Origin of the sequence: Streptomyces sp. NPDC102283 (assembly GCF_044766265.1) — a bacterium.
Taxonomy (GTDB): Bacteria; Actinomycetota; Actinomycetes; order Streptomycetales; family Streptomycetaceae; genus Streptomyces.
The window spans coordinates 57,195-110,336 of record NZ_JBIWLQ010000001.1 but is presented as its reverse complement, the minus strand read 5'-3'; the positions used below and the strand labels follow the sequence as shown (position 1 = coordinate 110,336).

Genomic DNA, 53,142 nt, shown 5'->3' with positions numbered 1-53,142 from the left:
GGCACGATCGACTTCGCGGACGAGATCGACGCGGCGGCCGTCGCCAAGGTGCTGCGCGCCAACGGCATCGTGGACACCGAGCCGTACCGCAAGCTCGGCCGCAACCAGCTGCGCGTGGCGATGTTCCCGGCGATCGACCCGGCGGACGTCCAGGCGCTGACGGCGTGCGTCGACTACGTGATCGAGAAGCTGTAACTGACTGCGTGATCGAGAAGCTGTGACTTCCCGGTTCTCGACCGTACGGAGACGGCCCGGCACCCACGCGGTGTGCCGGGCCGTTTCTGCGCCAACCTCGGGAATCGTTGTTGGAAGCAGCGAATCGACTCCTGGACCGGCTTCCGGGGTATCGCGTCGAGATCATCGACGGCATGATCACCGTGGCGCCGCTCCGGGACGGCCTTCACGCCGACACACTGACCACGATCATGGTCCCCCTCCTTGCCGCCGGGCTCGACGACGGCGAGACCGAAGTCCTCCAGGCCGTCGGCCTGTGGCTCCCCAGCGGCCCCGAGGACTACGTGATCCCCGACCTGTCGATCGTGGACGCCGACTTCGACGCGCACCTGATCGAGCGGGAGGAAGCGGGCGGCCTACTCCGCCGACGCCCCCACCAGCACCGCGCGCAACGCGGCTATCCCGGCCAGCCACTCCTGGTCCGCGCCGGCGTCCGCCCACAGGTCCAGCGGCTCCGCGTTCTTCGCGGTGAGGCGGTCCAGGGCACGGACGGCCAGCGGGCGCAGATCGGCGGGGAGCGGCGGCAGCGGCTCCTTCGGGCCGTACGCGGTGGTGACGGGCTCTCCCCCGGGGCACTGGGCGGCGACCAGCGCGGCGGCGGCCACCGCCTCCTCCCCGGGGTCCGCGTAGTCCTCCGGCCCGGTGCCCGCCACGGCGGTCAGGACGTCCCGCAACACGTCCGCCTTCTCCCCGCGCTCCGCGTCGTCGACCCGCCCGCCGAAGTCGGCCGCGGTGTCGTTGTCGAAGTGGCCGATGTCCCACGCGCCCATGGAGTCCCCCTCATTCCGCCGTGCCGGTCAGCCCGTCGTGCCGGTGCCTCCATCCTCACAGCCGCCACTGACAGTCGGCCGGGCCGGGCTCGGGCTCACTGCACGCGGGAACCGCCTCGTCCGGAATCGGCGTCGTCCGAGCCGTCCTCGTCGTCCTCGTCCGGGATGTGCACGTCGAAGACGTTGATGTTGATCTCGACGACCTCCAGCCCCGTCATCGTCTCCACGGCATCGACGACTTCCGTGCGGATCCGGTCGGCCAGCTCGTGGATCGGAACCCCGTAATCCACCTCGACGTCGACGTCGATCGCCGTCTGTTTCTCGCCCACCTCGACCTTCACGGTCCGTCCCCTGCCCGAGGACCCGGACACCCTGCCCGTCACGGCGCCCAGCGCCTTCGACGCGCCCTTGCCCACCGAGTGAACGCCGTCGGTCTCACGGATGGCGATCTCCGCGATGGTGGCCACGACGCCGTCGGCGATGGTGGTCCTGCCGCGCACGGCGCTTCCCTGGTTCCCGCCGCTGGTCGCCGGGTTTCCGCTCCGAGATTCGATGTCGACCATGTCCGCCTCACAGAGAGTGATTGCCACGGGCGCTCCTCCCGCCCGTGCGGCCCCCTCCTCACTCTCCGCCTGCCCGTGGCCATCCGCCATTCGAGTTGCCCGGCCTCAGTCGCGGGGCAGCAGCGTCCCCAGCGGTCCGAGGTCCAGGTTGAGGTCCTCGGGTCGCACCCCGTGCTGGTCGCAGAGCTCCTTCATCCGCTGGTCGAGCAGCATGAGCGTGGTCCCGATCTCCTCGACCTGCTCGTCGCTGAGGTCGCCCTGTTCGACCCGGCGGATCGCCTGCCGTTCCATCAGCTGCCGGAGCAGCTCCACCACGGTGAGGACCAGGGCCACCAGGTCCCGCCCCATCTGCTCGGAGTCCAGATCGACCCGTGTCCCCGGGGCCTTGCCCGGGCCCGTCACAGCGGCCCCCCGTCGGCCCAGGGCGCCGGAACCCGCTCGCTGACCGACGACAGCAGGGCGTGCAGTGACACCCGCACCAGAGGGACGTCGGCGATGGCGATCACCAGGTCCCCGCTGACGACGACACCGGTCGCCAGAACACGGTCCAGCAGGTCGACCAGTGGCACCCCGATGGGCCCGCTCAAGGGCTCCGGGCTGTCCCAGGGGACCACCGCGCGCTCCGCCGCTGCCACGGCTACACCTCCCCGACGAAGGAGTACGGCACCCAGGGGCCGGTCAGCTCGATCCGCGCCCCGGTCCGCTCGCCCAGACCCCGTACCAGAGAGCCCAGTTCCTCCGACCTGTGCTCGGCCACGAGATACGTGGCGTTGAGCACGTGCACCCGGCCGTCACCCCCCGGTACGGCTCCGTGCGTACGGAGGCGGCGCGACGCGGCGGCCAGTTCACGGAGTTCGGCGTCCACGGATTCCGCGACGGACAGGGCCTGTTCCCGGCGGCGCTCACGTCGCTCCTGGACCCCGCGCCTGCGGTTCAGGTAGGCGAGCCCCGCACCGGCGGCGGGAGCCCCGCGCCCGCCGCCCCCGGCGATGGCGGGCTCCCTCTCCTCGGGTTCCTCGGGAGCGGCCGGGGGCTCGTACACCTTCACGCCCCACTCGGCGTGGTGCGCGATGCGCTTCAGCACCCGGTGGAACCGGTGCGCCTCGTCATCGAGCGCACGACGGGCCCGGTCGTCGTCGTGGTAGAGCGTGGCGAGGGGCAGCGGTACGGCGGGCCCGTGAGCGGCCGCGGCGGACACGACCTCGTGGTGGGCCCGGGCGTACCGCTCGATCTCACGCGGGTCGGAAAGCCGCGCCTGCCAGACCTCGTCCGTGAAGTCGGCGGCCGGGACGGTCTGGACCACGGCGGTGAGCGGCCCGGAGGGCAGCAGCCGGACGGCCCTACCGCCGGGCATACCGACCGGGCCGGTGACATCGGCCGTGTTCACGGCACGGGTGCCCCGGCAGACGGCGAACACGTAGGTGACACCGGTGTCCGGCCCCCTGTCCGCGGGTGCGGGGTGCGTCATCTCTGCCCGGTCTCCTTGTTGTTGCCCCTGTCATCCCTGCCGGTGTTCCGGTACGGGTCCAGGGCGTCGGTCTCGTCCGTGGCCGGTTCGAGGGCCTGGAGGCGTTCCCGCAGCCGGCGGTTCTCGTCCTCCAGAGCGTCGCGCTTCGCCCGGGAGCTGAGGGCCGGATCGGTCTCCCACCAGTCGATGCCCGCCTTCTTCGCGGTGTCGACGGATGCCACGAAGAGACGGAGCCGGATGGTGAGGAGTTCGATGTCGAGGAGGTCGATCTTGATGTCCCCGGCGATGACGATGCCCTTGTCCAGGACGCGTTCGAGGATGTCGGCGAGGTTGGTGGTCTGAGGGCCGTTGGCCGGCGGCCCTCCCTGCCGGAAGTCGAGGTCGGTCACCGCGAGGCCCCGGACCGGCGCCTGCGACTCGCGCGCTTCTTGGCGGGCGGCTCCTCCGGTTCTTCCTCGCCGTCTTCCGGCTCCTCGTCCTCGTCTTCCTCGTCGTCTTCCTCGTCTTCCTCGTCTTCCTCCGGCTCCTCCTCCTCGTCTTCCTCGTCCTCGTCTTCGTCCTCCCCAGACTCCTCCTCGTCCTCCTCGGGCTCCTCCTCGTCCTCCTCGTCCTCCTCGTCCTCGTCCTCCTCCTCAGGCTCCTCTTCGCCGTACTCCTCGTCCTCGCCCTCCCCGTCCTCGGCCTCTTCCGCTTCCTCGCGCTCGACGGCCTCCTCGTGGCTGACCACCACCTCGCCGTCGCGGATCTCGCCGCGCCACCCCTCGGGCTCTTCTTCGGTGAGGGTCACGTACCGCTGGAAGTGCTTGAAGTCCAGCCGTACGCGGCGGCCCTGGGCACGCCAGAGGTTGCCCGTCTTCTCGAAGAACCCGGACGGGTAGTACTCCATGACCAGCACGACGCGGGTCAGGTTCGAAGCCAGCTCATGGAAGCTGATGGCTCCGCGTGTGCTGCCCTTGGCGCCCTCGGAGGTCCAGACGATCCGGTCGTCGGGCACCTGTTCCTGCACCGTGGCCTTGAAGCTGCGGGAGGAGGGGCCGACCTTGACCTTCCAGTCGCTTTCCTCGTCCTCGCCCTTGGAGACGCTCTGGACGCCCTTCATGAAGCCGCTGAACTCTTCGTACTGCGTCCAGGCGTCGTAGGCGGTACGCAGGGGCACGCCGACGTCGATCACTTCGATGATGTTCATGAACTTGCCGCCGCCGGCCTTGCGGTTACCCTTGCCACCGCCCCCACCGAGCGCGCTCTTCGCCTTGTCCACCACCGCGTCCTTCGCGCCCTTGGCCTTCTCCGAGACGAACGCCTTCACCGGGGACTCGCCCTGGAGCACGCGAGACCCGATGGCGGGCAGAGAGCCGCCCTCCCCGGCCGCGTCGGTCAACTGGCCGGTGAGATCCTTGAGTTTGCCGCCCGCCTTTTCGGCGAGCTGCTGGACCTGAGCGCCGGCGAATTTCGACAGTTCTTCTTTGATGCGGCCGACACCCGACTCCGCCGGAGCCTCGGATTCGTCCTTGTCCGTCGTTGCCATGGCTGACTACCTCCGGCGATCGGCGCGCTTGGATGCTGACCGCTTCGACGACGTCGCTGTCTTCTTCGCGGCAGACTTCTGGGGGGCGGACTTCTTGGCGGCGGGCTTCTTGGCCGGTGCGGTCTTCTTCGCCGAGGCCTTCTTCGCTGGAGCGGCCTTCTTGGCGGGAGCGGCCTTCTTGGCGGGAGCCTTCTTCGCCGGGGCCTTCTTGGCCGGAGCAGCCTTCTTGGACGGAGCTGCCTTCTTCCCCGCAGTCTTCTTGGCCGGGGCGGACTTCTTCTCCGCCGACCTCCTGGCCGGAGCTGCCTTTTTCCCCGCAGTCTTCTTGGCCGGGGCCGCCTTCCGGGCAGGGGACTTCCTCGCCCGGGAAGGCTGCGGCGGGGCCGCCTCTTCCTCTTCTTCGGGCTCGTCCTCTTCGGGCTCGTCCTCTTCGGGCTCGTCCTCTTCGGGCTCTTCTTCCTCTTCGGGTTCCTCCTCTTCGTCCTCCTCGTCCTCGTCCTCCTCGTCCTCCTCGTCCTCCTCCTCGTCTTCCGGCTCTTCCTCGGGCCCCTCGTCCTCGTCCTCGTACGCGCCCTCGTCCTCGCCTTCGTCCTCCTCGTCCTCCTCGTCCGCCTCGTCGTCCGGCGCCGCCGTGAGCCGGGCCGTCCGGTCGCCGATGGCGTCCGCCAGGGAGGCCATGGAGCGGTTGGCGGCGGCCGTCACCGCCTGGCGTCCGGCGTCGAGAACCTCGCCGCGCAACTGCTCCTGCAATTCGGCGACTTGCGGCACCTCACCGAGCCTGCGCATTCCCTCGGCCGCCAACTGGCGGGGTTCGAGTCCGAACCGGCGCCCCGCCAGATAGGTCGCGACGCTCAGCGCCAGCCGGCCCTTCTTCGTCCGGCCCAGCACATATCCGCCCACTACGGCGGCTGCGAGCGCCGCCTTTGCCTGGTCATCCATGTCGGTCACCTTCTGTCGTCGGTGTCCGGCCGGCCTGTGTCGCGTACAGCCGGTCGAGCAGCCTTTCCTCTTGTGCCTCGAACTCATCCAGTCCGATGTGTCCCTCGTCGAGCTCCTGATTGAGGGCCGCCAGCTGCGCGCGGATCACTCCGGGGTCGTAGAGTTCGCGCTCGGCGGCGTCCTGCAACCGCTCCGCGACCCACACCACGCCCCGGGCGGGCGCGAGGGGGAGCATCAGCAGTCCGGAGATCAGCCCCATCGTCAGCCTCCACCGACCGGTGCGGACGGGTTCATGTGCCCGGCGTCGACGAAGCTGTAGCAGGGCAGCGGCCCCGCGAGGCGGAGCTCGACGTGGTCGCGGTGGGCCGCCGCGAAACGATCGGCCGTCGCGCGGAATCGGTCGCTGTCCGCCCGCGCCACCAGGAAGGACACGTTGAGCGCGCAGCCGGGGACCTCGGGGCCCCCGGCCGTGGCCCGGGCCATCGGGGCCAGATCGCGCAGTGCCCGCCGTCCCGCCTCGCCCGCCCGGCGCGCCAGGGCGGACGCGACGGCCGCGCCCAGGCGCACATTGGCCTCGTACCCGGGCCGCCTGCGGGTTTCCTCGCGCAGCCGCCGTACGGTCGCGTCCCCCGCCACCAGTGCGGCGAGGGAGTCGTGTGCGGGCAGGGCCTTGACGTTCATCTCGATGTGCCCGGCGACCCGGTCCAGGGCGGCGAGGTGGCCCGCCTCCGCCCGGGTCAGCTGGGCGCGCAGCGCGTCCTCGTCCGGTGCGATCATGCCGAAGCGCATCGGCAGGACGGGCCCGCTCCCCGCCAGGCGCGTCAGGAGTTCCTGGTGCGCCAGCAGGTCGCGCCGCCGGGCCCGCAACTGCGCGGGGGCGGCGCTGACGACCGCGGCCACCGGGCCCACGCCGACCGTCCGCAGCGGGGCGGGTGGGCTGCCGACGCCCCCGGACTTCCGGGGCAGCGGCGTTCCGGCCCGGACGACCGCGTACACGTACAGCCCCGGCCCGTCGGCCGTGCCCGTCCCCGGGCCGTCCGCGCGCACGTCAGACCTCCGCCCTGCGGCGACGGCTCGTGCCACCGCTGCCGCTGCTGCGGGCGGGGGCGCGGCGCTTCTTCGGGCGCGCCGGACGTTCCTCCGCCTCTTCCTCGTCGTCATCGTCGTCGTCGTCGTGGCCGCCGGCCCCGACCGCCTTGCGTACGGTGTCGCCGACCGACTCGGCGGCCTTGCGCACCTTCCGCTTGCCGATGGACCGGGCGGCGGAGCCGCTGAGCAGCTCGGGGACGGTGGTGCTGCCGGAGTCACGTTCGAGGTCGAGACGGTTGCACGCCTCGGCGAAGCGCAGGTAGGTGTCGACGCTCGCCACGACTATGCGCGCGTCGATCTTGAGGATCTCGATGCCGACCAGGGAGACGCGTACGAATACGTCGATCACCATGCCCCGGTCGAGAATGAGTTCCAGCACGTCGTAGAGCGTGCCGGCGCGGGGCGGGCACGGAACGGCGCCGTCGACGTAGGTCGTGGTCGTCATGGGGGGTCCTTCCAGCTGTCGGACGGAGTGGGGTCACTCGTCGGCGGCACCGCGCCGGTAGCGGCGGACCCGGGTGTACTCCACGAGTTCGCAAGCCCCGTCGAGCCGCACCTCGTACGAGGCGAGGAGACTGGTCGTGTCCGGGATGCGGGGCACTTCGAGGACGTCCACGACGACGCACCAGCCGTCGTCGTCGGATCGTCGGATAGCGGAGACGCCCTCGGCCGGGTGGCTGATCAGTGCTTCCAGGCTCTGACAAGCGGCGCGGGCCGCGTGCTCGGGCCCCTTCCTGGCCGAGGACTTCTTCCGGGTCCCCGGGGAGGAGCGTTCGGCGCGCGCTGAACGTTGGTCTGCCATGGTGACCAGTCTGGTCACTATGGGGCGCTCCGCATCCTGAGTGAGCCGGTGGTGCGACACGACTCCCGCCCGCACCGGGCAGGACAGCGGGCGGGCAGGACAGGCAGAGGCGGGCGGGCCGGACAGCGGGCGGGCCGGGTGGGACTGCGGGCGGCCCGAACAGGACAGGCGGCGGCCGGACCGGGTGGGAGAGGCGGCGGGCGAGGGCGGACGGCAGCCGGGGTCAGACCGCGAGCGGCCTCCGCGCGAGAACGAACCCCTGCGGCGCCCGCTCCGGGAACGGACCTTCCGTGTCCCGCTCCCGCCACAGCGAGACCTCCATGCCCCACGCCTCCGTGAACCGCAGCAGCTCGTCCCCGACCTGGAAGCCCAGCTGTACGTGGGCCCCCGGGGCCAGTACGCGACAGAACTCCGCGAAGGCGCGCGGCAGTTCCTCGTCCGGGACGTGAATGGTGGAGTACCAGGCGAGCAGCCCGCCCAGCGAGGCGTCCGGGAGTCCGAGGTCGAGCATGGAGCCCTCCTCGAAGCGCAGGCCCGGGTGCTCCTCCCGCGCCACGGCGACCATCCGTGGGGAGAGGTCGATCCCGAACACGTCGAGCCCGTGGCCCAGTTCATGGAGGTGTGCGGTCACCCTGCCCGTACCGCACCCGACGTCGGCCACCGGGAGGCCACCACCGCCCGCCGCCACGAGCTCCGCGAACGTGCCCAACAGCGCACGCTCCAGCGGCTTGGCCGCCAACTCACCTCGGGCGAACTCGACATAGGCGGGGGCCATGGTGTCGTACGAGTCGCGGGTGGCACGCTGAAAATCGGGCGTGGAGTCAGAGGCAGTCATGGCCGCCACTCTAGGCGCGCCTTCACCGACCCCGGCCTCGGACGACTTCGGGGAGAGGAAGAGGGCGCGCGCCTCCCCCCTCCCCCCGCCACTTCAGTCGCTGACCTTGCTGCGTGACTGGTACAGCAGGTCCTGGTATTCGGGGTGCCGGGCGATCCATCCCGCGTAGAACGGGCAGGTGGGCAGTACCCGCAGGTCGGCGGCGCGCGCCTCGTCCAGGGAGGATCGCGCCAGCGCCGACCCGACGCCCCTGCCCTCGTACGCGGGCGAGACCTCGGTGTGGAGGAACGCGATGAGTTCCGCCGTACGGAGGTAGTCGGCGAACCCCGCGACCTCGGTCTCTCCGTCAACCCGGGCCTCGTACCGCTTGGCCTCGGGAACGTCCTTCACTTCGACTGCCATGTGTCGTCCTCTCTCCGTTCGTCCGCACGCCGGCCCGGTCCGGGTGGCGCGTCGTCGTCCTACCAGCTCCGGCGTCAGCCGACACTTCCGGCGCGCCCGGCGGCGAGGAGCTGCGTCTCCCAGGCGAAGGCCACCCCCGTGGCGCCCCCGTGCCGGGCCTGGACCTCGGCGGCCCCCGGGATGGTCTCCTCGCGGGCCCAGTCGCGCTGCCACTCTCCCATCACGGCCAGCCACGTGATCGGCACGACGCCCGCCTGGACCATGCGCCGCACCGCCATGTCGTGGGCCTCGGCCGACACGCCCCCCGACGCGTCGGTGACGGCGTAGACCTTGAACCCCTCGCCCGCCGCCTGGATGGCCGGCATGGCCAGGCAGATCTCCGTCCAGAGCCCGGCCAGGATCAGCTTCTTCCGCCCGGTCGCCTTGACGGCGTCGACGACCCGCTGATCCTGCCAGGTGTTGATGAAGGTCCGGTCGATCGGCTTCTGCTCCGGGAACACGTCCTGGATGCCCTGGATGATCAGTCCGCCGCGCTCCTCCAGAACGGTCGTCAGGATGGTCGGCACGTCGTAGACCTTGGCGGCCTTGGCGAGCCCGACGACGTTGTTGACGATCATCGTCGGCTCATGGCTGTTCAGATTGGCGAACTGGAAGGGCTGGTGGTCGATCAGCACGAGGACGCTCTCCTCCGGTGTCAGCAGCGCGTCGAGTCCGGCCTTGTTCTGGGTGCTCATGGGATACCCCTTCTGGAGCTTCACGTGTGCCTGCCGCAGCTATTTAGTTGACGTGTCATCCACCCTAGGCATTGATGATTGACGCGTCAACTAGTCATCGTGGCGGCCGATTTGCCGAGGGGTACGGGAGGCCGGTCGCCCGATGGGGGGATCGGCCCCGTCCCGGCCATGGCTGAGCCGCCGACCGTCTCGCTACGCTCCTCGCATGGACGCACCGCCACACTGGCTGACCCCGGAGCAGCAGGCCGCCTGGGACAGCTTCATCCGCATGCAGGAGAAGCTCATCGGGCGGCTCTCGCGCCAGGTACAGGCCGACTCCCACATGTCTCCCGCCGACTACATCGTGCTGGCCAAACTCACCGAGGCCGGCGGACGGATGCGCTTCATGGACCTGACCAAACTGGTGGAGTGGGAGAAGAGCCGTATGTCCCATCAGGTGGGGCGGATGGCGAAGCGCGGACTGGTGACCAAGGAGGACTGCCCCGACGACGGCCGCGGAGCGTTCATCGTCGCCACCCCGGCCGGCCGGAAGGCGATCGAGGACGCAGCCCCCCTGCACGTCGAACATGTCCGCCGACTGTTCATCGACGCCCTCACCGAGGAAGAGCTGGACGCCCTCTCCCACATCGCGAACCGCGTCCTCACCCACATGGAGAAGCAGCCCGACTGACCGGCTCCGGGCAGCGCCGCGAAGTACCGCACCGGGCGTCGGGACAAAACGGCTTGTCGCGGCGGGCTCAGACGGGTCTGAGCAGATCGCGAAGGTTGCTCATGCGCGCCTTGACGTCGGCGACCTCAGCGGCAGGGGTCGAGACCTCTCCGCCCGACGAGTGGGTATCGCGGCAGGGGCGGCAGAGGCCGTCGGGGAGGGCTTCTGGCTGGCCGGGGCGTCCGCAGTCGGTGCATTCCATGAGGAGGCGGCGGGTTGGGGCGGGGGTGGCGGGCCGGGTGTTCTCGGTGGTCAGGCGGGGTGGGATCTTGTCGGTGAGGCGGCGGCGGAGGAATCCGAGGGGGCTGTCGACCTGGGCGGGGAGACCTGCGGTCAAGGCGCTGGTCAGGTAGTCAACGCTCACGCCCCGCGCGAGCCATTCCGCCGCCTGCCCTTCCAGCGCGGCGCAGTCGTCGGCGGAGAGGGCCAGGCGGTGATCGTCGCGGCCGAGGCGGGCCAGGGCGAGGTAGGCGGGGCTGGCTTCGACGGCATGGGGCGTCTCGGGGGGAGTGCGCGGGACGGGCGACGCGGGTTCGGCGTCCGGCGCCTGGACCGGGGTGCGCTGGTGCGGCACGGCGGTGGGTTCGGCGGCCTGTCCCGTGTCGGGAACCTGTCCCGTGCCGGGGGCTTGTCCCGTGTCGGGGGGCTCCGATGCGGGAGGCGGCGGTTCCTCGGCCGGGGCCCACGGTGGCGGCGGCGTGTCGAGGTCGGACGGCGCCGGTACGGGGGCTGCGGCCAAGGCGGCCTTCTCGGTGGCGAGGTAAGCGTTCCACCACTCGTTGTCCCGCGCCGTGCGCGACCAGAACGTGCGGAAGACCCAGCGCGTCTCCTCACCCGCGCCGACCGCGCACCGCACGCGCCGCAGATGCCCGGCGACGGACAGAGCCGTCAGCGCGGTGGAGATGGCCTGCTGGCCGTAGAGCGGAAGCTGCTTCGCGAGCGTCTTCACGCTCATCGCGGCACCATCGGGGAGGTGGTCGACGAACCCGGCGACGTACCGCTCACGGGTCGGCAGGAGAGCGAAATCATGGCGCGCACGGGGAAGTTGATCCGGTGCGGAGCGTTTGCCGTAGCCGGGCTTGGCCATCGGGTACGCGGCGGAGAGTGCGGGGGCGTGCAGGGCGGAGCTAGGGTGCTGGGTAGCCAAGGGATCGTCTTTCTGGGTTATCGATCTTGCGGTAAGACCCCGGCCCGGTGCGACAACACCGGTCGGGGTCGTTTGGTTCTCGCACCGTAAGCAGTCGTGACGCTGTGCCGCAAGCTGTCACGATTAGTCATACTTGCTGCCCGTGACAGGGCAGGGAGGTAGGGGAGGTTTCCCCAAACCCCTTCTTCTGCCTACCGGTTAAAGAAGGCGCTCGAACCACGGGTCCCGCATCCCGACACCCGAGCCCCGGCACCCGAGCTTCGGGCCGGAGCCCGATCCACGTACCCCCGTAGGAGTGACCCGCCTGTCCCGAAGCTCGATGGCCGGAGCTTGAGTCGCGAGCCTCGGGCATGGCTCACCATGGTCGGGAGACGGCTGACGGGACGAGCGCGGTCCGCGAGGCGACTGGTATTACTGGTGCATGCCATGCAGGAAGAGCATGAAGAGACCGCGCGGTCCGCGATCGACACATTCATCTCCGCATTCAACGCCTCGGACGACAGCTATGTGACTGCGCTGCTCTCCCAGGCCCTCGCCTAGGACGTGGTCTTCTGGGGACCGTTGGGCCGCAGTGAGGGGATCGAGGCGGTCGAGCGGTTCGTGCTGGACATCCGGCGCCACCCGGCGGGGACCGGCACGATGGTGCGCTGTTCGGCGGTGGACATGCCGGACGAGTGGGCCCGGTACCAGTGGGTCTTCACCACGCCGGATGGAGGCCCCCGCCTGGCGGGAACGGACGTCGTCCATCTGCGGCGGAGCCTCATCGACCAGGTCATCGTCTTCGCGGGGGAGATCGACCCGTCCGCCTCCTGAGTCATTCCCCTCTGGCGCCGTCTTTCTCCTGGACCGGCCCCGTTCGGGGCTCCGGGTCGCATCGGCCTGCCGGACCACGACTTCTGGTGGTTCGACTCCAGCCTCGTCGCACGGTTCGTCTTCGGCGAGAACGACACAACGCTCGGCGTCATCCTCAGCGAGGACCCGGCGGAGGTCGCAGCTGCCTGTCAGGCGCGTGATGCATCCTGGCACCACGCGACCCGAGGCGGATCTCCGTGCCCTGATCAGGCGTTGTGAGGATGCGTCTGATGCGCTGCCGCGATCTGGTCGATTCGCGAGGCCAGGTCGAAGTCGGCTGCGGTGAGCCGGTGTCCGGCGTCGTGTGTCGTGATGGCGAACCGCACATGGTCCCATCGCAGGTCGATGTCCGCGTGATGCCCGACGAGCCGTTCGACGTCCGCGACGTTCACGATCAGCGCGACACCGCCGTGGTAGCGAATCTCGAACGTGCGGGTGATCATGTCCCCTTCGCGAACCCAGCCCGGCAGCTCGGCCAGCCTGAGGGCGATCTCCTCGTCCGGCAGTGGATCCTTGCCCATCGTCAGTTCCCCTCGGTCACCGGTGCCAGGATCTCCGTAAGGTCCCGGCCGACCGGGGCATCGTGCCACGGGCGCATCGCCCGTTCCAGAGTGTCAAGTTCCCTGCGCATGCGGGCGGATCGAGTCTCGATGGCGATGGTGGCCACGGTGCGGGCGATCTCCACAGCTTGGTCCGGCTCCCGCGCTGCTGCGGCGGCGGTCGCCTGCCGGGCCATGTACACCCCGCGGTCTCGGCGGGCCGTCTCCGGTACCCCTGCCAGTACCTGTGTCCACAGGGAGCCCGCTTCGGCACCGAGGCCGAGCCGCCCGTAGCAGGTGGCTCGCTGTACCTCCAGGTATCCAGGCGTCCGGCGACACGCGTTGCCCCACGGCAGGTCGTCATCGACGCCCGGCAGAAGGCGACCGGCCCGGTCCAGGAGTTGATCGACGTCACGGCGTTCGCCGGTGAGGCTGGCGCCGTGCGCCTGCTGCTGCATCGCCATGATCCGCACCTTCGGTACGAGCCGGTCGGCGTCGTCAAGGACGGTCTCGCACAACTCGACGACCGCGTGCCCGTCCCCCAGGTCGGTGCGCACCTGCGCCTGATTCACGAGCGAGTACCCGATGAGGTGCACATCACGGGACCGCACCGCGATCTCCTGCGTCACGCCTCTCCAGAACGCGGCCCCGCCGATGTCACCGGCGTCTTGGTACAGCCAGCCGACGAGCGCCGCGTACGCCGCGCCCGCGCGCAGGAGCCCGCGCCGTGTCTCGCCCTTCGCGGACCGCACCAGTTTGTCGATGAGCTGATACTGGGCGGAAACCGTGCCGATCAGATCGTGAGGTCCTAGGAACATGTCGGCCCGATAGTGCCCCTCCAACTGCTGCTGGAAGTAGTCGACCAGAGCGGGGTCGACGTGCTGCGGGGCCATCGGGCCGGTGACAAGCGCAGCCGCAGTGACGGAGGTGAAGGCTCGGCGGTTCACCTGTTCCTCCTGGTGATGTTCGGGCCGGATCCAGCCCGGCGGGGTCGTGAAGCCCAGATCTTCAGGCCACCGGGCGAGGGCGTCGTGGAGAACGATCGCGGTCTCTTCGGCCGGCCACCCCGGGCGTTCGCCTTCCCAGCGACGCCATGTCCTTGCGGAGACGGTGAACTGGCGGTCGTCCAAGAGCTGCTGCCCATGCCTGGTGAGTGCCCCAGCAGCGACTTCGATGGTCCGCCACCCCCGGTGCAGGCGGGCGGCTCGTAGCGCGTCATTACGGCCCATGCGTTCAGTGTGGAGTGTCATCGTCCGCGCTTCCGACCGTGGCCGCCGGACGGCCACGCGTGGCCATCCAACGACCTATCCCCTACGTGGCGTGCACGCACATCATCAGGGTGTGACAGCGGGCCATGCGGCGGAATGGCTGAGAGCCCGACGATCTGGTCAGGGAGACGACCATGCCGATGACGCTGAAGGTGTACGAGGTGAACTGCACAGGCACCGTCCGTGTCCTGCGGGAAGAGACCGAGGTGGCCCCGTTCGAAGAGCCGGAGGCGTCGCACGACTTCCCCGCCTGCGAGTGCCCCACGTGTGCCGAGGGCGCAGCGTGAAGACCGCTGCCCCGGGCGATGCCGCCTACAGGACCTGGCTCGGACACACCCGGCACTGCCCGACCTGCCGCACCGGAATGACCTGTCCGGCGGCTGCCAAGCTCGGCCGCGCTTGGCGGGAGGCGCGCGGATGAGGTGCGTCGCGGAGGGTGACGCGCATGACTTTCCGGTCGAGGGCGAGTCGGGTGCCTACTGTCCGGACCATGGGGTGACGTTGCTGTGGCGTGGTGATCCGATCACGGCCGCCGATGCGACCGGGGGTGCGGGCGCCGGCCCGGACGGGTTGTCGGCAGGGGCGGACGGTCCGTACGGCGTTGTCTGCCGAAGTGCGTTGGTGACGGACCTGGCCGACGTGCACGCTCTCTGCCGGCGGCCGGACTGTGTCTGCCCGTGCCATGCGATGGCCACCGCTCTCCGGGAAGCGGTATGAGCATCAACTTCTCGGCAACGGATGTGCACGCCTGTGAGACCGCCCCGCCAATCGAACCGTTCCACAGAACAGAGGAGATGGACGATGATCAGCACTCCCGTACGGGCCGAGGCCGGTAAGCATGGTGGGTCGCCGTCGGACAAGCCGTGGACGCCGCCCTCGGAGCCGAAGCCGTCTCCGGACGGCAGCCGGCCTCAGTGCTTCCCGCAGTCGTGAGCACCGCGCAGGAGGTCCCTACGTACCCTTCGCTGGTACAGGAGTTGGCCGATCGAGGGCTGATCGACGCCCGGTGGCGGCAGGTGTTCGAGGCCGTTCCGCGCAGCCGGTTCGTTCCGGCGGACGTGTGGAGGCAGTTGCCCGACCGGTGTGAGCCGGTGGTGGGGACGGATGCGTGGCTGGCGTTGGTGAACAGCGACGAGCCGGTCGTCACCCAGCTCGACGACGGGGCCCTGGGCGGGCCCGGGGTCGCGACGTCGTCGAACTCGATGCCCTCGATGGTGGCCCGGATGCTCATGCTCCTCGAAGTCGAGCACGGGCGGCGTGTGCTGGAGATCGGGACCGGCACCGGGTATGTCTCCGCGTTGCTCTGCGAACGGCTCGGCGACGACCTGGTCCACAGCGTCGAGCTGGACCCGGTCGTAGCCCGGCAGGCGGCCGACGCGCTCGCGCAGGCCGGGTACCGGCCGCACCTGCGGGTCGGGGACGGTGAGCAACCGTGGCCCGGCCTCGGGCCCGTCGACCGGTTGATCGCCACCTGCGCCCTGCGGTACGTCCCGTACGCGCTGCTCCGGCAGGTCCGGCCCGGTGGGGTCGTCGTGGCCCCGCTCGCCCGGGAGTTCTGGTCGGGTGCGCTGGTCCAGCTCCGTGTTCAGGATGACGGCACGGCGGTGGGGCCGTTCTGCGGCGGGGCCACGTACATGCCGATGCGAGCCCATCGCGTGCCCGATCTCCACGACGTGCGGGGCAAGGGAAGAGCACGCGCCGCCGGGCTGGATCCCGCCCACCTCCTCGACCTCGGGTTCGCGCTGTATGCCGGGGCGCGGCTGCCCGGCGTGCGGCTCGTTCATCAGAACACCGCCGAGGGTGTTCAGGTGTGGGCGACCCGCGAGGACGGGGGTGCCGCGACGGCCGCCTCGGGGGAGGAGGTGTGGCAGTACGGGCCCGGGTTCCTGTGGGAAGAGATCGAGCAGGTCTGGTGGGAGTACGAGGTGGCGGGGCGACCCGGTGCCGAGGAATTCGGGCTGACCGTGACCGGCCGGGGCCAGCAGGTCTGGCTGCGGGACCCGGCCGAGGCCATCCGCCCCAGCAGGACGTAGCCCGCGTCACTACGACATCGGCGAACCGTTCAAGCGCCCCGAGACCCTCAAAGCCATCGGTAGGCCCGGCAGGTCCTGGTAGGCAGAGAAAAAGATCAGCGAGCGACCGTATAGCTCAGATCGTGGGCTGACACCGATGAGGGCGACAGCCGCAGCCATACCGTGCCGCGTTCATCAGGATCGTCATGCAGGTAGCGGACGAAACGCGAGTCCCAGCGTGACTCGTCCGCGCCCAGGTACCTGACCAACTTGCGGCGCCCGCGTGGGACGTCGAAGGGAACGAGTTCGGCCCGGCCACGGGCGATGACCTGGCGGACAAGCCCCGTAGTGATGTCACATACGTCCACCACAAGAGCGATCTGCGCGTCCGCGCTCACCCGGTGAAACAGCTTGGTCCACGGCCCGGTCAGAACCCAGAAGGCACCCTCCTCCCACAGAAACCACACAGGCCTCACGCTCGGCCCGTCGGTAGCGATGCGCGCGGTGAGCGGCTGGCCGAGGAAGGCATCAACATCAAACGGAGCAGGTTCCATGTCTCCATGCTCGATCTTCCACACGCCGCCGAACACCCCGACCTTCGACCTAGGCCGAGCCATCGGTGGATGAAGAACAATGCTGGGGCCTGTTCAGAGTTGGCCCACGGCGTCGCGACGGTCCAACCCGGAACCGGGCCTAACGGGTGCCCGGCACAGGCGGGTTGCCCGCCCATCGCCTCTCGCCGTCCTCCCACTCCCCGGTCGGCCGGAGGCCCGCCGCCGTGGCCACCGCCTCGGACGCGGCGTGGTCGGGGTGGACGTGGGCGACGAGCTCCCGGACGCCTGCGGCCTCGACCAGGTGCGCCGTGAGGCCCTTCGCCGCCTCGCTCGCGTAGCCCCGGCCCTGCCACGGCGTCCCGACCACCCAGGCGATCTCCGCCCGGGGCCCCCGTACGGTCGCCTGGACGTATCCGGCGAGGCTCCCGTCCGCACGGATCCGGAGCACCCAGTTCCACCACAGCTCCCCGGGGTCCGGCGAACCGGCGCTCTGCCGCTCGTAGCGGGACCGCAGCGCGGCCGGGTCCGGTGGGCCGCCCCCGGTGAACACGTACAGCGCGGGGTCCGCGAGGACGGACGCCATCTCGTCGGCGTACGCCGGTTCGAGGGGGAGCGCGTCGAGGCGGGTGGTGGTGAAGGGCGGGGGCGTGATGGTCGTCGGCACGGTGCCTGACCCTATGCCGAGCCCCGGGCCCCCGCACCTTCGTTTCCGCAGCTCACGGCCGGCACGTCCGGGCCCTCACCTCTCACCCGCTCACCGGCTCAGGCGCTGGAAGCGGCGCACCGCCAGCGGCAGGAACACCAGCGTGATCGCGAGCGGCCACACCAGGGCCATCAGCAGGGCGTGTTCCTCGACCCAGGTGCCGCCGCCCGCCACGGGGTTGCCGAACAGTTCGCGGGTGGCCGTCGCCGTCGAGGAGATCGGGTTCCAGGCCGCGATCGTGCCCAGCCAGCCCGGCATCAGGGACGGGGCCACGAAGGTGCTGGAGATCATCGTGACGGGGAAGGCCACCGCGTACAGCCCGCCCGCCGCCTCCGGGGTGGGCACCAGCATGCCGAGCCAGACGCCCACCCAGATCAGGCTGAACCGCAGCAGCAGGAGCAGCCCGAACGCGCCGAGGCCGGCCATCATCCCGCCGTCCGCGCGCCAGCCCATCAGCAGCGCGGTGACGGCCAGGATGGTCAGCTCGGCCGCGGCCACCACCAGGTCGGCGGCCCCGCGTCCGGAGGCGAAGGCGGAGGGCGCCATCGGCATGGACCGGAAGCGGTCGACGACCCCCTTGGCGGCGTCGGTGACGACGGCCACGGCGGTGTTCATGAAGCCCATGGCCATGGTCATGGCGAACATGCCGGGCATCAGGAACTCCCGGTAGTCCCCGCCCCCGGGCACCTTCATCGCGCTGCCGAAGACGTATCCGTAGAGGAGGACGGAGAGGATCGGGAAGCCGAGCTGCCAGACGACGGCGGAGGGGTGGCGCTGGTAGTGGGTGAGGGTGCGGCGGGTGATGTTCCAGCAGTCGGAGACCGCCCAGAAGACAGAGGCAGAGACAGAGGCAGAGACAGGGGCAGGGGCAGGGGCGTGGTCGCGGACCGGGACCGTCGCCGCAGCGGGGTTCTTTTCGCGTGTGGTCATGCCGCCGCCACCTCCGCGGAGTGGTTCTCGGTGCCGTGGTTCTCGGGGTCGCCGCCCTCGGGCTCACGGCCCTCGGGCTCACCGCCCTCGGCTTCGGGTGCTGTGCTGTGGCCCGTCAGGCGCAGGAACACGTCGTCCAGGCTCGGTCGGCGCAGCCCGATGTCCTCCACCCCGATCCCGTCGTCCTGGAGGCTCCGGGCCACCTCGGTGAGTGCGGCCACCCGGTCCACGACCTGGGCGTGCACCCGGCGGGCGGTGGCGTCGGTGACGACGAGCCCGCCTCCGGCCACCCGGTCGACGGTCCTCGCCACCGCGTCGAGGTCCCCCGCGTCCGCGGCCACCACCTCGATCCGGTCGCCGCCCACCCGGTCCTTCAGCGCGTCCGGGGTGTCGTCGGCGATGGCCCGTCCCCGGTCGATGACGGTGATGTGCGAGGCGAGCCGGTCCGCCTCGTCCAGGTACTGCGTGGTCAGCAGCACGGTCGTACCGCCCGCCACCAACGCCCGGACCGCGTCCCAGACCTCGCCCCGGCCGCGCGGGTCGAGCCCGGTCGTCGGCTCGTCCAGGAAGAGCACGTCGGGCTGGAGGATCATCGAGGAGGCCAGGTCGAGCCGTCGCCGCATGCCGCCGCTGTACTCCTTGGCGCCCTTGTCGGCAGCCTCGGTCAGGTCGAACCGGTCCAGCAGTTCCCCGGCGCGTTGCCGGGCCCGGCGGTTGCCGAGGTGGAAGAGCCGCCCGAACATCTCCAGGTTCTGCCGCCCGGTGAGGCCTTCGTCGACGGCCGCGTACTGGCCGGTGAGCCCGATCCGGCTCCGCACGCGGCGGGGTTCGCGCGCCACGTCGAGCCCGGCGACCTCCGCCCGGCCCGCGTCGTACCGCAGGAGCGTGGCGAGGACCCGCACGGCGGTGGTCTTGCCCGCCCCGTTCGGGCCGAGCAGGCCGTGGACGGTGCCGGGGCGCACGGCGAGGTCGAACCCGTCGAGCGCCCGCTTCTCCGTACCGCCCCTACCCCGCCCCCGGTACCGCTTCACGACGCCTTCGGCGAGCACCGCGTACCCGGACGCGGACCTGGCCCCGGACGCGGACCCCGATCCGGTTTTGGACATGAGCATTGCGCAACCCCCTGTTTCTCGAACCCATCGGAAGCTAACTGGGTACACCGTACCCTTGAATTGGGTACAGCGTACTCCTATGCGAGTACGGCGTACCCAACTTCGCTCCGGAGCACTACCCTGACCTCATGGCGAAAGACGGATCGACAGCGGCGACGGACGGCACGACCACCGGGAGCGGCGACATCGCACGCAGCCTGGAACTCCTGTGGGGCACCGGGGACCGCCCCAGCCGCGGTCCCAAACCGGGGCTCTCGCTGGACCGGATCGTCACCGCCGCCATCGCCGTCGCGGACACGGAAGGGCTGGCCGCCGTCTCCATGCGCCGGCTCTCCGCCGAGCTGGGCACGGGCACGATGTCGCTCTACCGGTACGTCCCCGGCAAGGCCGAACTGCTGGACCTGATGCTCGACCGGGTGCTGGGCGAACCCCTGCCCTCAGGCCCGGAACCGGTCAATGGCCCGGAACCGGTCGACGGCCCGGAACCGGTCGACGCGCCTGCGCCCCCCGACTGGCGGGCGTCCATCGACGTCATGGCCCGTACCTACCTGGACAACCTGGGCCGCCATTCCTGGCTCCTGAAGATCAACCAGGCCCGTACGGTGCTCGGCCCCAGCGCCCTGCGCGGCCTGGAGCTCTCCCTCACGGCGCTGCGGTCCATGGGGCTGCGCGACCCCGAGCTGATCAGCGTGATCATCACGGTCAACAGCTTCGTGGAGGGCCTGGCCCGCACCCGGGCCGACGCGGCGGAGGCGGTCCGGCAGACGGGGCTGAGCGACCAGGAGTTCTGGGACAACCAGCGCCCCTACCTGGAGCGGGCCATGCTGAGCGGCGCGTACCCGATGATGGCGGGCCTGGCGGAGGACACCTTCAGCTCCGAGTTCGACCACTTCGAGTTCGGGCTGCAACGACTGATCGCCGGCTTCGAGGCCCTGGTCGAGGAGCGGACGGCCGACCGGACGACGGAGCGGGCGGCAGCCCGGAAGTGACAGCACCCCCGGCCCGTGCCCCAATGGATATATGGACGCCAGCCGGGAGCTCACTCCTTTCGTCAAGCAGTACGCCGTCCTGCTGAGCACCCACCGGCAGGACGGGACCCCCGTCGGCACACCGGTCAACATCGCCGTCGAGGGCGATCACGCGTTCATCCGCACGTTCTCCTCCGCCTGGAAGGTCGAGCGGATGCGCAACCACCCGCGGGTGGAGATCGCCCCCTGCACGGTCCGGGGCAGCCCCACCGGACCGCAGATCAGGGCGCACGCACGGCTGCTGCGGCCGGGCACGAAGGAGAACACGCACGCGGCGCGGATGCTGTCGCGGAAGTACCCGGTCGTGCAGGGCGTGCTCGTCCCGCTCGCGCACCGGCTGAAGCGGGACCGGACCCTGCACTACGAGGTGTGGCCGGTGACGGACGACGACACCTGAGCGCGAACGCCCCACGAGCGCGAGCCGGGAGCGCGCCGACCGCGGGAGGAGACCGCGGGAGGAGACCGCGGGAAGGCTCCGCTACTTACGCCGCCGCTTCAGCGCGAACCAGAGGGCCGCGGCCCCGACGAGGACGGCGGCCCCGAGGCCCGCGTTGCCGCTGCCGCCCTCGCCGGCCTCGCCCGCACCCTCCTGGTCGCCGCCCTTCGAGGGAGCCCCGGAATCCTCGCCGGACCCTCCGCCGGACCCGGAACCGCTCCCCTGCCCACCCTCCGTCTCCACGCGGACGACCTCGCTGCGGGCCCCCTCCGAGCCGAACATCAGGGCCGAGCCGTCCGCCGTGTACGTCACCGACTCCGCCTGCCGCTGGAACGGGGCGGCGACCGACCGGTCCGCACCGAGGCGGCCGTCCTCGAAGGCGTACTCGCGGGCGCTGAAGTACGAACGCAGCACCAGCCGGGTCCCGTCGGGCGAGAAGGCCCCGTCCGTGACCCACGGCACCTCGCCGACCCGCCGGAACACGTTCGCGGAGTCGGCGTTGAGCTTCGCGGGGCCTTCGTAGAGACCGCCGCCGTCCTCGTTCTTGGAGGCGATGTAGACGCGGCCGGTCTTCGGGTGGACCATCAGCGCCTCGGCGTTGCGGGCCCCGTCGGCGTACGTCACGTCGTACTGCACGGCCGTGACCGCGGCATCGCGCAGGGTCTTCGGCTCGGGGAAGCGGTAGATCCAGACGTGGTCCCAGGTGCCGTCGAGGTTGTCGCCGATGTCACCGATGTAGAGGTCGCCGTCCGGCCCGATCGAGATGCCCTCGACGTCCCTCGGCTCGCCCACGCCCCGCATCGTGATGGTCGCGAGGGTCTTGCCGGTGCGGGAGTCGACGGCGTAGACGTAGGGGCCGTCGTCGCTGTCGTTGTGCGTCCAGTAGACGCCGGGGTGCGCGCGGCTGGCGGCGAGGCCGCTGGACTCGGTGATGCGGGGGTCCTCGATCGTGAAGTCACGGTCGGGCCGCCCGTCTTCGGCCACGGCCGGACCGGCCCCGGCGAACAGCGGAACGACGACGGCGAGGGCGGCGGCGAGGGCGGCGGCGCGGCCCGCCGGGCCGGTCGGATACGAGCGCATGACCCAAGTGTCCATCGTCACGTCGCAGGCCGGAGCCGTGATCGGCCATGATGACGCCATGCGTTTTCTCCCGGTCGGCGATTCCATGACCATCGGCGCCACCGGCGACTTCACCTGGCGCTACCGGATGTGGCAGCACTTCGAGGCGTTCCCGGGCCTCCCGTACGAGATCGTCGGCCCGCGCACGACGCTGTACGACATCGAGGCGGACGCCCCGGTCTCGCACGCGTACGCCGACCCGTCCTTCCCGCCGGCCGCCCGCCGGCACCTGTCCGGCTGGGGCGAGGGCTGGCTGCACATGGCCCCGGTGATCGCGGACGCGGTGCGCGAGACGGAGGCTGACGTGCTGCTGGTCTCGCTCGGCCTGATAGACCTCGGGTTCTACACGGACGCCGAGCAGACGGCGGCCAACGCCCGCGCGTTCGTCACGGCGGCCCGCACGGCCAACCCGCGCCTGGGCATGGTGCTGCTCCCGGTGATACCGAACGTCCGGGCCGTGACGGACGCCCCCTTCGCCGCCTCCTGCGCCCGCTTCAACGAACTCCTCGCCAAGGCCGTGACCGACCTCGACGAACCGTCCTCGCCTCTCCTGCTGGCCTCGCACCCCACGGCGTACGACATCCGCACGGACACCTACGACGGCACCCACCCCGGCCCGACGGGCGAGCACAAACTCGCCGCCGCGTTCGCCGAGGCGATGCACCAGGCGTGGGGGCTGGGCGGACCGTACGCGGGGACCAACACGGCACCGGGGCCGGCACCGGCACCTGTCCCGGCCCAGGCCTCGCTCCCGACCTCGACCTCTGTCCCGGCCCCGGCTCCTGTCCCGGCCCCGGTCTCGGCGTGAAGCGCGGTCCGGTCGTCGGCTGAACGGCTCCGCGCAGACCCGACGCGGCGGCAGCGGTTCTACTCGGCCCGTGCGCCACCCCGCCCCGACGCCGGCTCCCACACCGAGCAGTCGTGCGCGAAGAGCACCCGCACCGGATCGAAGTCGGCCATCCGATCCATCCAGGGCCGATACGGAGGAAGCGGCTGGGCCACCCCGTCGAGCGCGGCGCGGCGGGCCAGTTCGTCGGATGCGTAGTGCGAGGCGGAGTCGTGGGCCTGCCCGGCGAGGACGACGACCGTGCCGTCGCCTCGGCGGACGGCCAGCGACTGATGCCCGTCCGTATGTCCGGGAGTCGGGACGACGTACACCCCGGGCCAGAGCTCGGCTTCCCCGGTGATCTCCTCGTACACCGCGCCGGGGAAGTCGACCAGCGCGTCGATGGTGTACCCGCCCCTGCGCGCGACGGCCAGCTCGCTCTCCTGGACCAGGATGGGCACCCCGGCCAGCAGGGGGTTGCCGCCGATGTGGTCGAAGTGAAGGTGGCAGTTCACCACGACGGTCACCTCATCGGGCGCCACTCCCACGGCGGCCAGCGCGCCCTCCAGCGGGCGGCGACGCGGCCGGTAGCGCGCCTCCGCCCCCGGGTCCCCCGCGCCGATGCCCGTGTCGAAGAGGAGCCGCCCGCGCTCGTGTTCCACCACGTACGCGAGTACCGGCTCGACCCTCGGCTGCGGGCCTGCGGTCTCCGCTGCCGGACGGACGAAGTAGCCAAGGTCCATCCGGTGCACGACAGTCGGGTTCCTCGTCATGCCCACCACACTGTCCGCCCGGCCGATCCGGGGCAAGGTCCGCGCCGGTGCTCCGCCGGAGTTCGTGCCGGGCCGAGGGAGCCCCGGGCGCCCCGGCTCCCGCACCCCGGCGCGTACGGCCGGGCCCGGGAGATCCGCCCGCCCCGGCTCACCCCGCCGGCTCACCCGCCGGCCGCGATCCCAGCATCGACAGGGCCAGCTGGGTCAGTTCCCCCGAGACCTCCCCGGGGCGGGCCCGACGGCTGCGGCGGGTGTGGTGGGCCATCAGCTCGTGGACCGTGCCGACCATCACCATCACGTCGACCCGGTGGTCCCGGTCCTCCGCCTCGCCGCGCTCCACCGCCCGTTCGGCCTCCCCGGTCAGGAACTCCGTCCACAGGGCCCGCCAGAGCTTGCAGTGCTCGTCCACCACGGCGCTCACACCCAGCACCTCGACGAACGTCACCCGGGCCTCGCGGGGGTCGCTGGTGACGGCCTCCACGTACGCGTCGAAGAGCAGTTGGACCCGCTCCGCGATCGAGTGGTTCTCGGTGCCATCGGCCAGGAGGGCGTTCTCCGCAGCCCGCAGCCCGGTCGTCGTGACCCGGTTGTGGAGGGCGATGAGCAGCCCCTCCCGGGAGCCGTACTCCTGACGCAGCACCTCGACCGGCACACCGGCCGCCGCGCAGACATCGTGCTCGGCGGTGGCCCGGTATCCGTTGATGCCGTACAACTCCCTGGCTGCTTCCAGAAGTTGTTCGCGCGCCTGCGTGCGCGCGGCATCCCCGGGCCCGGTCCGCTGAACCGTCCAGCTCTCCGCCACCGGTCCTCCTTGAGCGCAAGGTGCGGGAGAGGGGCCTGCGCGCCTCTGCACGAACCGCCGCCCCATTGTGCTCGCCCCACCACCGTCCGGACGGCCTCGCCACACCCATACGGGGGAATACCCGCACGCGGAAACGGTTCTTCTTTGCGCGCCCCGGATGCGCCCCAAACTCACCCCGTGCCTACCCGGGGCTCACCCCACGAAGCCACCACCGGGCCGCCACCGGACCGCCACCGGGCCGCCACCGGAGCAGCGCCGAAGCGCGGCCGAGGCACCGCCGGAGCGCGCCCGGACGACAGCGAACCCTGCGTTGAACGCGTTCAAACGACTCTGGCACGATAGCCGTAGCTGCCGCCCCCAAGGGGGCGTGCCGCGTACATCACCGTGCGCAAGGGGGACTGAACAGTGAAGAAGAAGCGTCTCTACGGGCTGTCGCTGCTCCTCTCGATCCTGACCCTGCACATCGAAGCGGTCATCGCGCTCATCGTGGCCGTCGTGTACGGCTTCACGCAGGAGTCGCCGAACGTGGGCGGCGGCGGTTCGGTGTTGTTCATCTTCCTTCTGCCGGTGCTCGCCGTGTTCGGGATCGCGGTCGCGGGCGCGCTGTCCGTGGTCCTCGTCTTCCCGACCGCCTGGCTGGGCGGCGTGCTGGGACGCCGGTTCGGCGGGCGTGCGGCGTGGTGGTGGGTTCCGGTGGTGGCGGCGGCCGTCTCCCTCGTGCCCGCCGTCGCCCTGTCCGGTGGTGCGGGGCCTGCCGGCTTCGCGGTGGCCTGGCTGCTGACGACGGCCGCGCTCACCGTTCCGGCGCTGCTCTGGCGGTCGCGCCGGGAGCGGATCTTCGGGCCGGTGATGCTGTGGGGCGTGGTCGCCGTGGTCGTCACCGCCGTCGTCGGCGGCGTCGGTCTGGCGACGGGGTTGTTCCCCGAATACCGTCCGCCGGCGATCACCTCGGCGGACCTCGTCGGACGCTGGTCCGACGGGCACGGCGGAACGCTCACCTTCACGGCGGACGGCCGGGTCACCGCGGTCGATGTCGGCGCCGAGGACGACAGCTACGACGACAGCTACGACGGCTACGGCTACGGCGAGCTCGAAACGTGTACGGGGCAGGGCACCTGGACGTACGAGCCCGGCCCCAACACCTGGATGCAGGAGGTGGACGTCACCGTCGACTCGTGCGTGCTCGACTACTGGAACGTCGGCGGCAAGGAGAGCCGGCCCGTCCTCTACCAGTACATCGGCGACCCGGACTCCGGGAACCAGTACCGGCTGACGAAGACCTCCGGCGGCTCGTGACGGGGGGACCGGGGCCGACGGGGAGCCGGAAACGACCTCGTCGGCCGCGGCCCCGGGCTCAGCCCTTGACCGTGAACTCCCCCCGCAACAGCGCCTCGTCGCGGGACGACGGGCCCACCAGCAGTTCGAAGCGGCCCGGCTCCACGACGCGGCGGCCCTCCGCGTCCACGAGGGTGCAGTCGGCCGCCGGGAGTTCGAAGAGGATCTCCTGCGACTCCCCGGGGGCCAGCGCCACCTGCCGGTAGGCCTTCAGTTCCTTCTCCGCCCAGGTCACCGACGTCACCGTGTCGCTCACGTACGCCTGCGCCGTCTCCAGCGCGGGCCGCGCCCCCGTGTTGGTCACCGTGACCCGGGCCCGTACGGTCTCCGACTCGTCGACCACCGACGTCAGCACCTCCAGGTCCGTGTAGTCCACGGTCGTGTAGCTCAGCCCCTCGCCGAACGCGAACGCCGGGCGCTGGGTGAGGTCCGCGTAGCGCGAGCCGTGCTGGCCGCGCACCTGGTTGTAGTACGTCGGCTGCTGGCCCGCGTGCCGGGCGAAGGACAGCGGCAGCCGGCCGGTCGGCTCGATCAGGCCGAGCAGCAGCTCCGCGATCGCCCGGCCGCCGAGCATCCCCGGGTTGGCCGCGTACACGATCGCCGCCGCGCCGAGCGCGGACGGCGGCAGCACCAGCGGTTTGGAGCTGATCACCACGACGGCGAACGGCTTGCCCGTCGCCGCCAGCGCGTCGAGCAACGCCACCTGGTCGCCGACGAGTTCGAGGGTCGCGGTGGACTTGCCCTCGCCGACCAGCTCGATCCGGTCGCCGACGACGGCGACCACATGGTCGGCGGCCTCGGCGGCGGCGACCGCGTCCGCGATCAGCGAGGCGTCGGGGGCCGCCGGGACGACGACCTCCGGGCGGGGCTGCCCGTCCGGGAAGAACGCGCCTTCCGGGTCGGGGCCCACGTCGAGGATCCGGGCCCCGGGCGCGTACGCGACCGTCCAGTCGGCGGGCACATGGTCGCGGAAGCCGTCGAGGACGGTACGGATCATGGCGCGCGGCTGACCCTCCGGCAACCAGTCGGCCTGGCCGGAGGAGCCCGCCCAGTCGCCCAACTGGGTCTGCGCGTCGTCCGCGTTGGGGCCGACGACCGCCACCGTACGGGCGCCGCCGGAGGCGGGGGGCCGGCCCCGGCCCGCCCCGTCCGCCGCCAGGCCGCCCGCGAACGGGAGCGTGCCGTCATTGGTCAGCAGGACGAGCGAACGGCGGGCCGCCTCCAGGTTCAGCACGGCGTGCGCCCCGCTGCCGATCACCTCGGCCTGCCGGGCGGCGTCGGGGTGGCGCGGGTCCTCGAAGAGGCCCAGCTCGAACTTGAGCGTCAGGATCCGGCGTACGGCGGCGTCGATCTCGGCCTCCGTCAACGCGCCCTGCGCCACGGCCTCCTGCGCTCCCGCGAAGAAGTTCGACGTCGTCATCACCATGTCGTTGCCCGCACGGACCGCCGCCGCCGACGCCTGCGCGTAGTCGGCGTAGACCTTCTGCTCCCACACCATGCGGCCGACGTTGTCCCAGTCGGTGACCAGGGTCCCGGTGTAGCCCCACTCGCCGCGCAGCACCTCGTTGAGCAGCCAGTTGTTCACGGTGATCGGCACGCCGTCCATCGACTGGTAGCCGAGCATGAACGTGCGGCAGCCCTCCTTGGCGACCCGCTCGAACGGGGGCAGGAACCAGGAGCGCAGCTTGCGCCGTGAGATGTCCGCCTCGCTGGCGTCCCGGCCGCCCTGCGTCTCGGAGTACCCGGCGAAGTGCTTGGCGCAGGCCAGGATCGCGGTCGGGTCGGCCAGGCCGTCGCCCTGGTAGCCGCGCACCATCGCGGAGGCCAGCTCGCCGATCAGGAACGGGTCCTCGCCGAAGGTCTCGCTGACCCGGCCCCACCGCAGGTCCCGGGTGATGCAGAGCACCGGCGAGAACGTCCAGTGCACCCCGGTCGCCGCGACCTCGACCGCCGTCGCCCGCGCGATCCGCTCCACCAGCTCCGGGTCCCAGGTGGCGGCCATCCCGAGCTGCGTCGGGTAGATCGTGGCCCCCTCCCAGAAGGAGTGCCCGTGGATGCAGTCCTCGGCGACGAGCAGCGGGATGCGCAGCCGGGTCCTCCCGGTGAGCACGGCGGCCTCGCTCACCCGCTCCGGCGAGGCGTGCAGGATCGAGCCCGCGTGCAGGTCCTCGACGAGGTGCCGCACCCCCTCCTTGGCGTTGAGCTGGAGCATCTGGCCGACCTTCTCGGGCAGCGTCATGCGCCCCAGGAGGTCGGCGACCCGCTCCGCGACGGGCAGCGCGGGGTCGAGGTACGGCGGCTTGAGGCCCACAGGAGTTCCTTTCACGAAAGCGCACTCCGCAGTACCGTACGCTCAATCCCGACCGCTTGGTAAGTATTGGGGGATGCGGGATTCGGTCCTGTGAGAATCTGGGCCGGAGCGGCGGTGCGAGAGAGGTGTCCGATTCCGATGACGGCGCGTACGGGTTCAGCGGGTTCAGCGGGTTCAGCAGATCGAACGGGTCAAGCAGGTACGGCGGGTCCGGCGGGATCGGCCGGTCCGGCGGGTGATCGCACGTGACCTCCGGGACGCCGCGCGGCTACGCCAAGGGCCGGGCCAAGCGGACCGAGATCCTCGACCAGGCGATGGCCCTGTTCGGCGAGGCCGGCTACCGGGGCGCGTCGCTCCGGGTGATCGCCACCCGCTGCGGCATCTCCCACCCGGGCCTCCTCCACCACTTCCCGACGAAGGAGGCCCTGCTCCTCGCCGTGCTCCAGCATCGCGACGACGTGGACGACGAGTGGCTGGCCCTGGGTGTGACGCGGGGCGTCGACCATCTGCGGCGGCTGATCGACCTCGCGGAGCTGAACGCGAAGCGGCGCGGGATCGTCGAGCTGTTCTCGGTGGTCGCTGCGGAGGCCACGTCCCCCGACCATCCGGCGCACGCCTACTTCGAGGCCCGCTACCGCACCTCGCTCGCCAACACCGAACTGGCCTACCGCCAGACCCGGGAGGCGGGCGAACTCCGGGAGGACGTCGACCCGTCGGCCGCCGCGCAGCAGCTCATCGCGCTGATGGACGGCCTCCAGATCCAGTGGTTGATCAGCGACTGCGCCACGGACATGGCGGGCGTGCTGCGGGCCCACGTCCAGGCGCAGGTGACCGTGCGGTTCTGACGATCCCGGCCGGTCGGCCGTGCCGTTCACACGGTTCGGGCAGGTCGGCCGAACGGTTCACACAGTCCCGGCCGGTCGGCCGAACGGTTCGCACCGCCCCGGAGCACCCACGGGCGGGCCGGCCCGCCGCGCCGCTCAGCCGCCCAGGTACTCCGCGCACCGCAGCGGCCCCAGCGCCGGCCCCTCCCCCGGGCGGATCGTCACCTCCACGTCGTCCGCCCGGACCTCCGCCTCGCCCACGGACTGGAAGCTGGCGAGTGTGCAGACCAGTTGCCCCGTCACCCGGTCCCGCGCCTCCGCCCAGTACGGGCCCTCCAGCTCCACGGTGACGCGGTTTCCGTCCCCGGTCACGGTGTAGCCGCCGGGAGCGTGGAACAGTGTGGTCAGCCCCTCGCGCCGCTCGGCGTCCGTCGGCCCCTGGGCGAGCAGCTTCATCACCGCGTCGAGGCCGGTGAAGCCCCTGTCGAGCACGGGCACGGCCCGCAGCCCGGTGTCGGACGCGTAGTACAGCCGCATCCCGCGCGTCAGCCCGGACGCGGGCTCGCCCGCCTCTATCACCCCGGTCGGCTGGACCCCGCACCCGACGAGCGCGGCCCCCAGCACCGTGAGGGCGGCTCTCCGCAGACGTCTCCTCCGTACGCCTCCCCGCGAACACCTCACCCGTCCCCCTCCTCCGGGTGCCGCAAGGGCAGCCGCAACGTGAACACCGCGCCGCCCTGCGGCCCCTGGCCCACTTCGATGGTTCCGCCGTGCAGCCGCGCGTTCTCCAACGCGATGGCCATGCCGAGGCCGCTGCCCTGCCCGAAGCCGCCCTGTCCGAGGCCCTCGCCCTCCCCGGGGCAGCCGCCCTGACCGAAGCCCTGGCCGCTGTCCTCGGACGTGTCGCGCGTGCGCGCCGCGTCCGCCTTGTAGAACCGGTCGAAGACCCGCTGCCGAGCCTCCGGCGGCAGCCCCGGGCCGTGGTCGGCGACCTCCAGCGTCACCCGGTCGCCGCCGGGCGCGGCCAGGGTGACCGTGACCGGCGGCGCACCGTGCCGCAGCGCGTTGCCCACCAGGTTCGCCACGATCACGTCGACGCGCCGCCGGTCGACCACGGCCCGTACGTCCTCCCGGAGGTCGACGGTCACCCGGTCCGTCCACCCGCGCAGCGCCAGCGACGCCCGTACGGTGTCGGCGAGGTCCGCCACGGACGCGTTGAGCCGGGCCGCCCCGGCGTCGAAGCGGGAGATCTCCATCAGGTCCTCGACCAGCCGGGACAGCCGGGCGGTCTCCGCGCCGACGGTACGGGCCGCGTGGGCGGCGTCCGGCGGCAGCTGGTCGGCGTCCTCCTCCAGGACCGTCGCCACCATCGTCATCGCCGCCAGCGGCGTGCGCAGTTCGTGCGACACGTCGGCCACGAACCGCCGCGCCTTCGCCTCCTGCGCCCGCAACTCCGCGTCGGACGCCTGGAGTGCGTCGGCGGTCTCGTTGAACGTCCGCGCCAGGTACGACAGTTCGTCGTGCCCTCGGACCGCGACCCGGCTGCCGAGGTCCCCGGCGGCGAGTTCGCGGGTGGCCCGCCCCAGCTTCCGCACCGGTCGCAGGACCGTACCGGCGGCCAGCAGCGCCAGCAGCGCGGCCAGCACCACCACGGGCACGGTTCCCGTCCGTACGGAGTCCAGCAGCGCGGCCGTGTCGTCGCGCTCGGCCCGCAGGTCGGTGATCATGAAGACCTCCAGGCCCGAGGTGCGCCGGTCCCCGTCGGCGTACGTCACGGGCGTGCCGACGACCAGATACGGATCGCCCCGCCACTGGACCCGCTGGAACCGGGCCCCGTCCCCGGACCGGACGGCGGCCCGCAGCTCGGCGGTGATCCGGCCCTCCGTGTCGGCGTACGCGTCGGAGACGGCGGACAGGTCCTGGTGGCGGGCGACCACGATGCGCGCGCCCAGCCCCTCGGAGACCTTCGCCGCGAACCGCGACAACGACCGCTGGTCGGGCGGCAGGTCGAGCCCCGCGGCAACGCCCGCGACCCGCTCCCGGAGGTCGTTGACGGCGGTGTTCTGGGTACGTTGGAGGACGGCGGTGCGGGCGTCCCGGTAGGCGAGGGCCGTCGCGGTCACCGCGCTGACGAGGGCGACGAGGACGAAGGTGACGACGAGCCTGACCCGCAGCCCGCCGACGACCCGCCGCGAGGCGCGCCCGAGGGAGCGCCGGAACGAACGCCGGGGAACAGGCCGTGTCACGGCGGCCCGGGACTTCACAGCGGCCCGAAGCGGTAGCCGAAGCCCCGCACGGTCTGTACGTACCGGGGCCTGGCCGGCACGTCCTCGATCTTGGCCCGCAGCCGGCCCACCGCCGCGTCCACCAGCCGGGAGTCGCCCAGGAAGGTGTGGTCCCACACCGAGGCGAGGAGCTGCTCCCGGGTGAGGACCCGGCCGGGGGAGGCCGACAGCTCCAGCAGGACCCGCAGCTCGGTGGGCGGGAGGGCGACGGCCGCCCCGTGCTTGGTGACGGTCAGCCCGGCCCGGTCGATCACCAGACCGGCGTGATCGGTGCGGTCGGCGCCGGCCCTGTGCGCGTAGAGCCCGTGCGCGTCCGGGCCCTGCCCGGCGGGTCCCTGCCGGGGATACGGCTCCGCGCGGCGCAGGGCGGCCCGGATGCGGGCCTCCAGGACGGGCGCGGTGACCGGCTTGACCACGTAGTCGTCGGCCCCCGCCGCCAGCCCGGTCACGATGTCGTGGTCGTCGCCGCGCGCGGTCAGCATGATGACGGGCAGCGTCGCCGTACGGGCCCGGATGCGGCGGCACACCTCGAAGCCGTCCATGCCGGGCAGCATCAGGTCCAGCACGGCCAGTTCGACCCGCGCGCCCCGCTCCCCGGCCAGCAGCGCGAGGGCCTGCTCGCCGGTGGCGGCGGTCTCCACTCCGTACCCGTGCCGGCGCAGCACGAGCTCCATCCCGTCCCGTACGGACGCGTCGTCCTCGATGAGCAGCACATGCGGCATGGGGCCGATTATGCGCACGCCGGAATACTCTCCGCCTCCCCCTGCCCGGGGCACAGGCGCAGGTCGGAGGCATTGTTACCTTCCCATCATGTGCCCATGCACGGGCCATCATCCTCGGCGGCCAGCGTGAGGCCCATGAGCTTCCCCACCACCACCGCCGGGCTCCGCCTGGCCGCCTTCGTGGCCGTGCCCCTCCTCGCCCTCACCGTCGCCTGCGGCGACGACACCACCGGGACCAGGAGCCACGACGCCGTCGCCGACGTGCCGTCCCCGAAGAGCGAGCCCTCCGAGGCCGCGAGCGCTCCGAGCACGAAGCCCGCCGGCAAGAGCGCCTACTACGACGCCCAGGTCACGTTCGTCCAGTGCATGCGCGCCAAGGGCGGCTACAAGGACTTCCCCGACCCCAAGCTCAGCGGCCATCTCGACTGGGAGAAGATCAGCGAGATCGGCTCCCAGCCCGGCCGCAACGAGGGCATCAAGGCAGGGAAGAACAACGTCTGTCTGGACGAGATCAAGGCGGCCCTGGCGGCCGAACCCAAGCGCGACGAGCAGAAGTCCTACGAATCGATGCTCGCGCACGCCCAGTGCATGCGGGACAACGGCATCAGCCGGTTCACCAACCCGGTGATGTCCGGCGGCAACGCGGTGCCCGGCGGCGACCCGAACCCGGGCTCCCCGGTCTACGACCGCGACTCGCCCGCCTACAAGGAGGCCCGGGCGGCGTGCGAGTCGAAGCTCCTCGACGGTCTGGACGGCATGCAGTGAAGCGCCGCACCTCCTGCGTCGCGCTCGGCGCGGTGACGGTCGCGGCGGTGGTCGCCGTCGGCCTCTCCGGAGGCCTTCCGTTCCTCGGTGACGGCGACGACGCGAACGCCTCCGGCCGGGGCGACGGCCTCCCGCCCGCGACGGCCGCCGTGGTCCGCACCGACCTGGTCCTCTCCAAGACCGTCGACGGCAGGATCGACTTCGCCCAGCGCCGCGCCGTCAAGGCCGCCGTGGAGGGCACCGTCACGGTGGCGGCCGCCGAGGGGAGGACCGTGGCGCGAGGAGAGGCCCTGTACGAGCTGAACGACAAACCGGTCACGCTCCTCTACGGGCCGGTCCCGGCGTTCCGCGAGATGAAGACGGGCGACCGGGGCAGCGACGTCCTCCAACTGGAGCGCAATCTGCGGGACTTGGGTTACGGTTCCGGGCTGTACGTCGACACGGAGTACGGCAGGGACACCGAGGCCGCCGTCAAGCGGTGGCAGAAACACCTGAACCGCGAGACCACCGGCAGGGTCGGCCGGGGTGACGTCGTCTTCCAGCCCGACCGGGTCAAGGTGGTCTCCGCCGACGCGGTCCTCGCCGACCAGGTCGGCCCGGACGGGCCCGTCCTGACGATCGCCTCCACCGAGCCGGTCGTCCGGGCCCGCCTGGACCAGGCCGACGGCGCGCTCACCGCACGCGGCACGAAGGTGGAGGTGGCCCTGCCCAGCGGGAAGACCGTGCCCGGGAAGGTCTCCGGGACGGTACGTCCGGAGGAGGGCGGCGCCGCCGGGGCCGAGAGCCAGGAGGGCATCACCGTCGAGGTCGTCCTCGACGGTGGGCCCGGCGCGGCCTCCGGTGAGGACGCCGAGGCGGCGGCGAGCGTGACGTTCGTCAGCGAGGCCCGCAAGGGGGTCCTCGCGGTTCCGGTCGAGGCGGTGGTGGCGCTGCGCGGCGAGAACGGCGGGTACGGGCTCCAGATCGTCCGGGGCGCGACCTCCACGATGGTCCGGGTGGAGACGGGCATGACGGCCGACGGGCAGATCGAGGTCAGCGGCGCGGAGCTCCGCGAGGGCGTGAAGGTGGGGGTGGCGAAACCATGACACCGCCCTCCCGGGTCCCCGGGACCGACCCGGTCCCTTCTGCGCCCGAGACCGACCCGGCCCCCTCCGCGCCCGCGTTCCGTCCGGTCTCCCACGCCCCCGTCGTCTCCGGCGTCTCCGTCGCCCCCGTCGCCCCCGTCGTCGTCGAACTCCGGAACGCCACGAAGTCCTACCCCGGCGGCGTCCACGCCCTGCGCGCCGTGAACCTCACGGTCCACGAGGGCGAACTCCTCGCGGTCGTCGGCCCGTCCGGCTCCGGCAAGTCCACGATGCTCAACGTCATGGGCACCCTGGACCGGCCCACCACGGGTACGGTCCGGATCGCCGGACACGACGTGTCCGCGCTCTCCGACGCCCGCCTCTCCGCCCTGCGCGCCCGCCACATCGGCTTCGTGTTCCAGCACTTCCACCTGGCGGCGGGTCGCGACGCGGTGGACAACGTCGCCGACGGGCTGCTGTACACGGGCCTGCCCTCCCGGGAACGGCGCAACCGGGCCCGCGAGGCGCTGGCCCGCGTACGCCTGGACCACCGGAACTCGCACACCCCGACCGAGCTGTCCGGCGGCGAGAAGCAGCGCGTGGCCATCGCCCGCGCCCTGGTGGGAGAGCCCCGGCTGCTGCTGGCGGACGAGCCGACCGGGGCTCTGGACACCGCGTCCGGCGAGATCGTCATGGAGCTGCTGCACGAGCTGAACGCGTCAGGCACCACGGTCTGCGTGATCACCCACGATCACGGGATCGCGGCCTCGCTGCCGCGCCGGGTCCGCTTCAGGGACGGCGAGATCGTCGCGGACGAGCGCTCCACCCCCCGTACGCCGGGCGCACGCTCCACCGCACCCGCCCCCCGTACGGAGGCCGGCGCATGACCTCTCCCCATGACCTCAAGCCCGCCCGCCTCTCCCCCCGGGACGTCCTGCGCGTCGGCGCGGTCGGACTGCGGGCGCGCCGGGCCCGGGTGGTGCTCTCGGCGCTCGGCATCGCCATCGGCATCGCGACGATGGTCGCGGTCGTCGGCCTGTCCGAGTCGAGCCGCGCCGACCTGATGTCCCGGCTCGACCGTCTCGGCACCAACCTCCTCACCGCCGAGGCGGGCGAGGATCCGCTCGGAGGCACGGTCGAGCTGCCGAAGAACGCGGTGGCGATGGTCGAGCGGATCGGCCCGGTGCGACACGCCACGGCCACCGCCGAGGTCGACGCCCGCATCCGCCGCAGCGACGTCGTCCCCGAGGAACGCACGGCCGGGGTCACCGCGCAGGCGGCCCGGACCGACCTGCTCGCCACGCTCGGTGGCGAGGTGGCGCGGGGCACCTGGCTGACCCCGGCAGGGGAGCGCCTGCCCACGGCCGTCCTGGGCGCGGTGGCGGCGGACCGCCTCGGCATCACCCGCCCCGGCGAGACGATCATGCTGAACGACACCCGGGTGGCCGTCGTCGGGATCCTCGAACCCGTCGAGCTGGTCCCGACCCTGGACCGGGTGGCCCTGATCGGGTTCCCCGCCGCGGCACGCTACTTCGGCTTCGACGGCCGCCCCACCACGATCTTCGAGCGCTCCACGGACGCCTCGGTCGAGGACGTACGGGCGGTGCTGGCCCGCACGGTCAGCCCCGGCAACGAGGCCGGTGTCCGGGTCTCGCGCCCCTCGGACGCGCTGGCCGCCCGCGCCGCCGCCGACAAGGGGCTGACGGCCCTGATGCTCGGGCTCGGCGCGGTGGCCCTCCTGGTCGGCGGGGTGGGCGTCGCCAACACGATGGTGATCTCCGTGCTGGAGCGCCGCCAGGAGATCGGCCTGCGCCGCGCGCTGGGTGCGACGCGCAACGCGATCCGGCTCCAGTTCCTGACCGAGTCGCTGCTCCTGTCCGCGCTGGGCGGCGTCGCGGGCGCGTTGTCGGGCGCGGCGGCGACCTACGGGTTCGCGCGGGCGCAGGGGTGGACGGCGGTGGTCCCGCCCTGGTCCCTGGCGGGCGGCCTGGCCGCGACCCTGCTGATCGGGGTGGTCGCGGGCCTCTACCCGGCGATCCGCGCCTCCCGCCTGCACCCGACGGTCGCGCTGAACGCGACCTGAGGAGGACCGGCGTGAGGACGACCGGCGGCGTGAGGAGGACCGGCGTGGGGACGACCGGCTGAGGAGGGCAGGCTGAGGAGGACGTCAGGCGTCAGGGGCTGAGGCGCTCGATGCCTCGGCGCTCGGCGATCTTCGCCATGGTCAGGCAGTACAGCGGGGCGAAGACGAGTTCGAGGACCAGGGCCTGCCAGGGGGCGTCGGCGGCGGTGCTGGTGTCGTCGAGTTCCCCGAAGCCCGCCGCCAGGCCGAAGGCCAGCACGTTGTTGGCGACGTGCAGGACGATCACCGCTTCGAGCCCGCCGGTGCGGATCACCAGCCAGCCCCACCACAGAGCCGAGTAGAGCAGCAGGAGGAAGCCGGAGAGCTCGCCGAACCCGTGGGCCAGGGCGAACAGGAGGGACGCCAGGACGATCGCGGGCCAGGGTGAGCGCACGACCCGGCCGATCACCTGGACCAGCCAGCCCCGGAAGACGTACTCCTCGGCGGCGGCCTGGAACGGGACGAGCGCCAGCACCACGGCCAGGCTCAGCAGAAAGTAGGGCCAGCCCGGAAAGCCCGCACCGGACTCCGTGAGCGGTTCCGCCTCCCAGGTCCAGGCGATCAGCAGCCCGATCTGTGCGGCCATCAGCGGGAAGCCCACGGCTGCGCAGCGCCCGAGCCACCCCCAGCGGAGCCGTCCGACGACCGAGGACACGGTCCCGGCCGGCCGACGGCCGAGACCGCGGGCCACGCACAGGACGATGGGTATGCCGACCGCGATGCCGACGAGCGAGATCGCCAGTTCGGCGACCGGGTCCTCGAAGAAGAGCTCGCTGTCCGCCGAGGCGGGCCCCGCGTCCAGCACGTCCGCGATGATCGCGCCGACCACGCCGACCGCCACCATGCCCAGCACGACCAGCAGGAGGACGACCAGCAGTTCGCCCAGCCAGCCGAACCGCCCGCCCTGACCGTTGCGGCCCTGCTCGTCGTAGCGGGAGCCCGAGGGCGCACGCACCGGCCCGGACGCCGGGCGGTTCCACTCCGGGGGCCTGTCCCAGCCCTGCCACGCAGGGTCGGGAGGGCGGGGCGGTTCGGCCGAGGACTGCGGCGGGGCCCAGGGAGACGGAGGAGACGAGGGAGACGGGGGAGGCGAGGGAGCCGAGTTCGGCGGCTGGGGCACGTCAGCAGGCGGGTTCACACCAACGATCTTCGGTTGCCGCCCGGGGACGGGTCAACGCGGTGCACCGACTCGACGCGGCACGTCGGCCCAACGCGATACGTCGGTCCAACGCGATACGTCGACGAGGGGAGCCACCGGCCTCGGGCAGAGGAATGCTGCCCTCCGATTCACACGTGATCCATTTCCAGCCGTCGCCATCGAAGAACAAGCCATAACAACACGCAGCTCCCACGCGGACACGCCCTCTTCATCCGCCATTAACGATAAGCGGTAACCATGTGCCCACCCGCTGAACAAAAGGACGCATCCGGAAGCTCCGAGGATATTCAATGAAGATCCGATCTCTATGGACCGCAGGTGCCACCATGGCCGTCAGCGGGTTGCTGGCGGCATTTGTGACACCCGGCGAACATTCCGCCACTCCACCCCCTTTGAACTTCGAATCGGCCGAGACATTGGCCGCCAGTCTGGGTGATAGCGACACAGCAGGTGTCTACTACCGGAACGGCCGCCCGGTCATCGCAGTCACCGACGCGGACACAGCGACTGCGGTCAGAGATGCCGGAGGCGTCGCGGAAGTCGTGAAGCACAGCGCGGCGACACTTGAATCAGTCCATGCCGACTTGGATGAACTGGCCGGAATTCCCAACACGACCTGGGGTGTCGACCCTGCCGGCAACACGGTCACGGTCGGCCTGTATGACGGTGTGCCACCCACCGATAGATCCCGCGTCCTGGAAGCCGCAAGGGCTCATGGGGACGCGGTGCGGATCGAGGAGAACTCGGGGAAGATCGAGCCGACCGCCACCTACTACATGCGAGGCGGCCTGGGGATCTTCTCACGCAGAACATGCAGCGCCGCCTTCAACGTACAGAACGGAGCGGGCAAGAAGTTTCTCCTCACCGCTGGACATTGCATGCTCGGCGGCAACTACGAGTGGGAAAGAAAGGCCGGACAGGTCTATCTGGGCACCGTACACAAGTGGAACTACGAGCCGGAGGACTGGGCTCTGGTCCAGTACAAGAACCCCGAAGTCGTCGCGGTCGGCTCACTGCAACTGAGGGATGAATCGGAACAGTCGATCACCACCTCGCGCGACCCGCGAGCAGGCGAGAACGTAAAGCGACTGGGGACCATGAGCCAGGACCTGTCCGGAAAGGTGATCAGAACCAGCACCACTGTGAATTATGATACCGGAGCGACGGTTTACCACATGATTGAAACCGATCTGTGCACCAGGATGGGCGACAGCGGAGGAGCCCTCTACAGCGACACCTATGCTCTGGGAATTACTTCTGGTGGCAATTACGTGGACGAACCCTGTGGCGACTCGGATGCGCAGGTGGGTCGCCGTAGTTTTTATCAGAACGTGCAGCGGACAGTAAGTCGGGAAGGGTACGAAGTGTACTGACAGATTCCTGCGCAACCCAGTTCCAGCGAACACTGAGCAAGTCACCCATGCACGGGTCACGATTCATTGGGGGATTCATGACAGCACGTCACGGGCGCACACGTGGAGTCTCCGTCACTCTGGCGCTGGTCGCGGCCTCCGCAGGCTTACTGACTGGCTGCAGCAACAGCAAGGAACCGGGTCAAGGCGAGAAGAAGGACGTCACCGACAGCCGACGATCTTCAGAGGTCCGCGCTCGCCAGGTGGCCGATGCCTGGGATGGTTCCGAAGCGGCCGAATCCTGGGCCGAAGGCTACTACCCCATGGCCGGCCCGGCCGAACCACCCGAGGAAGGGTTTCACAACAGAGCCGACGCGCAGTCCTTCGAAATCGCCAGCTTCACACTCCGCGGCGACCTCTCCGGCACGTCGCAAAAACACGGAAAGGTGACGTGGCAGAACGGAGACCATCTCGATCTGCCGCTGATCGGGGCCGATCAGGCATACAGGGCTCTGAACCGCGGCGGATCCAGGAGTTCAAGCCTCGTCATCACCGGGGCGCGTCTGGGCGAGATGGTGCACGCCACAAGCCGTGGCCCGGCGACTGTCCCGGCCTGGCAGTTCACCGTGGAAGGCTACAAGACCCCGCTCAAGCTGGTAGCCGTCAAGGCCTCCGAGTCGCCCGAGTCTCCGATCAAGCCTGTCGGCGACATGTCGGTGAGTGAGCTGGCCCCGCTGGGAGGAATAGCGGAAGTCGGCCGATCCGGAGCCTCGTTGACCGTACTCGCCAACCACGGGTCATGTGATGACGGTCCTGTCGTGCGGGCTCTTGAGACGGAGAAGAGTGTGGTCCTGTCCGCCTCGGTGACCGGAGCCGAGGACGGACCCTGTTCGAGCGAGATGAATGTCGCGTCCGTGAGCGTGAAGCTCGACCGCCCGGTCGACGGCCGCATCGTCCTCGACGCCTTCACGGGCCGACCAGTGCCGTACGAAGCCCTCAACCGCCCTGCTCCAACGCCATAGTTGCTGTGGCAGACTGCGTCAACTGAATGGTCCACACCACGTGTATCTGGAGTTCGGTATGACGGCACAGGCGCCTCACCCCCCGATAGACACCAGCAAGCCGCACTCGGCCCGGGTCTACGACGCGCTGCTCGGCGGCAAGGACAACTATCCGGTGGACCAGCAGGTGGCCGAGCTCCTGCCCATCGAGGCGAAGGTCGGCGCCCGGCAGCAGCGCGCCTTCATGAACCGCGCGACGGCCTGGCTGGCGGGCGAGGGCGTGACACAGTTCCTGGACATCGGGACAGGCATCCCCACCGAGCCGAACCTGCACCAGACGGCCCAGGAGATCCGCCCCTCCGCCCGGGTCGTCTACTGCGACAACGACCCCATCGTCCTGCGCCACGCGGAAGCGCTGCTGGTCAGCCACCAGGAGGGCGTGACGGACTACGTCCACGCCGACGTCCGCGAGCCCGCGATCATCCTCGACGCGGCACGCGAGACCCTGGACTTCACCCACCCGATCGCCCTGTCACTCCTCGGCCTGCTCCACTTCCTCCCCGACGCCGAGGACCCGATCGGCATCATCCGTACGTTCACGAGCGCTATGGCGCCGGGCAGTTACGTCGTGCTGTCCCACGGCGCGTCCGACGTGAACGAGGAGATCGGGCAGCAGAGCGAGGACGAGTACAAGAAGGGCGGCATCCAACTGGCCCTGCGGAGCCGCAAGGAGTTCGCGCGGTTCTTCGAGGGCCTGGAGATCGTCGCCCCCGGCCTGGTGCAGGCCCCGGAGTGGTTCAACGGCACGCCCGCGCCCACCCAGGAGTTCAGCGGCATCTACGTGGCCGTGGCCCGGGTCCCGTAGCCGGAAGCCTCCTCGGCACACGTGACACCCCCGTTCGCGGCGGCCTCGGCGGCGAGCTCCCGCCAGGACGGCCTCGGGGGTGCGGGTTCGGCCTCGGCGCAGGCCATCAGGTCGGCCCAGTAGGCGCGCTGCTGCTCGCGGTGGCACGGCCCGCACGTGGTGACCCACGACTCGTGCGGCCGGAACATGTGCTCCTCGCCGGGCCCGTCGCAGGCGAGGAGCGGCAGGGACGGGGGCAGGGGCGACGGCGGATGCGGCGGCGGTGCGGACTCCGCCGCCACCAAAAGGTCCGCCGTCTCCTCCGGGGGCGCGGGCAGCTTCTCCACGAGCCGGTTCTTCAGGAACCCGAAGGCCGAACGCACCCCTTCCTGTGGCAGCGCGCTGCTCAGCGCCAGTCGCAGGTCTCCGGCGCTGACGCCCCGGCGCAACCACTCGGCGGCGAGGGCGGCGAGCTTGCGGGCCTCACGCACCCCGAGCGAGAGCTCACGTGTCTTGTGCCGCAGTGAGAGCAACACGCGCTCGGCGAGCAGAACTTCGGCCTGGTCCTGATCCTGCGACTCGCCTTCCGCCTCCACGGCCGCTTCGGTCGGCGGGTGGGAAGAGTTCTCGCCCTGTTCTTCGTCCGCGGGTAAGAGACCACCGACCCTCCGGCCCGTCGGCTCACCGACCGTCGGAGAGTGCGCACTCGGAGCGGGCCACGCGTCCGGGGCGACGCAAGCACCCGCGTTCTCGTACCCGTCGGCGGGGACACCGGCGCGGAGACGGGCGGCCTGTTCATCCGTCAGCGGCTCGTTGCTGAACACCTGGACGGTGCGCCAGCGCCCTCCGGCGACGCTCTCGCGCCGCTCGTGAACGTACCCGTGCGACACAAGGTCGGCCTTGGCCTTCTGGTAGGCGCGACCGGTCATACGGAGAGCGCGGGCGTGCTCGCCCAGCGCCTTGTCGCGGAGCTCTTCGGGCAGCCCCTGGACGTAGAGGACCAGGACTTTCGCGTCGCTGCCGATACGCGGATGACGCACGAGGCTGTTGGGGGCCTTCGTGTAGCCCCGAGGGGGCGGGATAACATGCGAAAGCATCGCGGGTGGACTCCTGATCCACTAGTGGTGAAGGCCCTCGGGTCGGTGCGCTAACACCCCCGGGGGCCGCCCTGTGCGCTGACCAATCCGTGCGCACGGAACGTGATGACACGATTACGGTACCGCAGAGAGTGACGCACTCCGCACCCTCGGCTTCACCTCGCGTAAGAGATGTACATCTACGACATTCCTTGCATGAGCGAGCCCGTGACCGAATCCATGGCAGAGGTACGCAAGCACCTCGCCGACGTCATCGACCGCGCCCGTCGTGACGCCACGCCCACGATCATCACCCGCCGAGGCAAGAGCGAAGCGGTCATCGTGGACATCGACGAATACCGACGCCTGCGCGAGTCCGCCGAGCGGCACGAGGACGAATGGCTCAACCGGCTCGCGGACGAGGCCGCTGCCGAGGGAACCGACGGATCCGTATCCCTCGAAGAGATGGCCGCACTCCTCCGGTCGGCCAACTGACCCATGGGCCACGTCACACGATTCACGGCCCGCGCACAGCGTGACCTCCTCAAGATCCCCCTGCCGGAAGCCCGACGTGTCCTCGGCCGTCTGGCAGACCTCCAGAAGGCCTTGGACACGGGAGACCTCGCCGCATTCGACGTCAAGCCGCTCCAAGGCCACGAGGCGCGATGGCGTCTCCGAGCAGGTGACGACCGGGCCGTCTACACGGTGGAGGGCGGCCGGCTCATCGTCCGGGTACTCGCCGTCGCCCACCGCCGCGAGATCTGCCGATCTCTCTGAGCCCGCCGGTCGGCCCCACGGTGCAGACGGCCGGACACCGAGCCGGAGCAAAGCCGTGCCGTGCCCTGCCCTGCCCTGCCCTGCCCTGGTGATCAAATCGTTGCCGCACCGCGCACAACCGCGCACCCCCCTCCCTGGTCTCCTGGTCAGCCGCGAGGAACACCTCGGGCAGGCGCGCCCTGCGCGCGCGGCCCCGGGCGGCTGGGGAGAGGACGGGTTCGACATGAAGAGAGCGACGCGGAGAGCGGTGGTGGCCGGTGCGGCCGCAGCCGTGTTCACCGGAGTGGCGGCGGTGCCGGCCGGGGCGGCGGAGGGCGGGGTCGCCTTCTCCCGGGTCACGGTGAACGGCGGGAAGCCGATCGTGATCGGGGTCAAGGAGGAGGTCGAGGTGTACGCGACCTTCCGGATGACGACCAAGCTCACGTACAAGCACGGGCCGACGGTGTTCCCCTACCGGGGAAAGCTGAGCAACATGGACACGATGCACAGCGCCATCATCGGCAGTGACTGCAAGGTCGTGAACAAGGCCAAGGGAACGTGCGACTTCGAGAACTGGGTGTACATCGACCCGCGGCACACCGACTTCGGGAACGAGGACGCCGGCACCTGGCGGACCGCCGCGCGGCTCTTCCTCCCCAAGGACTCCCAGGACGTTGACGACGAGAACCACTCCGTGCAGCTGAAACGGGCCACCCGTGTCACGGTCAACGCCTCGCCGGAGCCGGTCGTCAAGGGGAAGACGCTCACCGTGACCGGAAAGGTCACCCGGGCGAACTGGGACACCCACACGTACCAGGGGTACGGAGGCCGCTCGGTGAGCCTCCAGTTCAAGGCGGCGGGCTCCTCCACGTACAAGACGGTCAAGAAGGCGACGTCGAGCAGGACGGGGGCGCTGAAAACCACGGTGAAGGCCACAGCGGCAGGAACGTGGCGGTGGACGTACTACGGCAACACGACGTCCGGCGCGAGCGCGTCGTCCGGGGACCGGGTCGCCCTCCGGTAGACGCGGTCGACGGACACGCGCGGAGGAGCGCGGGTTGCGGAAGCGTTCCTCCGGTGAACTCGCTGGCCCGGGCGGGTGATTGCACCCTCCCGGGCTACGCGAGGGCGGGGCGCGGCCGGTAGAACGCGCTGGTGATCAAGAACCTCGCGCGCGGTCTCAGCGCGCTCGCCCTCGCCCTCGTCCCCCTTCTCCCGTCCCCCGCCACTCCAGCAGCACAGGCAGCGCAGGCCGCTCCGGCGGCGGAGGTGACGCCCCTGTCCGACGCGGTCGGCTTGCTGAAGGTCACCGAGGAGAACCGCGCCGACTACACCTCCTCGTCCTTCCGGCACTGGAACGCGGGTGAGGACACGACGGACGGGTGCGACACCCGCGCCGAGGTCCTCCTCGCCGAAGCGGTCGTCGCACCGACCGTGGAGCCCGGCTGCAAGCTGACCGGCGGCAGGTGGACGTCCTACTTCGACGGTCAGGAGGTCACCGGCACCGGCTCCCTGGACGTGGCCCACCTGGTCGCGCTCGCCGAGGCCTGGGATTCCGGCGCCTCCGCCTGGACCGCGGGCCGGTGGGAGGCCTACGCGAACGACCAGGGTGCGGACGTCTCCCTGGTCGCGGTCACATCGCGCACCAACCGCCAGAAGGCGGACAAGGACCCGGCGGACTGGATGCCGGCGTCCCCGGAGGTCCAGTGCCGGTACGCGGGGGAATGGGTCTCGACCAAGCTCCGCTGGCAGCTCACCGCGGACGACAGCGAGCTGGAAGCGTTGAAGGTGTACGCGGAGGGGCCCTGCGAGGACACCATCATCCGCTACACACCGGCCGCCTGACCCGCCCGGGAGTGAGCGGGACACGTCGGCCCCGCTCACTCCCTCACGGCGCACCCCGCCCGCAGCCAGGCCATCTCGTGCAGCAGCGCGGCATCGACGAACGGGTCCTGGACCGTGGGCCGCGACCGCCAGTCCGGCGGCCAGGTCCCTCCGCCCAGCGCCGGAACCCCGACGAACGCTTCCCCGCGCGCGTTCCTGCTCATCGCCTCCACCCCGGGAGGCCACCGGTGCTCGGCGGCGGTGCCCGGCGCGAGCAGGAAGTACATGCTGCGCTCTCCGATGCCGGAGCGGATGATGGGCCCGGCGTGGTCCACCACCGGTGGCGGGCCCGCCGCCCTGCGCCCTGGGCCCAGCGCCCTGGCCGACCGTGAGGGTCGCTAGGAGTTGTCGTCACATGCCAAGCGGACGTCGTGAGAGAGCGAGGGCGACCGATCGGGCGGTGGCTCGGTGACATGTCGGTGGGTGCTTCTACGCTTCCGACCATGGATATGGACGATCTTGCGTGGCAGGCGAGCAACTATCGCGGTCTATCCCCGAGAACGGTGCGTCTCCTGTTGGAGCACGGTCACCTGAATCTGGTTGCCCAGGTGGCAGTGGATCGTGGCGAGTGGTTCTGTGCCGAGGGTGCGGTAGAGGGCTTGTGCCAGGCGGGGGACTTTGGTCGCGCGCTATCGGTGATGGAGCCGTTCGTGGTGACGGGGTGGCGGGCCGCCTCGTACGCGAAGGCCGGGATCCTGCTCCGGGCGGGCCGCAGGACGGAGGAGGCTTTGGATCTGGTCCGTCCGGACGACTCCGGCCGGGCCTCCACGACCGAGAGTCGTGATTTTGCTGAGGTGCTCGGCAAGGCAGGGCGCATCGACGAGGCCATCGAACTGCTCGTCCCGCACCTCGACAAGTCGTGGCTCCTGTCCGTTCTGGTGGATATCACCGATGGGCAGGGCCGTGACGAGCGGGTGCTGGAGCTGATTGCCCCGCTCGCGGACCGTGCACGTCGGGCCAGCGGTGAAGAACACCGGGACTACGCCTTCTCCGACGCCCAGGAGTTGCAGGCCCGGGTGCTGGAGCGGGCGGGCCGTGCTGAGGAGGCCATCCGGATCCTCGGCCAGGACATCGCCGGGCGCCGCTTCCTCGCTCAGAACACCCTCATCGCCTATGCCGAACTGCTGGCACGTCACGGGCGGCTCAGGGAGCTGCGCGAACTGGGTGACGGCCAGGATGCGCACACCGTCCTGGACATCTATGCGGGTGCTCTGCGCCGTCATGGCCGGGTCGAGGAGGCCGAGGCCGTGATGAGAGACGCCATCGCCGCCGACGACTGGGTCGGGTACCGGGCGTGGCTTTCTTCGATGTTGCTGGCAGAAGGCCGGCTGGACGACGCGATCGTCGTCGCGGAGCCCGGCTTCGGCTGGTACGACTGCTCCAACCTCCTGGCACCGCTCGTCCACCCGCTGCTCGACCGCCCCGAGGAACTGCTCTATCTGGTCGAGCACCCCAGGGTTGTGCCCCACCACGGTCACGAGGAGTTCCAGCACTGGTGGCGGGCCTGGGCACTCGCCGGCCTCGGCCGCGTCGACGAGGCGATCACCGTGGCCGGTCTTGACCGCCCCTGGACCGACCCCCGGATCGTCAAGGCCGACCTCCTCAGGAGGGCCGGCAATCTTGACGACGCCGCCGATGAACTGCGAGCCCTGGGCACGATCAAGGCACGCGAGGAGCTGTGCGAGATCCTGGTCCTGCAGGGGCGGGCGGACGAGGCGATCGCCGTCCACCCCACAGTGGCGGAACAGCGCGCTGCCGAACCGAGGCCCAAGTCCGTCCCTCTTGGCGTGAACGGGTACTCCCTGGAGCCACCTTTTTAGGAAACCGACTTCCGGGGTAGCAACGGCTGCACGAAGTCGCCGTCGGTATACGTCAGTTCGTGGCGCCCTGCCAGATGGCACGGCCTAGGAGGCGTCCAGCTTGCGCCGTTCCCGCTTGTTGGGATGGCGGACGACTACTCCGCCCATGGCGCCGGACCCAATGAGCCGGATCAGCGGAGTTCCCGGGAGCCGGTCGGAGGTGGTCTTGTCCGTCAGACCGCCGAAGCCGGGGTCGATGCCGCTGGTGTCCGTGACCCAGCCGTCGGGGATGACGAGCGTGACACCGGATGTCTCCGCGTACGCCTCCACGATGACCTCCGCGAGACGGCACTCGACCCGGGTGAAGTCCAGGGTCACGCCCCCCACGCCTCCGTGCGCGATCACGTGTCCCGGAACCTCCCAGCGCCCGGGGCCCAGGGACGCACCGAACATGCCCCCCTTCAACACCAGGGGCGTCCGGCTCTCCACTGCGGAGCCCGAGAAGGAGGGCGACGCAGGCAAGTCCGCGATGAGCGCGGCCAGTTCGCCGTGCGTCTTAGCCGTCAGTGCCAGCTCCAGGCGCGAATCCAGCTCATCGAAGTCGAGGCGCCCCTCCGCCGCCGCATCACGCAGTTGTTCCACCACGGCTTCCCGGTCGTCGTGAGAGGCACGAATCCCTCCCGGGGGAACAGGACGCGGAGAGGGCTCCGGAAACTGGGCTGTCATAGCCGCAAGAATAGGCAGCCGACGCGGCGACTGGCTATCGGCAATCCGCACCGTCCACGCCCCCGCCGGGCCCCCCGAGAGGGTGGACGTCCTCAAGGGGCCCGGCGCTTCCTGAGCAACGCTGGGGCGCGGCTGACTGCCGAACCTCAGCAACCATCGAGCCGTTCGTCACGCGCGGTCAGGGCGAGGGGATGGAGCCCGGCACCGGGGTCTCGGCGGACCAGAAGTCGGAGCGGACGTTGGGGGTGGGGATCTCGCCGTCATACGTACGGCCGTTCGCGCCCTTCTCGGGCGCGGCCACCTTCGACTCGTCCACGCAGGGGCTCGTGACCTCAAAGAACGCCTGCCCCTTGTAGCCGAACTTGACCATGAGGCCGAAGCCGTCCTTGGATACGGCGATGATCGAAGGCATCTCCTTACTCGGGTTCACCATCTCGATCCGGAAGTCGCTCGCCTTCCAGAAACGCTCCACCACTCCCAGAAAGTTGCCCCGACGCTGCTCGGAAACGACTGTCATCACGGTCCAGTAGCGCGTTACATCGCAGCTGCCGGTCGTCGTCGTGTAATGGACCCATTCGATTTCCGGCTTGATCGCCCCGACTGTCGCGTAGAACATCCCATCGGCGCGCTCCGCCGCCCCCTGCATATCCATGCCTGCCAATGGCCCCTGTCCGTTCTTGAGGTCACCGAAAAGCCCGCATCCAGCGAGCAGCGCGCCCGCCACGACAACCGCACAGGCCACGCGCAGGGTCCGCGTGATACCCCTCACCGATCCTTCTCCCCCACGATGCCCTCAAGGCGTCCGCCGACGATCCCGGCGATGTTCTCGCGGTCGACCTGTGCCCGGTCGGAGGCCGAACGAGCGCACGACTCATGCCACTTGTCGCCCGCCTGCGTGAACTCGGAGGTCTTGAGGTCACGCAGCATCTGCCAGGTGAGGGATCCGGTCATCGCTTCTCATCCGCCTTGCCCGGGACCTGGACACCCTCGAAGGACGACTTGGTCCCGGTCTCCGACTCCCCCATCTCCTTGGCGACCGTCAGCAGGTTTCCCTTGAGCTGCTCGCACTCGTCCCGCACCGCCTGAAGGCGCTCTTCCCAGGACGTCGGCACGCTCTTGAGGGCCGCGACGGAACTGAGGCCTGCGGCTCCCGCCTCGACGCCCTCGTGGCCGCGACCGAGCACCGACCGACTCGTCCCCGCTCTGGTCCGTAAATCGCCGGCGGTGCCGGAAGCACTGGTCCAAGGACCCTTGCTGTACGTGAGGCGCCCTGTTCCGCCCGAGCCTGCCCCGGGTCGCTGGACGCCGGGGCGAGCCTCATCGCGGGCCCGTCGCCGGCCGCTCCGAACAGCTCCTGCCAACGCTCCGCATCGGACATGACGTTCCCCCGTCTGCCTGCGTTCCCGTTCTTCGCCTCGCGCGGCTAGCGCAGGCAAAGCACACGTACGCGATCGGGAACGGGTTCACGACAGGGAAATGGCTGAACAAACGTGCTGCCCGCGCGTTGAAGCTTGCTTGTGCACTGACCGGAGAGCATGCGTGGTCATGCCTCGCAGCGGACGAGAAGCACCGTCCACGGTCCCGCGGGGCCGGGTCACGCGTCGGCCGGCCGGACGAACGACGGCCACCGGTCGGCGGCCCACTCCGGCCAGCCCGCCCATCCGGAAGGCGGGGCGGAAGCCGCGCGGCCTTCCCGTTCCGCCGCGTCGGGCTCCTCGAAGTGCTCCCGCCCGTGCAGGAGGTCGGCCTCGGTGAGCGGGTAGGTCTCCCGGGCGGCGGTCGCCCAGCGGTGGGCGATCCGGGCGCGCTGGGTCTCGTCGTCGACGGGCAGGTAGACCATGCGGAAGCAGACACCCTCCGCCTCCGCCAGCCAGCGGATCGCGGAGCGCTCGTCACGGGACCAGCAGCCGTAGTCCACGACCACGTCGGTGCCCAGTCTGACCGCGTCCAGGGCGAGCCAGAGCATCCGCCCCTCCAGCACGTCGCGCACCTTCCCGTCCGGCTCGGCCTCGCCGAACAGCGGGAGCATCCACTCGTCGGGGGTCAGGCGCAGCGCGCCGTGCTCCTCGGCGAGCTGCCTGGCGCGTGTGGTCTTCCCGGCCCCTGGAAGGCCGACCATCAGGATCAAGGTGGTCACACCCGGATCGTGTCAGGAGGACCGGGCGGACGACTACACGCCGCCCGAGTGCCATAGACCTGGCGAGCCTCGCGACAAGAAGGGGTTTCCGGCGCGTCGCAAGCCCTGAACTTCCCCATGAAGCGCGCGCGTTCACACGAAGTACAGCGCCTCCATGTTCTGTACGGAATCCTCCGAATGCCTCACCCGGAACGCCGTGGTCTCCAGCTCCTCCCACCCCCACGGATCGGAGGGCCCGAGGGCCAGGCCGGCCAGTGGCGCCCACGCGACCTCGTTCGCGGACTCGCGCAGGTCGACACCGGCGTTGTCGAGCTGCCAGCCCTTCAGTTCCAGGGAGGCGATCACGGCGCGCGGGTCGCCGGTGACGACGAACGGCTCGTCCCCGGGCCAGCCGCAGGCGTGGAACATCGCCCCGTCCGGCAGCCACACGAGGTCCTCGGTGTGCTCCATGCCGCCGTAGTAGGTGACCCGTCCCACGATCCGTGCGTCGGGGAACCGCTCCCGCAGCGACGTGGCCGCCGACCGCAGCGGCTCGTCGTTGCCGTCGGTCGCGAACGCCGGAGTCACGATGCTGAGCATTCCGCCCCACCCGGCGGCGTGGACGACGCCCAGATCGGCACGCACGGACGACGGCAGCGGCGTCAGCACGGAGCGCGGCCCGAGGTCTTCCAACACCTTCTCGACAGCCTCGAACGACGCGGCGAACTCACGCGCCCGCTCCGGGGCCTGAGGAGGGAGGGTCCGGGCGTCGACGTCGAACGGCGGCTGGACGACGGTGAGATGGCACAGTCCCATGGAACCGCGCAGGGTCCGGTCCGGAGCGGATGTCCAGTAGTCGGTGTCAGTCATGCGGGCCACGGTAGTGGCCCCCGACTTCCGCCCCACCGGGCTCGGTTCGTGGCTCCCAGCAGCGGCTCGGGAGCTTCAGCCCTCCTCGCCCGGTCCGGTGGACCGCACCAGGGAGACCGGCTCCGTCTGCTGGTCGGAGGCCGAGACACGGGTGGTGTGGCGGGTGAGGCGCAGCCCCATCGCGGTGAGCGCTTCGGTGTCGTGCAGCGCGCACAGGAGCGCGGCGGCCGCCGGCAGCGACAGTGGGCCGGCCGGGCAGATTCCGAGCAGGGCGGCCGCTTCGGGGTCGTCGAGGACGGCCTGCTCGGCGTGGGCGAGCACCTGACGGGGATCGTCGACGATGAGCTCGTCGATCTGTATCCGCTGAGCACGGACGCGCAGGTCGAGAGGGCGGGCCTGGGCGGGCCTCTGGACTCCGACGACGGCCCGGAGTTTCGGCTGGGCCGGGTGGGGCGGGCGGGTCAGGTCGGTCAGGTGGTTCATGCGGAGGGCTCCAGAGAACGGGCCGCCGGAACGACGGTGCGCGGAACGGCAGTGCACGGAACGGCTGGGCCGGGTTCGGGATGGGGCTGGGGTGGGGCTGGAGTGGAGGTGGGATGGGGGTGGGGGTGGGGGTGGGGCTGGAAGGGGGCTGCGTAGGGCACCGATGGGGCAAGATCGTGGTGGTCTCACCGAGTTGGCGTGTCGTGGAGTCGGACATGCTTACCTTGAGAGCGCCGTGCGGCCGTCGCAAGGTGCGCTGTGTGCACTGTGCGCAGACTGCGCGGAATGTCGGATAGATCGAGCCGCGGCGGGAGCGGGACCGGAGCGGGGAGGGGGAGGCCGTGGCGCGCGAGAGGTCGGGGCGGACGGCGCGGCATCTGGTCCTGGTGGCCCGCCTGCGGCGGCTGCGGGAGGGCGCCGGCCTGTCCGTCCCCCAGGCCGCCACACAGCTGGGCTGGCATCCCTCGACACTGCGGCGGCTGGAGCAGGCGCAGACCTCCCTCGACGTGGGGCAGGTGTCCGCCCTGCTCGCCGCCTACGGGGCGGGTGCGGCGGAGGCCGACGACATCATGGGGCGGCTCAACGCGGCCAACATGCCCGGCTGGTGGCATCCGTGGCGCGATGCGATGGCTCCCTGGCTGATGGACCTGATGAGCGTGGAGTCGGCAGCCGGCGTCGTACGCACATGGGACCCGGCGCTGGTGCCGCCGCTGCTGCGGACCCCGGCGTACGCGATGGCCGTGGACGAGATCAGGTGCCCCGGCCGGGACGCTGCCGCGCGGCGGCGGCGGGCGGACTTCCTGGTCGAGCGTCAAAAACGGCTCCAGGAGCAGCAGACCCGGCTCTGGGCGCTGCTCCCCGTCACCGCGCTGCGCGTCCGCGTGGGCGGCGACGAGGTGATGCGGGAGCAGCTCAGGGCGATCCAACGGATAGCGGAGCGCGGGGATGTGACGGTGCAGCTGCACCCCGAGTACGCGCCCCCGCATCCGCTGACCGGTGTCCCGGCGCTGACCCTCTACCGGGTGGAGGTCAGGGAGATCGCGGACCACGTGGTGCGGGAGGGCGGCCTCCCCGGCACGGCGGAGGTGTGGGACAGCCCCCACCCCGTGCAGACGTATCAGGGAATGCTGGACGTGTCGTGCGTGATGGCGATGCGGCCGGCCCGAACAGGAGAGGTGTTACAGGATGAGTACGACCGGAAATGGGCCTGAACTGCCCGCGCAGATCGACACGAGCGTCGCGCACTCCGCACGTGTCTGGAACTACTGGCTCGGCGGCAAGGACAACTTCCCGGCGGACCGGGCGGCGGGCGACGCCTACCGAGAGAAGTACCCGCTGATCGAGACGTTCGCGAAGGAGTCGCGGGACTTCCTGCGCCGCACGGTCACCCATCTCGCCCGGGACGCCGGAATACGCCAGTTCCTCGACGTGGGCGCGGGGTTGCCGACCGCGAACAACACGCACGAGGTCGCCCAGCGGATAGCCCCGGAATCCCGGATCGTCTACGTCGACCACGACCCCCTGGTGCTGCTGCACGTCCACGCGCTGCTGACCAGCACCCCCGAGGGGGCGACCGCCTACGTGGAGGCGGACATGCGCGACACGGAGACCGTGCTCACCGGGGCGGCGAAGACCCTGGACCTGACCCGGCCCGTCGCCCTCGTGATCAGTGACGTCCTCGGGCACATCGTGGACTGGGACGACGCCCTGTCCCTGGTGCGCCGGCTGGTGGACCGTCTGCCCTCCGGCAGCTACCTCTCGCTCAGCCACTCCACCGCCTCCGACGACGCCCACCGCGCCGTCCAGGACGAGTACAACGCGAGCGGCGCGATCCCGTACATCTTCCGGGAGCCGGAGACCACGATCGCGTTCTTCGAGGGGCTGGAGATGGTGGATCCGGGCATGGTGTCCTGGCCGAACTGGCGGCCCGACGCGAACACCGGCACCACCACGGCCCGGGCCGGGTGGGGCGCGGTCGCCCGCATTCCCTGAGCCGTCCTCCCCGACCCACGTCCACCACTGCCGCGCCGCGCACGGAACCTCCCCGCGCGCGGCGCGCACGGCCCGCAGAGGCTCGCCCATGAGCAGCACAGGCACGACCGGCCACGAGGCCACCGGCCCGCGGGGGGCCCGGCACGGGCAGGAGACGGCGGACCGGCTGCTGCGGGCGGCGACGCGCTCCGGTGCGCAGCTGATCGCGGAGGCCGCGGCCCTGGTCCGCGGGTGGGCGGTGCTGGCCGACCCCATCGCCGGGGCCGTCTACAGCGCCCCCGCCGCCGCGGCCGCCGACGGTGTGCACGCGGCCGCCGCCCCGCTGGAACACCCGCACTGCGCGCAGCGCCCGGCCGCCGGGGCCGTGCTCGTCCTGGCCCCGGCGCCCACCGTGCCCCCGGGGCACACCGACCACGTCGCCACGACCACCGCGGCCCTCCTGGAGGTGCGCGGACAGCGGGCCGCGGAGCTGCGGGGCGAACAGATGCGGCTGCACACCACCCTCATCCGGCTGCTGCTCACCGGCCACACCGCCGCCGTCACCGAGACCCTCGGCGGGAGCCGACTCACGCACGCCACGGTCTACCGGCTCTCCGGCGCCGACGTCCCCACCGCCCACGAGGTGCTCTGGCGGGCCGTAGGCCCCTCCCTCGCCGCGCACGCCGACGCCTGCACCCTGATGGGCCGGACGAACGGCGAGCTGGTCGTCACCGAGCTCCACCGCGGCGGTGACGACGGGCGGATCCTGCGTCTGGTCTCCCGGCTCAGCGAGCGGCACCGCCTGCTCGCGGGCATGGCCGGGCCCCTGCCACTGGCCGAGATGCCCACCGCCCACAGCGACGCCGCCGCCGCCCGGCACAGCGCGACCCCCGATCGCCGTATCGTCCCCGCCGGCTCCGTGGGCGCCTCCCGGCTCGCCCATCTCCTGTCCCCCGCCCCGTACGCCCGGTGGGCGGGATCCGTGCTGCGGCCGCTGCCCCCGGCCCACCAGCACCTGCTCCTGGTGTGGCTCCGCACCGGCAGCAAGCCCCGCGCCGCCGCCGCGCTCGGCCTGTCGGCCGGCACCGTCCGGGCCCGGATACGCGACCTGTCGCGGCTGCTCGGCGCGGACCTGGAGGACGCCACCGTGCAGGCACATCTGCTGCTCGCCCTCCGCGCTCCCGCTCCCGGTCTCGGTGAGCCCGGCGACCCAGGCGACCTCGGCGACTGCCGAAGGGGCACCAGCGGCAGTCCACCCGATCTGCCTGGTCGGTCCGGCCCGTCCGGTCCATCCGGTCCATCCGGCCCATCCGGTCCGGACCGCCTGGACGCGCTGCCGGACGGTCTCCTGGACACCGAGGCGGTCCGGGCCTGGGCCGTCGGCCTGGTCGGCGGCCTGGAGCCGCACCTGCGGATCGCCCTGACCTGCTGGCTGCGCCACCGTGCCCGGACCGCCCCCGCCGCGGCCGAACTGCACGTCCACCGCACCACGCTGGCCGGCTGGCT

The 53,142-nt window shown here is 71.2% G+C and carries 64 protein-coding genes and 3 pseudogenes (2 of these 67 running past the window's edge); 28 read left to right on the top strand and 39 right to left on the bottom strand.

The window, feature by feature from the left end:
- Positions 1-195, top strand: the 3' portion of a protein-coding gene (gene serC, locus ACIRJT_RS00570; RefSeq protein ID WP_403902657.1) for a phosphoserine transaminase. It extends 924 nt beyond the left edge of the window; only the last 195 of its 1,119 coding nucleotides appear in the window; the start codon falls outside the window, past its left edge; its stop codon occupies positions 193-195.
- Between the two features lie 107 nt (positions 196-302).
- Positions 303-572: pseudogene (locus tag ACIRJT_RS00565) on the top strand (Uma2 family endonuclease); the annotation flags it as partial.
- Between the two features lie 18 nt (positions 573-590).
- On the opposite strand, the gene ACIRJT_RS00560 reads toward ACIRJT_RS00565, so the two are convergent.
- The 15 genes from ACIRJT_RS00560 to ACIRJT_RS00490 all read right to left on the bottom strand — a co-directional run bounded on the left by ACIRJT_RS00560 (position 591) and on the right by ACIRJT_RS00490 (position 9,361).
- Positions 591-1,004, bottom strand: a complete 414-nt coding sequence (locus ACIRJT_RS00560; RefSeq protein ID WP_403902654.1) for a DUF4259 domain-containing protein — start codon at positions 1,002-1,004, stop codon at positions 591-593.
- Positions 1,005-1,099: 95 nt separating this feature from the next.
- The gene (locus ACIRJT_RS00555) at positions 1,100-1,567 is read right to left on the bottom strand and encodes an Asp23/Gls24 family envelope stress response protein (protein WP_403904375.1); all 468 of its coding nucleotides are present in this window, start codon (positions 1,565-1,567) and stop codon (positions 1,100-1,102) included.
- 105 nt (positions 1,568-1,672) lie between these two features.
- The gene (locus ACIRJT_RS00550) at positions 1,673-1,969 is read right to left on the bottom strand and encodes a gas vesicle protein K (protein WP_403902651.1); all 297 of its coding nucleotides are present in this window, start codon (positions 1,967-1,969) and stop codon (positions 1,673-1,675) included.
- Complete coding sequence (locus tag ACIRJT_RS00545; protein WP_003967217.1) at positions 1,966-2,202, bottom strand: gas vesicle protein; 237 nt, start codon at positions 2,200-2,202, stop codon at positions 1,966-1,968. The genes ACIRJT_RS00550 and ACIRJT_RS00545 overlap by 4 nt, the downstream gene beginning before the upstream one ends.
- 2 nt (positions 2,203-2,204) lie before the next feature.
- The gene (locus tag ACIRJT_RS00540; protein WP_403902648.1) at positions 2,205-3,035 is read right to left on the bottom strand and encodes a GvpL/GvpF family gas vesicle protein; all 831 of its coding nucleotides are present in this window, start codon (positions 3,033-3,035) and stop codon (positions 2,205-2,207) included.
- Entirely contained in the window at positions 3,032-3,424 is a 393-nt protein-coding gene (locus ACIRJT_RS00535; protein ID WP_403902646.1) for a gas vesicle protein, read from the bottom strand. Before ACIRJT_RS00535 ends, ACIRJT_RS00540 begins: the two co-directional genes overlap by 4 nt.
- Complete coding sequence (locus ACIRJT_RS00530) at positions 3,421-4,560, bottom strand: SRPBCC family protein (protein WP_403902643.1); 1,140 nt, start codon at positions 4,558-4,560, stop codon at positions 3,421-3,423. The genes ACIRJT_RS00535 and ACIRJT_RS00530 overlap by 4 nt, the downstream gene beginning before the upstream one ends.
- A gap of 6 nt (positions 4,561-4,566) precedes the next feature.
- Entirely contained in the window at positions 4,567-5,499 is a 933-nt protein-coding gene (locus ACIRJT_RS00525) for a histone protein (protein WP_403902640.1), read from the bottom strand.
- Positions 5,492-5,758 (bottom strand): gas vesicle protein GvpG, encoded by a 267-nt coding sequence (locus ACIRJT_RS00520; RefSeq protein ID WP_003967222.1) that lies wholly within the window; start codon positions 5,756-5,758, stop codon positions 5,492-5,494. The genes ACIRJT_RS00525 and ACIRJT_RS00520 overlap by 8 nt, the downstream gene beginning before the upstream one ends.
- A 2-nt stretch (positions 5,759-5,760) precedes the next feature.
- A complete protein-coding gene (locus ACIRJT_RS00515; protein ID WP_403902637.1) occupies positions 5,761-6,546 on the bottom strand; it encodes a GvpL/GvpF family gas vesicle protein in 786 nt (261 codons plus the stop codon).
- Position 6,547: 1 nt separating this feature from the next.
- Positions 6,548-7,033: a gas vesicle protein GvpJ gene (gvpJ, locus tag ACIRJT_RS00510; RefSeq protein ID WP_403902635.1), complete on the bottom strand. Its 486-nt coding sequence runs from the start codon at positions 7,031-7,033 to the stop codon at positions 6,548-6,550.
- Between the two features lie 33 nt (positions 7,034-7,066).
- A complete protein-coding gene (locus ACIRJT_RS00505; RefSeq protein ID WP_032791414.1) occupies positions 7,067-7,390 on the bottom strand; it encodes a gas vesicle protein in 324 nt (107 codons plus the stop codon).
- A 223-nt stretch (positions 7,391-7,613) separates the two neighbouring features.
- The gene (locus ACIRJT_RS00500) at positions 7,614-8,225 is read right to left on the bottom strand and encodes a class I SAM-dependent methyltransferase (RefSeq protein WP_403902631.1); all 612 of its coding nucleotides are present in this window, start codon (positions 8,223-8,225) and stop codon (positions 7,614-7,616) included.
- A gap of 93 nt (positions 8,226-8,318) precedes the next feature.
- The gene (locus tag ACIRJT_RS00495) at positions 8,319-8,627 is read right to left on the bottom strand and encodes a GNAT family N-acetyltransferase (protein ID WP_403902628.1); all 309 of its coding nucleotides are present in this window, start codon (positions 8,625-8,627) and stop codon (positions 8,319-8,321) included.
- Positions 8,628-8,701: 74 nt separating this feature from the next.
- Positions 8,702-9,361 (bottom strand): hydrolase, encoded by a 660-nt coding sequence (locus tag ACIRJT_RS00490; RefSeq protein WP_403902625.1) that lies wholly within the window; start codon positions 9,359-9,361, stop codon positions 8,702-8,704.
- A gap of 205 nt (positions 9,362-9,566) precedes the next feature.
- On the opposite strand from ACIRJT_RS00490, the gene ACIRJT_RS00485 reads away from it, so the two are divergent.
- The gene (locus ACIRJT_RS00485) at positions 9,567-10,031 is read left to right on the top strand and encodes a MarR family winged helix-turn-helix transcriptional regulator (protein ID WP_383787695.1); all 465 of its coding nucleotides are present in this window, start codon (positions 9,567-9,569) and stop codon (positions 10,029-10,031) included.
- A gap of 67 nt (positions 10,032-10,098) precedes the next feature.
- Here the strand turns inward: ACIRJT_RS00485 and ACIRJT_RS00480 are convergent, their stop codons facing one another.
- Positions 10,099-11,217, bottom strand: a complete 1,119-nt coding sequence (locus ACIRJT_RS00480; protein WP_403902622.1) for a MarR family transcriptional regulator — start codon at positions 11,215-11,217, stop codon at positions 10,099-10,101.
- A gap of 426 nt (positions 11,218-11,643) precedes the next feature.
- On the opposite strand from ACIRJT_RS00480, the pseudogene ACIRJT_RS00475 reads away from it, so the two are divergent.
- Both ACIRJT_RS00475 and ACIRJT_RS00470 read left to right on the top strand, forming a co-directional pair.
- Positions 11,644-12,030: pseudogene (locus tag ACIRJT_RS00475) on the top strand (nuclear transport factor 2 family protein).
- Between the two features lie 3 nt (positions 12,031-12,033).
- Complete coding sequence (locus ACIRJT_RS00470; RefSeq protein ID WP_403904373.1) at positions 12,034-12,288, top strand: DUF6879 family protein; 255 nt, start codon at positions 12,034-12,036, stop codon at positions 12,286-12,288.
- Here the strand turns inward: ACIRJT_RS00470 and ACIRJT_RS00465 are convergent.
- Together ACIRJT_RS00465 and ACIRJT_RS00460 are read right to left on the bottom strand one after the other, a co-directional pair.
- Positions 12,276-12,590, bottom strand: a complete 315-nt coding sequence (locus ACIRJT_RS00465) for a 4a-hydroxytetrahydrobiopterin dehydratase (RefSeq protein ID WP_403902619.1) — start codon at positions 12,588-12,590, stop codon at positions 12,276-12,278. The genes ACIRJT_RS00470 and ACIRJT_RS00465 overlap by 13 nt on opposite strands.
- A gap of 2 nt (positions 12,591-12,592) precedes the next feature.
- Positions 12,593-13,555, bottom strand: a complete 963-nt coding sequence (locus tag ACIRJT_RS00460) for a Twin-arginine translocation pathway signal (RefSeq protein WP_403902616.1) — start codon at positions 13,553-13,555, stop codon at positions 12,593-12,595.
- 455 nt (positions 13,556-14,010) lie between these two features.
- On the opposite strand from ACIRJT_RS00460, the gene ACIRJT_RS00455 reads away from it, so the two are divergent.
- From ACIRJT_RS00455 to ACIRJT_RS00445, 3 genes are all read left to right on the top strand, one after another.
- Positions 14,011-14,163 (top strand): hypothetical protein, encoded by a 153-nt coding sequence (locus ACIRJT_RS00455; protein ID WP_403902614.1) that lies wholly within the window; start codon positions 14,011-14,013, stop codon positions 14,161-14,163.
- Between the two features lie 130 nt (positions 14,164-14,293).
- Positions 14,294-14,593 carry a hypothetical protein gene (locus ACIRJT_RS00450; protein WP_403902611.1) on the top strand — a complete coding sequence of 100 codons (300 nt, stop codon included), beginning with the start codon at positions 14,294-14,296 and terminating at the stop codon, positions 14,591-14,593.
- Between the two features lie 212 nt (positions 14,594-14,805).
- Positions 14,806-15,909, top strand: a complete 1,104-nt coding sequence (locus ACIRJT_RS00445; RefSeq protein ID WP_403902609.1) for a methyltransferase domain-containing protein — start codon at positions 14,806-14,808, stop codon at positions 15,907-15,909.
- A 95-nt stretch (positions 15,910-16,004) separates the two neighbouring features.
- Here ACIRJT_RS00445 and ACIRJT_RS00440 read toward each other — a convergent pair whose 3' ends face one another.
- The 4 genes from ACIRJT_RS00440 to ACIRJT_RS00425 all read right to left on the bottom strand — a co-directional run bounded on the left by ACIRJT_RS00440 (position 16,005) and on the right by ACIRJT_RS00425 (position 19,181).
- Positions 16,005-16,442: a pyridoxamine 5'-phosphate oxidase family protein gene (locus ACIRJT_RS00440; RefSeq protein ID WP_403904370.1), complete on the bottom strand. Its 438-nt coding sequence runs from the start codon at positions 16,440-16,442 to the stop codon at positions 16,005-16,007.
- A 139-nt stretch (positions 16,443-16,581) separates the two neighbouring features.
- Complete coding sequence (locus tag ACIRJT_RS00435; RefSeq protein WP_403902608.1) at positions 16,582-17,106, bottom strand: GNAT family N-acetyltransferase; 525 nt, start codon at positions 17,104-17,106, stop codon at positions 16,582-16,584.
- A gap of 90 nt (positions 17,107-17,196) precedes the next feature.
- On the bottom strand, positions 17,197-18,075 hold the full coding sequence (locus ACIRJT_RS00430; protein WP_403902605.1) for an ABC transporter permease: 879 nt from the start codon (positions 18,073-18,075) through the stop codon (positions 17,197-17,199).
- Positions 18,072-19,181 (bottom strand): ATP-binding cassette domain-containing protein, encoded by a 1,110-nt coding sequence (locus ACIRJT_RS00425; protein WP_403902603.1) that lies wholly within the window; start codon positions 19,179-19,181, stop codon positions 18,072-18,074. Before ACIRJT_RS00425 ends, ACIRJT_RS00430 begins: the two co-directional genes overlap by 4 nt.
- A 134-nt stretch (positions 19,182-19,315) precedes the next feature.
- On the opposite strand from ACIRJT_RS00425, the gene ACIRJT_RS00420 reads away from it, so the two are divergent.
- Positions 19,316-20,176 carry a TetR/AcrR family transcriptional regulator gene (locus ACIRJT_RS00420; protein WP_403902600.1) on the top strand — a complete coding sequence of 287 codons (861 nt, stop codon included), beginning with the start codon at positions 19,316-19,318 and terminating at the stop codon, positions 20,174-20,176.
- Positions 20,177-20,207: 31 nt separating this feature from the next.
- Positions 20,208-20,612, top strand: a complete 405-nt coding sequence (locus ACIRJT_RS00415) for a PPOX class F420-dependent oxidoreductase (protein WP_403902597.1) — start codon at positions 20,208-20,210, stop codon at positions 20,610-20,612.
- A gap of 81 nt (positions 20,613-20,693) precedes the next feature.
- Here ACIRJT_RS00415 and ACIRJT_RS00410 read toward each other — a convergent pair whose 3' ends face one another.
- On the bottom strand, positions 20,694-21,731 hold the full coding sequence (locus ACIRJT_RS00410) for a YncE family protein (protein ID WP_403902595.1): 1,038 nt from the start codon (positions 21,729-21,731) through the stop codon (positions 20,694-20,696).
- On the opposite strand from ACIRJT_RS00410, the gene ACIRJT_RS00405 reads away from it, so the two are divergent.
- On the top strand, positions 21,730-22,578 hold the full coding sequence (locus tag ACIRJT_RS00405; protein WP_403902593.1) for a GDSL-type esterase/lipase family protein: 849 nt from the start codon (positions 21,730-21,732) through the stop codon (positions 22,576-22,578). The two genes, ACIRJT_RS00410 and ACIRJT_RS00405, sit on opposite strands and share 2 nt — an antisense overlap.
- A gap of 59 nt (positions 22,579-22,637) precedes the next feature.
- On the opposite strand, the gene ACIRJT_RS00400 is transcribed toward ACIRJT_RS00405, so the two are convergent.
- Entirely contained in the window at positions 22,638-23,369 is a 732-nt protein-coding gene (locus ACIRJT_RS00400; protein ID WP_403902590.1) for an N-acyl homoserine lactonase family protein, read from the bottom strand.
- Positions 23,370-23,517: 148 nt separating this feature from the next.
- A complete protein-coding gene (locus ACIRJT_RS00395) occupies positions 23,518-24,171 on the bottom strand; it encodes a TetR/AcrR family transcriptional regulator (RefSeq protein ID WP_403902588.1) in 654 nt (217 codons plus the stop codon).
- 405 nt (positions 24,172-24,576) lie between these two features.
- On the opposite strand from ACIRJT_RS00395, the gene ACIRJT_RS00390 reads away from it, so the two are divergent.
- Positions 24,577-25,467, top strand: a complete 891-nt coding sequence (locus tag ACIRJT_RS00390; protein ID WP_403902586.1) for a hypothetical protein — start codon at positions 24,577-24,579, stop codon at positions 25,465-25,467.
- Between the two features lie 58 nt (positions 25,468-25,525).
- Here the strand turns inward: ACIRJT_RS00390 and ACIRJT_RS00385 are convergent, their stop codons facing one another.
- Entirely contained in the window at positions 25,526-27,817 is a 2,292-nt protein-coding gene (locus ACIRJT_RS00385; protein WP_403902584.1) for a glycoside hydrolase family 3 N-terminal domain-containing protein, read from the bottom strand.
- A 245-nt stretch (positions 27,818-28,062) separates the two neighbouring features.
- On the opposite strand from ACIRJT_RS00385, the gene ACIRJT_RS00380 reads away from it, so the two are divergent.
- A complete protein-coding gene (locus ACIRJT_RS00380; protein ID WP_403902581.1) occupies positions 28,063-28,662 on the top strand; it encodes a TetR/AcrR family transcriptional regulator in 600 nt (199 codons plus the stop codon).
- A 135-nt stretch (positions 28,663-28,797) separates the two neighbouring features.
- Here the strand turns inward: ACIRJT_RS00380 and ACIRJT_RS00375 are convergent, their stop codons facing one another.
- The 3 genes from ACIRJT_RS00375 to ACIRJT_RS00365 are packed head-to-tail and all read right to left on the bottom strand — an operon-like array spanning position 28,798 to position 31,648.
- Positions 28,798-29,322 (bottom strand): GerMN domain-containing protein, encoded by a 525-nt coding sequence (locus ACIRJT_RS00375; RefSeq protein ID WP_403902579.1) that lies wholly within the window; start codon positions 29,320-29,322, stop codon positions 28,798-28,800.
- Positions 29,319-30,887: an ATP-binding protein gene (locus tag ACIRJT_RS00370; RefSeq protein WP_403902577.1), complete on the bottom strand. Its 1,569-nt coding sequence runs from the start codon at positions 30,885-30,887 to the stop codon at positions 29,319-29,321. The genes ACIRJT_RS00375 and ACIRJT_RS00370 overlap by 4 nt, the downstream gene beginning before the upstream one ends.
- A gap of 14 nt (positions 30,888-30,901) precedes the next feature.
- Positions 30,902-31,648, bottom strand: a complete 747-nt coding sequence (locus tag ACIRJT_RS00365) for a response regulator transcription factor (protein ID WP_403902575.1) — start codon at positions 31,646-31,648, stop codon at positions 30,902-30,904.
- A gap of 135 nt (positions 31,649-31,783) precedes the next feature.
- Between ACIRJT_RS00365 and ACIRJT_RS00360 the strand changes: the two genes are divergently transcribed.
- From ACIRJT_RS00360 to ACIRJT_RS00345, 4 genes are read left to right on the top strand one after another with little or no spacing between them, the layout of a single operon-like run.
- Positions 31,784-32,413, top strand: a complete 630-nt coding sequence (locus tag ACIRJT_RS00360) for a hypothetical protein (RefSeq protein WP_403902573.1) — start codon at positions 31,784-31,786, stop codon at positions 32,411-32,413.
- Positions 32,410-33,498 (top strand): peptidoglycan-binding protein, encoded by a 1,089-nt coding sequence (locus tag ACIRJT_RS00355; protein WP_403902570.1) that lies wholly within the window; start codon positions 32,410-32,412, stop codon positions 33,496-33,498. The genes ACIRJT_RS00360 and ACIRJT_RS00355 overlap by 4 nt, the downstream gene beginning before the upstream one ends.
- Complete coding sequence (locus tag ACIRJT_RS00350) at positions 33,495-34,364, top strand: ABC transporter ATP-binding protein (RefSeq protein WP_403902567.1); 870 nt, start codon at positions 33,495-33,497, stop codon at positions 34,362-34,364. The genes ACIRJT_RS00355 and ACIRJT_RS00350 overlap by 4 nt, the downstream gene beginning before the upstream one ends.
- Positions 34,361-35,560 carry an ABC transporter permease gene (locus ACIRJT_RS00345; protein ID WP_403902564.1) on the top strand — a complete coding sequence of 400 codons (1,200 nt, stop codon included), beginning with the start codon at positions 34,361-34,363 and terminating at the stop codon, positions 35,558-35,560. The genes ACIRJT_RS00350 and ACIRJT_RS00345 overlap by 4 nt, the downstream gene beginning before the upstream one ends.
- Positions 35,561-35,651: 91 nt before the next feature.
- Here the strand turns inward: ACIRJT_RS00345 and ACIRJT_RS00340 are convergent, their stop codons facing one another.
- Positions 35,652-36,554: a lysostaphin resistance A-like protein gene (locus ACIRJT_RS00340; RefSeq protein WP_403902561.1), complete on the bottom strand. Its 903-nt coding sequence runs from the start codon at positions 36,552-36,554 to the stop codon at positions 35,652-35,654.
- A gap of 494 nt (positions 36,555-37,048) precedes the next feature.
- Between ACIRJT_RS00340 and ACIRJT_RS00335 the strand changes: the two genes are divergently transcribed.
- The 3 genes from ACIRJT_RS00335 to ACIRJT_RS00325 all read left to right on the top strand — a co-directional run bounded on the left by ACIRJT_RS00335 (position 37,049) and on the right by ACIRJT_RS00325 (position 39,976).
- On the top strand, positions 37,049-38,131 hold the full coding sequence (locus ACIRJT_RS00335) for a S1 family peptidase (RefSeq protein WP_403902558.1): 1,083 nt from the start codon (positions 37,049-37,051) through the stop codon (positions 38,129-38,131).
- A 77-nt stretch (positions 38,132-38,208) separates the two neighbouring features.
- The gene (locus tag ACIRJT_RS00330) at positions 38,209-39,132 is read left to right on the top strand and encodes a hypothetical protein (RefSeq protein WP_403902556.1); all 924 of its coding nucleotides are present in this window, start codon (positions 38,209-38,211) and stop codon (positions 39,130-39,132) included.
- A gap of 58 nt (positions 39,133-39,190) precedes the next feature.
- Positions 39,191-39,976: an SAM-dependent methyltransferase gene (locus tag ACIRJT_RS00325; protein ID WP_403902553.1), complete on the top strand. Its 786-nt coding sequence runs from the start codon at positions 39,191-39,193 to the stop codon at positions 39,974-39,976.
- Here ACIRJT_RS00325 and ACIRJT_RS00320 read toward each other — a convergent pair.
- Positions 39,949-41,052: a hypothetical protein gene (locus ACIRJT_RS00320; RefSeq protein ID WP_403902551.1), complete on the bottom strand. Its 1,104-nt coding sequence runs from the start codon at positions 41,050-41,052 to the stop codon at positions 39,949-39,951. The two genes, ACIRJT_RS00325 and ACIRJT_RS00320, sit on opposite strands and share 28 nt — an antisense overlap.
- A gap of 195 nt (positions 41,053-41,247) precedes the next feature.
- On the opposite strand from ACIRJT_RS00320, the gene ACIRJT_RS00315 reads away from it, so the two are divergent.
- From ACIRJT_RS00315 to ACIRJT_RS00300, 4 genes are all read left to right on the top strand, one after another.
- The gene (locus ACIRJT_RS00315; protein WP_403902548.1) at positions 41,248-41,526 is read left to right on the top strand and encodes a type II toxin-antitoxin system Phd/YefM family antitoxin; all 279 of its coding nucleotides are present in this window, start codon (positions 41,248-41,250) and stop codon (positions 41,524-41,526) included.
- 3 nt (positions 41,527-41,529) lie between these two features.
- Complete coding sequence (locus ACIRJT_RS00310; protein WP_403902546.1) at positions 41,530-41,808, top strand: type II toxin-antitoxin system RelE/ParE family toxin; 279 nt, start codon at positions 41,530-41,532, stop codon at positions 41,806-41,808.
- 223 nt (positions 41,809-42,031) lie between these two features.
- On the top strand, positions 42,032-42,811 hold the full coding sequence (locus ACIRJT_RS00305) for a hypothetical protein (RefSeq protein ID WP_403902544.1): 780 nt from the start codon (positions 42,032-42,034) through the stop codon (positions 42,809-42,811).
- A gap of 128 nt (positions 42,812-42,939) precedes the next feature.
- Entirely contained in the window at positions 42,940-43,632 is a 693-nt protein-coding gene (locus ACIRJT_RS00300; RefSeq protein ID WP_403904368.1) for a DUF1524 domain-containing protein, read from the top strand.
- A 35-nt stretch (positions 43,633-43,667) separates the two neighbouring features.
- Here ACIRJT_RS00300 and ACIRJT_RS00295 read toward each other — a convergent pair.
- Positions 43,668-43,940, bottom strand: a pseudogene (locus ACIRJT_RS00295) (hypothetical protein); the annotation flags it as partial.
- Between the two features lie 174 nt (positions 43,941-44,114).
- Between ACIRJT_RS00295 and ACIRJT_RS00290 the strand changes: the two are divergent.
- Positions 44,115-45,491, top strand: a complete 1,377-nt coding sequence (locus ACIRJT_RS00290; RefSeq protein ID WP_403902542.1) for a hypothetical protein — start codon at positions 44,115-44,117, stop codon at positions 45,489-45,491.
- Positions 45,492-45,575: 84 nt separating this feature from the next.
- Here the strand turns inward: ACIRJT_RS00290 and ACIRJT_RS00285 are convergent, their stop codons facing one another.
- The 7 genes from ACIRJT_RS00285 to ACIRJT_RS00255 form a co-directional block, all read right to left on the bottom strand.
- Positions 45,576-46,196 (bottom strand): DUF1707 domain-containing protein, encoded by a 621-nt coding sequence (locus tag ACIRJT_RS00285; RefSeq protein WP_403902540.1) that lies wholly within the window; start codon positions 46,194-46,196, stop codon positions 45,576-45,578.
- 178 nt (positions 46,197-46,374) lie between these two features.
- Positions 46,375-46,965: a hypothetical protein gene (locus ACIRJT_RS00280; protein ID WP_403902538.1), complete on the bottom strand. Its 591-nt coding sequence runs from the start codon at positions 46,963-46,965 to the stop codon at positions 46,375-46,377.
- Positions 46,962-47,147, bottom strand: a complete 186-nt coding sequence (locus ACIRJT_RS00275; RefSeq protein ID WP_403902536.1) for a hypothetical protein — start codon at positions 47,145-47,147, stop codon at positions 46,962-46,964. The genes ACIRJT_RS00280 and ACIRJT_RS00275 overlap by 4 nt, the downstream gene beginning before the upstream one ends.
- Positions 47,144-47,380 (bottom strand): hypothetical protein, encoded by a 237-nt coding sequence (locus ACIRJT_RS00270; RefSeq protein ID WP_403902534.1) that lies wholly within the window; start codon positions 47,378-47,380, stop codon positions 47,144-47,146. Before ACIRJT_RS00270 ends, ACIRJT_RS00275 begins: the two co-directional genes overlap by 4 nt.
- Before the next feature lie 410 nt (positions 47,381-47,790).
- Positions 47,791-48,333, bottom strand: coding sequence for an AAA family ATPase (locus ACIRJT_RS00265; protein ID WP_403902531.1), 543 nt, complete (start codon positions 48,331-48,333; stop codon positions 47,791-47,793).
- Positions 48,334-48,465: 132 nt separating this feature from the next.
- Positions 48,466-49,182 carry a DUF6333 family protein gene (locus tag ACIRJT_RS00260; RefSeq protein WP_403902529.1) on the bottom strand — a complete coding sequence of 239 codons (717 nt, stop codon included), beginning with the start codon at positions 49,180-49,182 and terminating at the stop codon, positions 48,466-48,468.
- 75 nt (positions 49,183-49,257) lie between these two features.
- Positions 49,258-49,665 carry a hypothetical protein gene (locus tag ACIRJT_RS00255; RefSeq protein WP_403902526.1) on the bottom strand — a complete coding sequence of 136 codons (408 nt, stop codon included), beginning with the start codon at positions 49,663-49,665 and terminating at the stop codon, positions 49,258-49,260.
- Between the two features lie 341 nt (positions 49,666-50,006).
- Between ACIRJT_RS00255 and ACIRJT_RS00250 the strand changes: the two genes are divergently transcribed.
- The 3 genes from ACIRJT_RS00250 to ACIRJT_RS00240 form a co-directional block, all read left to right on the top strand.
- Positions 50,007-50,876 carry a helix-turn-helix domain-containing protein gene (locus tag ACIRJT_RS00250; protein WP_403902524.1) on the top strand — a complete coding sequence of 290 codons (870 nt, stop codon included), beginning with the start codon at positions 50,007-50,009 and terminating at the stop codon, positions 50,874-50,876.
- Positions 50,851-51,657 (top strand): SAM-dependent methyltransferase, encoded by an 807-nt coding sequence (locus tag ACIRJT_RS00245; RefSeq protein WP_403902522.1) that lies wholly within the window; start codon positions 50,851-50,853, stop codon positions 51,655-51,657. The genes ACIRJT_RS00250 and ACIRJT_RS00245 overlap by 26 nt, the downstream gene beginning before the upstream one ends.
- Before the next feature lie 88 nt (positions 51,658-51,745).
- Positions 51,746-53,142: the 5' portion of a helix-turn-helix domain-containing protein gene (locus ACIRJT_RS00240; protein ID WP_403902519.1), read on the top strand. Its footprint extends 148 nt past the window's final position; only the first 1,397 of its 1,545 coding nucleotides appear in the window; it begins with the start codon at positions 51,746-51,748; the stop codon falls past the right edge of the window.

Bases quoted from the DNA above. Each gene is read 5' to 3' on its own strand.
- ACIRJT_RS00495 (WP_403902628.1), bottom strand. From the start codon at position 8,627: ATGGCAGTCGAAGTGAAGGACGTTCCCGAGGCCAAGCGGTACGAGGCC.
- ACIRJT_RS00345 (WP_403902564.1), top strand. From the start codon at position 34,361: ATGACCTCTCCCCATGACCTCAAGCCCGCCCGCCTCTCCCCCCGGGAC.
- ACIRJT_RS00465 (WP_403902619.1), bottom strand. From the start codon at position 12,590: ATGGGCAAGGATCCACTGCCGGACGAGGAGATCGCCCTCAGGCTGGCC.
- ACIRJT_RS00400 (WP_403902590.1), bottom strand. From the start codon at position 23,369: ATGACGAGGAACCCGACTGTCGTGCACCGGATGGACCTTGGCTACTTC.
- ACIRJT_RS00530 (WP_403902643.1), bottom strand. From the start codon at position 4,560: ATGGCAACGACGGACAAGGACGAATCCGAGGCTCCGGCGGAGTCGGGT.
- ACIRJT_RS00315 (WP_403902548.1), top strand. From the start codon at position 41,248: ATGAGCGAGCCCGTGACCGAATCCATGGCAGAGGTACGCAAGCACCTC.
- ACIRJT_RS00335 (WP_403902558.1), top strand. From the start codon at position 37,049: ATGAAGATCCGATCTCTATGGACCGCAGGTGCCACCATGGCCGTCAGC.
- ACIRJT_RS00255 (WP_403902526.1), bottom strand. From the start codon at position 49,665: ATGAACCACCTGACCGACCTGACCCGCCCGCCCCACCCGGCCCAGCCG.
- ACIRJT_RS00310 (WP_403902546.1), top strand. From the start codon at position 41,530: ATGGGCCACGTCACACGATTCACGGCCCGCGCACAGCGTGACCTCCTC.
- ACIRJT_RS00540 (WP_403902648.1), bottom strand. From the start codon at position 3,035: ATGACGCACCCCGCACCCGCGGACAGGGGGCCGGACACCGGTGTCACC.
- ACIRJT_RS00440 (WP_403904370.1), bottom strand. From the start codon at position 16,442: ATGGAACCTGCTCCGTTTGATGTTGATGCCTTCCTCGGCCAGCCGCTC.
- ACIRJT_RS00350 (WP_403902567.1), top strand. From the start codon at position 33,495: ATGACACCGCCCTCCCGGGTCCCCGGGACCGACCCGGTCCCTTCTGCG.
- ACIRJT_RS00260 (WP_403902529.1), bottom strand. From the start codon at position 49,182: ATGACTGACACCGACTACTGGACATCCGCTCCGGACCGGACCCTGCGC.
- ACIRJT_RS00405 (WP_403902593.1), top strand. From the start codon at position 21,730: ATGACCCAAGTGTCCATCGTCACGTCGCAGGCCGGAGCCGTGATCGGC.
- ACIRJT_RS00560 (WP_403902654.1), bottom strand. From the start codon at position 1,004: ATGGGCGCGTGGGACATCGGCCACTTCGACAACGACACCGCGGCCGAC.
- ACIRJT_RS00450 (WP_403902611.1), top strand. From the start codon at position 14,294: ATGAGGTGCGTCGCGGAGGGTGACGCGCATGACTTTCCGGTCGAGGGC.
- ACIRJT_RS00500 (WP_403902631.1), bottom strand. From the start codon at position 8,225: ATGACTGCCTCTGACTCCACGCCCGATTTTCAGCGTGCCACCCGCGAC.
- ACIRJT_RS00275 (WP_403902536.1), bottom strand. From the start codon at position 47,147: ATGACCGGATCCCTCACCTGGCAGATGCTGCGTGACCTCAAGACCTCC.
- ACIRJT_RS00525 (WP_403902640.1), bottom strand. From the start codon at position 5,499: ATGGATGACCAGGCAAAGGCGGCGCTCGCAGCCGCCGTAGTGGGCGGA.
- ACIRJT_RS00425 (WP_403902603.1), bottom strand. From the start codon at position 19,181: ATGTCCAAAACCGGATCGGGGTCCGCGTCCGGGGCCAGGTCCGCGTCC.
- ACIRJT_RS00330 (WP_403902556.1), top strand. From the start codon at position 38,209: ATGACAGCACGTCACGGGCGCACACGTGGAGTCTCCGTCACTCTGGCG.
- ACIRJT_RS00245 (WP_403902522.1), top strand. From the start codon at position 50,851: ATGAGTACGACCGGAAATGGGCCTGAACTGCCCGCGCAGATCGACACG.
- ACIRJT_RS00290 (WP_403902542.1), top strand. From the start codon at position 44,115: ATGGATATGGACGATCTTGCGTGGCAGGCGAGCAACTATCGCGGTCTA.
- ACIRJT_RS00305 (WP_403902544.1), top strand. From the start codon at position 42,032: ATGAAGAGAGCGACGCGGAGAGCGGTGGTGGCCGGTGCGGCCGCAGCC.
- ACIRJT_RS00485 (WP_383787695.1), top strand. From the start codon at position 9,567: ATGGACGCACCGCCACACTGGCTGACCCCGGAGCAGCAGGCCGCCTGG.
- ACIRJT_RS00505 (WP_032791414.1), bottom strand. From the start codon at position 7,390: ATGGCAGACCAACGTTCAGCGCGCGCCGAACGCTCCTCCCCGGGGACC.
- ACIRJT_RS00415 (WP_403902597.1), top strand. From the start codon at position 20,208: ATGGACGCCAGCCGGGAGCTCACTCCTTTCGTCAAGCAGTACGCCGTC.
- ACIRJT_RS00420 (WP_403902600.1), top strand. From the start codon at position 19,316: ATGGCGAAAGACGGATCGACAGCGGCGACGGACGGCACGACCACCGGG.
- ACIRJT_RS00365 (WP_403902575.1), bottom strand. From the start codon at position 31,648: ATGCCGCATGTGCTGCTCATCGAGGACGACGCGTCCGTACGGGACGGG.
- gvpJ (WP_403902635.1), bottom strand. From the start codon at position 7,033: ATGACGACCACGACCTACGTCGACGGCGCCGTTCCGTGCCCGCCCCGC.
- ACIRJT_RS00555 (WP_403904375.1), bottom strand. From the start codon at position 1,567: ATGGTCGACATCGAATCTCGGAGCGGAAACCCGGCGACCAGCGGCGGG.
- ACIRJT_RS00455 (WP_403902614.1), top strand. From the start codon at position 14,011: ATGCCGATGACGCTGAAGGTGTACGAGGTGAACTGCACAGGCACCGTC.
- ACIRJT_RS00285 (WP_403902540.1), bottom strand. From the start codon at position 46,196: ATGACAGCCCAGTTTCCGGAGCCCTCTCCGCGTCCTGTTCCCCCGGGA.
- ACIRJT_RS00410 (WP_403902595.1), bottom strand. From the start codon at position 21,731: ATGCGCTCGTATCCGACCGGCCCGGCGGGCCGCGCCGCCGCCCTCGCC.
- ACIRJT_RS00320 (WP_403902551.1), bottom strand. From the start codon at position 41,052: ATGCTTTCGCATGTTATCCCGCCCCCTCGGGGCTACACGAAGGCCCCC.
- ACIRJT_RS00430 (WP_403902605.1), bottom strand. From the start codon at position 18,075: ATGACCACACGCGAAAAGAACCCCGCTGCGGCGACGGTCCCGGTCCGC.
- ACIRJT_RS00520 (WP_003967222.1), bottom strand. From the start codon at position 5,758: ATGGGGCTGATCTCCGGACTGCTGATGCTCCCCCTCGCGCCCGCCCGG.
- ACIRJT_RS00490 (WP_403902625.1), bottom strand. From the start codon at position 9,361: ATGAGCACCCAGAACAAGGCCGGACTCGACGCGCTGCTGACACCGGAG.
- ACIRJT_RS00325 (WP_403902553.1), top strand. From the start codon at position 39,191: ATGACGGCACAGGCGCCTCACCCCCCGATAGACACCAGCAAGCCGCAC.
- ACIRJT_RS00360 (WP_403902573.1), top strand. From the start codon at position 31,784: ATGAGCTTCCCCACCACCACCGCCGGGCTCCGCCTGGCCGCCTTCGTG.